The organism is Rothia koreensis (assembly GCF_052232265.1).
Taxonomy (GTDB): domain Bacteria; phylum Actinomycetota; class Actinomycetes; order Actinomycetales; family Micrococcaceae; genus Rothia; species Rothia koreensis.
The window spans coordinates 1,441,497-1,499,167 of the sequence record NZ_CP197643.1; the positions used below are offsets into that span (position 1 = coordinate 1,441,497).

47 protein-coding genes and 1 tRNA gene (2 of these 48 cut by a window edge) are annotated in these 57,671 nt (G+C 65.3%); 28 read left to right on the forward strand and 20 right to left on the reverse strand.

The features are described from left to right. The 3 genes in view from ACTSLZ_RS06370 to ACTSLZ_RS06380 are tightly spaced (each overlapping or abutting the next) and all read right to left on the reverse strand, a layout consistent with a single transcriptional unit that may run on beyond the window. Positions 1-1,058: the 5' portion of an Mrp/NBP35 family ATP-binding protein gene (locus ACTSLZ_RS06370; protein WP_443096060.1), read on the reverse strand. Its footprint begins 94 nt before the window's first position; the window shows 1,058 of its 1,152 coding nt (coding positions 1-1,058); the start codon lies at positions 1,056-1,058; its stop codon lies beyond the left edge, outside the window. Then, a complete protein-coding gene (locus ACTSLZ_RS06375) occupies positions 1,051-1,767 on the reverse strand; it encodes a DUF1003 domain-containing protein (protein ID WP_443096061.1) in 717 nt (238 codons plus the stop codon). The genes ACTSLZ_RS06370 and ACTSLZ_RS06375 overlap by 8 nt, the downstream gene beginning before the upstream one ends. Further along, positions 1,760-3,049, reverse strand: a complete 1,290-nt coding sequence (locus ACTSLZ_RS06380; protein WP_238692244.1) for a magnesium transporter MgtE N-terminal domain-containing protein — start codon at positions 3,047-3,049, stop codon at positions 1,760-1,762. Before ACTSLZ_RS06380 ends, ACTSLZ_RS06375 begins: the two co-directional genes overlap by 8 nt. Positions 3,050-3,159: 110 nt before the next feature. Here ACTSLZ_RS06380 and ACTSLZ_RS06385 point away from each other — a divergent pair, with 110 nt between their 5' ends. Continuing rightward, positions 3,160-4,062, forward strand: coding sequence for a general stress protein (locus tag ACTSLZ_RS06385; protein WP_443096062.1), 903 nt, complete (start codon positions 3,160-3,162; stop codon positions 4,060-4,062). 102 nt (positions 4,063-4,164) lie between these two features. Here the strand turns inward: ACTSLZ_RS06385 and ACTSLZ_RS06390 are convergent, their stop codons facing one another. Next, positions 4,165-5,718, reverse strand: a complete 1,554-nt coding sequence (locus ACTSLZ_RS06390; RefSeq protein WP_443096063.1) for an aminopeptidase P family protein — start codon at positions 5,716-5,718, stop codon at positions 4,165-4,167. 61 nt (positions 5,719-5,779) lie between these two features. Between ACTSLZ_RS06390 and ACTSLZ_RS06395 the strand changes: the two genes are divergently transcribed. After that, positions 5,780-6,631 (forward strand): PHP domain-containing protein, encoded by an 852-nt coding sequence (locus ACTSLZ_RS06395; RefSeq protein ID WP_443096064.1) that lies wholly within the window; start codon positions 5,780-5,782, stop codon positions 6,629-6,631. Positions 6,632-6,947: 316 nt separating this feature from the next. Here ACTSLZ_RS06395 and ACTSLZ_RS06400 read toward each other — a convergent pair whose 3' ends face one another. The 7 genes from ACTSLZ_RS06400 to ACTSLZ_RS06430 form a co-directional block, all read right to left on the reverse strand. Next, a complete protein-coding gene (locus ACTSLZ_RS06400) occupies positions 6,948-7,508 on the reverse strand; it encodes a TIGR03086 family metal-binding protein (protein WP_443096065.1) in 561 nt (186 codons plus the stop codon). 30 nt (positions 7,509-7,538) lie between these two features. Next, a complete protein-coding gene (locus tag ACTSLZ_RS06405; protein WP_178979624.1) occupies positions 7,539-7,889 on the reverse strand; it encodes a nuclear transport factor 2 family protein in 351 nt (116 codons plus the stop codon). A gap of 498 nt (positions 7,890-8,387) precedes the next feature. Next, entirely contained in the window at positions 8,388-9,239 is an 852-nt protein-coding gene (locus tag ACTSLZ_RS06410; protein WP_443096066.1) for a DNA-methyltransferase, read from the reverse strand. Between the two features lie 11 nt (positions 9,240-9,250). After that, positions 9,251-10,852 (reverse strand): DEAD/DEAH box helicase, encoded by a 1,602-nt coding sequence (locus ACTSLZ_RS06415; RefSeq protein ID WP_443096105.1) that lies wholly within the window; start codon positions 10,850-10,852, stop codon positions 9,251-9,253. Positions 10,853-11,219: 367 nt separating this feature from the next. After that, the gene (locus tag ACTSLZ_RS06420; RefSeq protein ID WP_129314089.1) at positions 11,220-11,453 is read right to left on the reverse strand and encodes a DUF3107 domain-containing protein; all 234 of its coding nucleotides are present in this window, start codon (positions 11,451-11,453) and stop codon (positions 11,220-11,222) included. Positions 11,454-11,559: 106 nt separating this feature from the next. Further along, the gene (locus tag ACTSLZ_RS06425) at positions 11,560-12,192 is read right to left on the reverse strand and encodes a TetR/AcrR family transcriptional regulator (protein ID WP_162421326.1); all 633 of its coding nucleotides are present in this window, start codon (positions 12,190-12,192) and stop codon (positions 11,560-11,562) included. A gap of 136 nt (positions 12,193-12,328) precedes the next feature. Further along, a complete protein-coding gene (locus ACTSLZ_RS06430; RefSeq protein ID WP_443096067.1) occupies positions 12,329-13,639 on the reverse strand; it encodes a glutamyl-tRNA reductase in 1,311 nt (436 codons plus the stop codon). Positions 13,640-13,766: 127 nt separating this feature from the next. On the opposite strand from ACTSLZ_RS06430, the gene hemE reads away from it, so the two are divergent. The 8 genes from hemE to hemL all read left to right on the forward strand — a co-directional run bounded on the left by hemE (position 13,767) and on the right by hemL (position 22,848). Beyond that, positions 13,767-14,873, forward strand: coding sequence for a uroporphyrinogen decarboxylase (gene hemE, locus ACTSLZ_RS06435; RefSeq protein ID WP_443094495.1), 1,107 nt, complete (start codon positions 13,767-13,769; stop codon positions 14,871-14,873). A gap of 5 nt (positions 14,874-14,878) precedes the next feature. Then, positions 14,879-16,411, forward strand: a complete 1,533-nt coding sequence (hemG, locus tag ACTSLZ_RS06440; RefSeq protein WP_178979628.1) for a protoporphyrinogen oxidase — start codon at positions 14,879-14,881, stop codon at positions 16,409-16,411. A gap of 118 nt (positions 16,412-16,529) precedes the next feature. Then, positions 16,530-17,252, forward strand: a complete 723-nt coding sequence (gene hemQ, locus ACTSLZ_RS06445; protein ID WP_443094496.1) for a hydrogen peroxide-dependent heme synthase — start codon at positions 16,530-16,532, stop codon at positions 17,250-17,252. Beyond that, a complete protein-coding gene (locus ACTSLZ_RS06450; RefSeq protein WP_443094497.1) occupies positions 17,249-18,568 on the forward strand; it encodes a ferrochelatase in 1,320 nt (439 codons plus the stop codon). The genes hemQ and ACTSLZ_RS06450 overlap by 4 nt, the downstream gene beginning before the upstream one ends. Next, positions 18,565-19,542 (forward strand): hydroxymethylbilane synthase, encoded by a 978-nt coding sequence (gene hemC, locus ACTSLZ_RS06455; protein WP_443094498.1) that lies wholly within the window; start codon positions 18,565-18,567, stop codon positions 19,540-19,542. The genes ACTSLZ_RS06450 and hemC overlap by 4 nt, the downstream gene beginning before the upstream one ends. After that, positions 19,539-20,420 carry a uroporphyrinogen-III synthase gene (locus ACTSLZ_RS06460; protein ID WP_443094499.1) on the forward strand — a complete coding sequence of 294 codons (882 nt, stop codon included), beginning with the start codon at positions 19,539-19,541 and terminating at the stop codon, positions 20,418-20,420. Before hemC ends, ACTSLZ_RS06460 begins: the two co-directional genes overlap by 4 nt. Before the next feature lie 47 nt (positions 20,421-20,467). Beyond that, a complete protein-coding gene (hemB, locus tag ACTSLZ_RS06465) occupies positions 20,468-21,469 on the forward strand; it encodes a porphobilinogen synthase (protein ID WP_443096106.1) in 1,002 nt (333 codons plus the stop codon). A gap of 41 nt (positions 21,470-21,510) precedes the next feature. Next, on the forward strand, positions 21,511-22,848 hold the full coding sequence (gene hemL, locus ACTSLZ_RS06470) for a glutamate-1-semialdehyde 2,1-aminomutase (protein WP_178979632.1): 1,338 nt from the start codon (positions 21,511-21,513) through the stop codon (positions 22,846-22,848). On the opposite strand, the gene ACTSLZ_RS06475 is transcribed toward hemL, so the two are convergent. Beyond that, on the reverse strand, positions 22,845-23,567 hold the full coding sequence (locus ACTSLZ_RS06475) for a 3'-5' exonuclease (RefSeq protein ID WP_443094500.1): 723 nt from the start codon (positions 23,565-23,567) through the stop codon (positions 22,845-22,847). The genes hemL and ACTSLZ_RS06475 overlap by 4 nt on opposite strands. 115 nt (positions 23,568-23,682) lie before the next feature. Between ACTSLZ_RS06475 and ACTSLZ_RS06480 the strand changes: the two genes are divergently transcribed. Together ACTSLZ_RS06480 and ACTSLZ_RS06485 are read left to right on the forward strand one after the other, a co-directional pair. Then, complete coding sequence (locus tag ACTSLZ_RS06480; protein ID WP_443094501.1) at positions 23,683-27,033, forward strand: ATP-dependent helicase; 3,351 nt, start codon at positions 23,683-23,685, stop codon at positions 27,031-27,033. Beyond that, positions 27,030-30,707, forward strand: coding sequence for an ATP-dependent helicase (locus ACTSLZ_RS06485; RefSeq protein WP_443094502.1), 3,678 nt, complete (start codon positions 27,030-27,032; stop codon positions 30,705-30,707). The genes ACTSLZ_RS06480 and ACTSLZ_RS06485 overlap by 4 nt, the downstream gene beginning before the upstream one ends. An 8-nt stretch (positions 30,708-30,715) precedes the next feature. Here the strand turns inward: ACTSLZ_RS06485 and ACTSLZ_RS06490 are convergent, their stop codons facing one another. After that, positions 30,716-31,852: a phosphotransferase gene (locus ACTSLZ_RS06490; protein ID WP_443094503.1), complete on the reverse strand. Its 1,137-nt coding sequence runs from the start codon at positions 31,850-31,852 to the stop codon at positions 30,716-30,718. 119 nt (positions 31,853-31,971) lie between these two features. Here ACTSLZ_RS06490 and nudC point away from each other — a divergent pair, with 119 nt between their 5' ends. Both nudC and ACTSLZ_RS06500 read left to right on the forward strand, forming a co-directional pair. Then, positions 31,972-32,988 carry an NAD(+) diphosphatase gene (gene nudC, locus ACTSLZ_RS06495; RefSeq protein ID WP_443094504.1) on the forward strand — a complete coding sequence of 339 codons (1,017 nt, stop codon included), beginning with the start codon at positions 31,972-31,974 and terminating at the stop codon, positions 32,986-32,988. Positions 32,989-33,005: 17 nt separating this feature from the next. Continuing rightward, entirely contained in the window at positions 33,006-34,781 is a 1,776-nt protein-coding gene (locus ACTSLZ_RS06500) for an ATP-dependent helicase (protein ID WP_397554906.1), read from the forward strand. Here the strand turns inward: ACTSLZ_RS06500 and ACTSLZ_RS06505 are convergent. Further along, positions 34,740-35,591 carry a hypothetical protein gene (locus tag ACTSLZ_RS06505; protein WP_443094505.1) on the reverse strand — a complete coding sequence of 284 codons (852 nt, stop codon included), beginning with the start codon at positions 35,589-35,591 and terminating at the stop codon, positions 34,740-34,742. The genes ACTSLZ_RS06500 and ACTSLZ_RS06505 overlap by 42 nt on opposite strands. Before the next feature lie 236 nt (positions 35,592-35,827). Here ACTSLZ_RS06505 and ACTSLZ_RS06510 point away from each other — a divergent pair, with 236 nt between their 5' ends. Beyond that, positions 35,828-36,292: a M48 metallopeptidase family protein gene (locus ACTSLZ_RS06510; protein ID WP_443094506.1), complete on the forward strand. Its 465-nt coding sequence runs from the start codon at positions 35,828-35,830 to the stop codon at positions 36,290-36,292. 54 nt (positions 36,293-36,346) lie between these two features. On the opposite strand, the gene ACTSLZ_RS06515 is transcribed toward ACTSLZ_RS06510, so the two are convergent. Beyond that, entirely contained in the window at positions 36,347-37,765 is a 1,419-nt protein-coding gene (locus ACTSLZ_RS06515; RefSeq protein WP_443094507.1) for a zinc-dependent metalloprotease, read from the reverse strand. Positions 37,766-37,996: 231 nt separating this feature from the next. On the opposite strand from ACTSLZ_RS06515, the gene ACTSLZ_RS06520 reads away from it, so the two are divergent. From ACTSLZ_RS06520 to ACTSLZ_RS06530, 3 genes are all read left to right on the forward strand, one after another. Then, positions 37,997-39,082 carry a YlbL family protein gene (locus ACTSLZ_RS06520; protein WP_443094508.1) on the forward strand — a complete coding sequence of 362 codons (1,086 nt, stop codon included), beginning with the start codon at positions 37,997-37,999 and terminating at the stop codon, positions 39,080-39,082. Between the two features lie 184 nt (positions 39,083-39,266). Next, positions 39,267-42,275, forward strand: a complete 3,009-nt coding sequence (locus tag ACTSLZ_RS06525; protein ID WP_443094509.1) for a UPF0182 family membrane protein — start codon at positions 39,267-39,269, stop codon at positions 42,273-42,275. Positions 42,276-42,403: 128 nt separating this feature from the next. Then, positions 42,404-42,477 (forward strand) — tRNA-Met (locus ACTSLZ_RS06530). Between the two features lie 216 nt (positions 42,478-42,693). Here the strand turns inward: ACTSLZ_RS06530 and ACTSLZ_RS06535 are convergent. The 4 genes from ACTSLZ_RS06535 to ACTSLZ_RS06550 all read right to left on the reverse strand — a co-directional run bounded on the left by ACTSLZ_RS06535 (position 42,694) and on the right by ACTSLZ_RS06550 (position 45,551). Further along, complete coding sequence (locus tag ACTSLZ_RS06535; protein ID WP_238692247.1) at positions 42,694-43,002, reverse strand: ArsR/SmtB family transcription factor; 309 nt, start codon at positions 43,000-43,002, stop codon at positions 42,694-42,696. Between the two features lie 99 nt (positions 43,003-43,101). Next, the gene (locus tag ACTSLZ_RS06540) at positions 43,102-43,818 is read right to left on the reverse strand and encodes a PspA/IM30 family protein (protein ID WP_443094510.1); all 717 of its coding nucleotides are present in this window, start codon (positions 43,816-43,818) and stop codon (positions 43,102-43,104) included. 115 nt (positions 43,819-43,933) lie between these two features. Then, positions 43,934-44,755: a hypothetical protein gene (locus ACTSLZ_RS06545; RefSeq protein WP_443094511.1), complete on the reverse strand. Its 822-nt coding sequence runs from the start codon at positions 44,753-44,755 to the stop codon at positions 43,934-43,936. After that, positions 44,745-45,551: a hypothetical protein gene (locus tag ACTSLZ_RS06550; RefSeq protein ID WP_443094512.1), complete on the reverse strand. Its 807-nt coding sequence runs from the start codon at positions 45,549-45,551 to the stop codon at positions 44,745-44,747. Before ACTSLZ_RS06550 ends, ACTSLZ_RS06545 begins: the two co-directional genes overlap by 11 nt. A 259-nt stretch (positions 45,552-45,810) precedes the next feature. Here ACTSLZ_RS06550 and ACTSLZ_RS06555 point away from each other — a divergent pair, with 259 nt between their 5' ends. Further along, complete coding sequence (locus ACTSLZ_RS06555; RefSeq protein WP_443094513.1) at positions 45,811-47,418, forward strand: S1C family serine protease; 1,608 nt, start codon at positions 45,811-45,813, stop codon at positions 47,416-47,418. Between the two features lie 41 nt (positions 47,419-47,459). On the opposite strand, the gene ACTSLZ_RS06560 is transcribed toward ACTSLZ_RS06555, so the two are convergent. Further along, positions 47,460-47,924 carry a tRNA (cytidine(34)-2'-O)-methyltransferase gene (locus ACTSLZ_RS06560; protein WP_129314110.1) on the reverse strand — a complete coding sequence of 155 codons (465 nt, stop codon included), beginning with the start codon at positions 47,922-47,924 and terminating at the stop codon, positions 47,460-47,462. A gap of 133 nt (positions 47,925-48,057) precedes the next feature. Here ACTSLZ_RS06560 and ACTSLZ_RS06565 point away from each other — a divergent pair, with 133 nt between their 5' ends. From ACTSLZ_RS06565 to hpf, 9 genes are all read left to right on the forward strand, one after another. Next, a complete protein-coding gene (locus tag ACTSLZ_RS06565) occupies positions 48,058-49,266 on the forward strand; it encodes a cysteine desulfurase family protein (protein ID WP_443094514.1) in 1,209 nt (402 codons plus the stop codon). Between the two features lie 125 nt (positions 49,267-49,391). Continuing rightward, positions 49,392-50,570: a tRNA 2-thiouridine(34) synthase MnmA gene (mnmA, locus tag ACTSLZ_RS06570; RefSeq protein WP_178979643.1), complete on the forward strand. Its 1,179-nt coding sequence runs from the start codon at positions 49,392-49,394 to the stop codon at positions 50,568-50,570. A gap of 79 nt (positions 50,571-50,649) precedes the next feature. Then, positions 50,650-51,036, forward strand: coding sequence for a chorismate mutase (locus ACTSLZ_RS06575; RefSeq protein ID WP_178979644.1), 387 nt, complete (start codon positions 50,650-50,652; stop codon positions 51,034-51,036). A gap of 5 nt (positions 51,037-51,041) precedes the next feature. Then, on the forward strand, positions 51,042-52,073 hold the full coding sequence (locus ACTSLZ_RS06580) for a hypothetical protein (protein ID WP_443094515.1): 1,032 nt from the start codon (positions 51,042-51,044) through the stop codon (positions 52,071-52,073). A 160-nt stretch (positions 52,074-52,233) separates the two neighbouring features. Then, positions 52,234-52,923 carry an MtrAB system response regulator MtrA gene (gene mtrA / locus ACTSLZ_RS06585; protein WP_129314115.1) on the forward strand — a complete coding sequence of 230 codons (690 nt, stop codon included), beginning with the start codon at positions 52,234-52,236 and terminating at the stop codon, positions 52,921-52,923. A 6-nt stretch (positions 52,924-52,929) separates the two neighbouring features. Beyond that, positions 52,930-54,624 (forward strand): MtrAB system histidine kinase MtrB, encoded by a 1,695-nt coding sequence (gene mtrB, locus ACTSLZ_RS06590; RefSeq protein ID WP_443094516.1) that lies wholly within the window; start codon positions 52,930-52,932, stop codon positions 54,622-54,624. Continuing rightward, complete coding sequence (locus ACTSLZ_RS06595) at positions 54,621-56,333, forward strand: LpqB family beta-propeller domain-containing protein (protein WP_443094517.1); 1,713 nt, start codon at positions 54,621-54,623, stop codon at positions 56,331-56,333. The genes mtrB and ACTSLZ_RS06595 overlap by 4 nt, the downstream gene beginning before the upstream one ends. A gap of 90 nt (positions 56,334-56,423) precedes the next feature. After that, positions 56,424-57,314, forward strand: a complete 891-nt coding sequence (locus ACTSLZ_RS06600; protein WP_443094518.1) for a ComF family protein — start codon at positions 56,424-56,426, stop codon at positions 57,312-57,314. Positions 57,315-57,444: 130 nt separating this feature from the next. Further along, positions 57,445-57,671, forward strand: partial view of a ribosome hibernation-promoting factor, HPF/YfiA family gene (hpf, locus tag ACTSLZ_RS06605; protein ID WP_129314119.1) — the 5' portion only. 475 nt of this gene lie beyond the right edge of the window; only the first 227 of its 702 coding nucleotides appear in the window; its start codon is at positions 57,445-57,447; its stop codon lies beyond the right edge, outside the window.

Below are 57,671 nucleotides of genomic sequence, written 5' to 3' on the forward strand. Positions count from 1 at the left end.
GAGTCCGGGGCGGACCACACCACAGGAACGCCCGTGTCTCCGCCTTCCCGCAGGGCCGAGTCCAACGGGACCGAGCCGAGGAGGGGCGTCTCGGTGTCGAGTGCCTGGCCCAGGCGTTCTGAGAGCATTGCTCCGCCGCCGGAGCCGAACATCTCCATGCGTGTCCCGTCCGGCATGACCATGGCGGCCATGTTTTCCACGACCCCGACGACCTTCTGTCCGGTCTGCAACGACATCGTCCCGGCCCTTTCCGCGACGTTGACCGCCGCGGGCTGGGGCGTGGTCACCACCACGAGGCCGGCGTTCGGGACCAATTGGGACATCGAGATCGCGATGTCGCCGGTTCCCGGCGGAAGATCCAGGAGCAGGACATCCAAGTCTCCGAAGTGGACGTCGGTCAGGAACTGCTCGAGCGCACGGTGCAGCATGGGTCCACGCCATGCGATAGGCCGGTTGTCGTCGAGAAACATCCCGATCGAAATGACCCGGATCGATCCGGGAACGTCGTCCCGTCCCGCCGCAACCCGTCGCGAGGCCGGAACTTCCACGACCGGAGGAAGGATCATGTCCTCGAGCTTGGTCGGCGGCTGGGTGATGTTCAGGAGCCCTGGTATCGAGAAGCCGTGCACATCGGCGTCGACGATCCCCACGGACAATCCCTCGGAGGCCATGGATGCGGCGATATTCGCCGTGACGGTCGACTTGCCGACGCCGCCCTTGCCGGAGACGATCGCATAGACCTGGGTCAGATTGGCCGGGTCGGCGAAGGGGTTGGTCTTCGTGTGGCCGAGCTGGTCACGGAGGCGGTTGCGTGCCTCGGCGTCCATGTAGCCGAGGTCGATCTCGACCGACTCGACGCCGTCGACCGATCGGACGGCTTCCCGGACGTCGTCCTGAATAGTGTTCTTGAGCGGGCAGCCTTCAATGGTCAGCCGAATACCGATCCGGGCCGTGGTCCCATCCAACTCGGCGTCGGTCACCATTCCCAACTCCGTGATGGGCCGCCGCAACTCGGGGTCGATCACGGTGGACAGCGCCGCGCGCAATGCGTCATTCATGAGTCTCCCGCGGGGTGCGCGTATTCCGTGCACTGTGATCGGTCGTGGAACTCGCATGACTTCCGCCGGCGCCGTCCGCGGTCACGATGTCCAGGACCGAGGTCCGGGGTTCGGGACTGCGGTGCCTGTCCGAGTCCTTCGATGACGAATGCGCGGCATCGCTGTCGGCCCCGCCACCGTTCGTTTCCTGGGCGCGAGAATCCTGCACGAGTTCCTCGATGAGGTCCCGAATCTCGGAACGAACGAAGTCGCGGGTCGCGACTTCCCGGAGCGCGATCCTCAGCGCCGCGATTTCCCGGGTCAGGTATTCGGTGTCCGCCAGGTTCTGCTGGGTCCGTTGCCGATCCTCCTCGGCGACCACGCGGTCACGGTCGTCCTGGCGGTTCTGGGCGAGCAGGAGGAGAGGAGCCGCGTAGGACGCCTGCAAGGACAGCATGAGGGTTAGCAGCGTGAAGTTCAGTGCGCGGGGGTCGAACTGCCACGACTCGGGCAGCAGCGTATTCCACCCGAGCCACACGGCCACGAACACCGTCATCCACACGAGGAATTGGGGCGTGCCCATCCACCGTGCGAAGGACTCGGTCATGACGCCGAAGGCCTCGGGGTTCGGCTGGTACCTCTGGTACCACTTGGGCTTGCTCGCGAGCGGCGTGTCCAGACCGGCACGGTGGGTATCGCGGGTGCGGCGATTTCTGGTCGTCTCACTCAAATTTGCGTCCCACCTTTCGGACGGGGGTGCCGTCGTCGTTGGTGCGCCAATCCTCGGGGAGGAGCGCGTCGAGAACGTCGTCAATGGTCACGGCGCCGACGAGGCGATCGTGTTCATTGGTCACGGGAATGATGGTCAGGTCGTAGGTCGCCAGGACCCGGGAGACATCCTCCAGGGAGGCGACGTCAGGGATCGGTTCGATGCTCCGATCGATGATGTTTCCCACGGGTTCCGGTGGTGCGAGACGCAGGAGCTCCTGCATGTGCACCATGCCGATGTACCGACCGGTCGGAGCCTCGAGGGGCGGGCGGCAGACGAAGACCGCGGCGGCGACCGCCGGGGGAATTTCCTCCTGCCTGATGTGGGCCAGGGCCTCGGCGACGGTCGCTTCCGGGGGAAGGATGATCGGCACCGGCGTCATCAACGATCCAGCGGTTCCTTCCTCGTACTCGAGAAGCCGCCGGACGTCTTCGGCGTCGTCGGGTTCCATCCGCTCCAGGAGCGCCTCGCGCTGGTTGTCGGTGAACATGTTGAGCAGGTCGGCGGCGTCGTCCGGTTCCATCTCCTCGAGGATGTCCGCCGCACGGCGAATGTCCAGGCTGGAGAGGATACGCACCTGGTCCTCCTCGGGAAGCTCCTGGAGGACGTCCGCGAGCCGCTCGTCCCGGAGTTCCTCCGCAACCTCGAGCATGCGTTTGTCGTTGAGGTCGTGGAGGGCGTCCGCCAGGTCGGCGGGCTGGGTGTCCTCGTGGGTCGCCAGGAAGTGCGAGGCGCCCTGAGGATCCATCGCGGTCCCGTAGACCACGTCCTCCCAGTCCACGACCAAGGCCTCATTCTTGCGTCGCACGAAACGGCCCGTGGTACCGGCCCGACGAACGAACAGCTCGGTGATCTTCCAATCGCCGTTCTTGGTCTGCTCCATGGCGCAGTCCTCGATGGTTGCTTCGCCCGAATTGTCCTTGAAGTGGACCTTGCGGTCGAAGAGTTCACCGATGACCAGGGCTTCTGCCCCGCGCTGCTCGAAACGGCGGAGATTCACCAGCCCGGTCACGATCACCTGGGTCGCGTCCATGCTGTTGACGCGCGTCATCGGCACGAAGACGGGCTTCTTGCCCAGGACCTCGACGACGATGCCCACCACGAGCGGTTGCAGGTGTTTGCGCTTGGCGTCCCTGTTGAGCACGACGACGTCCCGCAGGCGCCCCAACCGGTCGCCCACGGGATCGAAGACATCAAGACCCAGGAGCCTTGCGATGAAGATTCTGCTCGGAACGTTGCTCACTGCAACAGCGTACTCATATATCCCGGCCAGTATCATCCCGCCGGTTCACCTGTGGCGATACCCACGAGAATGGTTGGCGGTCAAGCCCGGAGTCAGGGAAAATGGTCAGTATGGCTAATTCCGGAAAGTCCAGACTCGCCGCCTTGCGGACCGAACAACTTGCGGGGTCCGTGACCGTGGGCAAGTTCTCCAAGTACCAGGACGCCCAGGGCGCGGTCGACCTTCTGGCCGAACGCGGCTTTCCGGTCCAGAACCTCGCGATCGTCGGATCGGACCTCCGCCAGGTCGAACACGTCGTGGGGACTCTCTCCTATGCGAGGGTCGCGGCCTCAGGGGCGCTCCAAGGTCTGTTCTACGGCGTGGTTCTGGGCGCCTTGCTCATGGCCTTCGGACGGGAATCGCCCCTCTCCGCCTTCCTGACGTCCATCCCGCTCGGCGTCGCGTTCTGGATGATCCTTTCGATCGTCGGATATTCGCGGCGCGGCGGGCAACGCAGCTTCACCGCTGTAGGCCAATTGGTCGCCGGAAGCTACGATCTGGTGTGCGCGCCCCAGGAGGCGGGCGAAGCGCGTCGTCTGTTGGGCGGTCATCGATCGGCGCCGACCTTCCGTCCCGCCGCGAACGAGCAGCCGGGATTTCCGGGAGGACCGCAAGGCTCGGGAGATCGTCCGGTCAACCAGCCTGGCTCGCCCGGGCCTGACGGGCCGTGGGGTCAGGCGGCCCCGGGACAGCGGCCGAACCATACTCAGACCCCGCCACCGCAGGCCGCGGAAGGCTCCTCGCAGAACAACCCGACCGGGAACGACGGCGCCGCCGAGACCCCGGACCGGTCACAGGCCCGGGATTTCAAGGATCTTCCCGACGGACGCCCCCGCTTCGGCATCCGCTCCGACGAGGCCGGAACCCAGAGGGACGATGCGGCTGGCGCCGGCGGTACCGAGCGTCGGGACGAGCCACCGGCGGGGGATTCCGCTCCCGACCACGGTCGACGGCCCGACTCCTCGGGCTTCTGAGAACCCGACGCGGCAGCGGCGAACGCAAAGCGCCGCACTCTTGACCACACCTGCGCCCCCGGTCCACGTGGGCCGGGGGCGCAGGTGCATGCCGTACACGGTCTACCGGGACAACTCGGCGATCCAGGACTCGATGTCCTCCGTCGTCCGCGGGAACCCTGCGCTCATGTTCTCGGGGCCGTCCTCGGTGATGAGAACATCGTCCTCCAGCCGGATTCCGATGCCGCGGTACTCCTCGGGCACGGCCAGGTCGTCTTCCTTGAAGTAGAGTCCCGGCTCGATCGTGAAGACCATGCCCGGCTCGATGATCCCGTCCAGGTAAAGATCCCGTTTGGCCTGTGCACAGTCGTGAACGTCCAATCCCAGGTGGTGGCTCGTACCATGCGGCATCCACCGGCGATGTTGGCCCCCGTTGTCCGAGATGGCTTCCTCGACCGAGCACGGGAGCAGCCCCCACTCGTCCAAGGACTCGGCCAGAGACTTCATCGCGGCCGCGTGCACATCGCGGAACCGATTGCCGGGAACGGCGACCTCGAAGGCGGCGTCGGAGGCTTTCAGCACGGCGTCGTAGATCTTCTTCTGAACGGCGGTGAACGTGCCGTCGACCGGCATGGTCCGGGTGATGTCCGCCGTGTAGAGCGTGTCGTCCTCGACGCCGGCATCCACCAGAATCAGTTTGCCGTCCTCCACGGTTCCGTTGTTGCGGATCCAGTGGAGCACGGTGGCATTGTTGCCGCAGGCCGCGATCGTTTCGTAGCCGACGTCGTTGCCTTCGGCCCGGGCGGCGGCGAAGAACGCGCCCTCGACGATCCGTTCACCGCGGTGATGCTCGCGGGCCTGGGGGAAAGCCCGAACGATATTCTCGAAGCCGGTTTTGGTCGAGGCAATCGAGCGACGAAGGTTCGCGATCTCTTCCTCGTCCTTGACGAGACGCAACTCGGACAGGGCCTCGGTCAGTTGGCCGTCGAGCGAATCCGATTCCTCGAGATCCACGCTCGTGTTCAAGCGGGAGGTATCGACGAGGGCGTCGACGTTCAGATCCACCTCGCGCAACAGACGCACACGCACGCCGCCCAGCGCCTGGGGGCCGGCGTTCTTGGTGATGGCCACCTCGACGTCGGACAGGTCCTGGCACCGGATTCCGTACTCGGACTCGATCTCCTGCAGCGTGGGTCGGGGGCCGACCCAGAACTCGCCGTACCGGGGGTCGGCGTAGAACTGCTCCGAGTCGCGCCCGGCCAGCGGACGGAAGTACAGGGTCGCCTCGTGGTTCGAACCGTCCGCGGCCGGTTCGTCCAGCGGCTCCAGGATCAGCACGGCATCCGGCTCGTGGTCGACGCCGAGACCGGTCATGTGGGCGAAGCCCGAGTGGGGGCGGAAACGGTAGTCCGTATCGTTGGACCGCGTCTTCAGCGGTCCGGCCGGAATCACCAGACGCTCACCGGGGAATTTCGCCGACAACGCCGCACGACGCCGGGCCGCGTGATCGGCCACCGAAGCACGCTCGGGGAGCGGCTTGTTCGAGGGCGCCCATTGGGTGCCCATGAAATCCTTGAACGCGCTCGATCGCGGCGGCTGCGAGCGGTTGCCGACCCGTTCCTCAAGAGGCTGCTGGTCGGCGGATTCCTGGGTTTCCGGGGAATTGTTCGAAGTCATGACTCCACAATATCGCCCGAGTTCGGACGCCGCCTCCCGGGCACCGAGTAGATTGGTTCCCGTGTGCATTGATCTCCATACCCACTCGAACGTCTCCGACGGAACGGAGCCTCCGGCCGTCGTCGTTCGCAGAGCTGCCGAGGCGGGCCTGACCTCCGTGGCCCTGACGGACCACGATTCGACCGCGGGGTGGGAAGAAGCCGCACGGGAGGCATCCTCCCTCGGCATCGACTTCGTCCCGGGGACAGAAGTCACCTGCGCCTCGGAAGACGGCATCTCGGTGCACCTCCTGAGTTACTTGCACGACCCCGAGGCCCCGGAACTGCGCGCCGAAATCGACAGGTCGAGAGCGGCGCGCCTGACTCGGGCGCGACGCATGGTCGACCGGCTCGGCGAAGACTTTCCCATCACCTGGCCGGACGTCGAGGCCCAGGTCAACGCCGATGCGACGGTCGGCCGCCCGCATATTGCCGACGCCCTGGTCGCGGCCGGAGCATGCCGGGACCGGACCGAGGCCTTCGCCACGATCCTCACCACGGGAAGCAAGTACTACGTCCCGCACTACGCGCCGAATCCGGCGCTCGCGGTATCGCTCGTGAGGCGGGCCGGGGGAGTACCGGTGTTCGCCCACCCGCTCGCGAGCAAGCGTGGGCGGACCGTGGGGCTGGAGGTCTTCGAGGACATGGTCGACGCCGGTCTGGCCGGAGTGGAGGTATACCACCGGGACAACGGGCCCGAAGACCGGCAGTGGCTCCTGGAGTTCGCTCGAGCGCACGGGCTGATCGTCACCGGGTCCAGCGACTACCACGGCGCGGGAAAGCCGAATCGTTTGGGAGAGAACACGACCGAGCCGCAGGCTCTGGAGGCCATCAGGGCCCAGGCGCGATCTCCTCGCCAGATGTCTGAGGGCTGACTGTCTCTTGGGAAACCCCTGAGGGCACGTTGCGACATCCGGCTTGGTCAAAGATGCGGGCAGGACACGGGCCCCCGGTGTCACAGTCGCGGATTTCTCGCCCGTCGCCCTTCGGAGGTGCATCGGGGGAGATGCCGAAGTCCTCGTTGCTCCGGACACACAGAGAATGGCAGCGAACGTCCGGAAAACGAGCACGCAAGTCGGTATTCTTCGTCAGGATTCCGATCAACAGCCTTGCGGGGCACGGCCGATGACGCTGACCGGAGGCTCAGGCCGTTTCAAGACGTCCGAAGACCGTCCGTCCGCGGGTACCTGGCTACGGAGTGCGTCCAGTCGTCGCCACAATGCGGTCGATCTGCGAAGCATTGGCGGTGACATCCACGGGAGGCCCCCACAGCTCCGGTACCGGAGCATTTGGGATGAACTCGGTGACGTGATCGAGACAGGCTTGCAACGTCTCACTGGGCAAGCTGATGGAACGGCCCAGCGATTGAGCGATGTCCCAGCTATGGACGACCATTTCGGTGAGGGCAATCCTGCCCCAGAGGTCATTGGACAGCTCGAGTTCACCAGCGCTCGTGCTGCCTTGCCATGCCGTCGGATCATCCCACGCTGCCCCCAGGGCCTGCACGTGCTTGATTGCCTCGGCCACGAGTGTGCTCGGGGTGTCGTTCGTCATGTCGGGATCTGCCTCGTCATTCCCGCTTTCAACGCGGTGTTCACCCACTGCCCGAAACCCTTGTGATACCGAGCTGACATGCTCGATCAGGTCGGCCAGTGTGAAGTCCGTGCACGGTGTCTCGCTGGTCAGGTCGTCGTCGGTCACCGCGGTCAGCAAGTCGGACATCAGGCAGCAGGCCGGTTTGAGGTCGAGCAACGGATGCTCCTCTCACTGGAATCTGTTGGGTCAATCCATGGGCTGGTAGGTCTGGATCCTGCAGATCTTTCCGTCCCTGAACCCGAACACCTCGGCGGAAACGAACTCCACGGGTTCACCGTCCCCCGGGACGAAGCGGCCACGGTTGATCGCCACGACGACGTCGTCCTGCTCCACGAATCGCTCGATCGTGAGCTCTGGTGTGCCCGAACCCAGGTCGTTGCGCATGTGCTCCGCAAAGCCTTCTCTACCCTCGACGACCTGGCTCCCGTTGAATTCCCACACGAGGTCGTCGGTGACGCAGGAAAGAATTTGGGACAAGTTTCCGGCCACGAATCCGTTTGTGTAGGACTGGATGACCAGCTGTTGTTGACTTGGCATGTCGAAGCTCCTTTCGCGGACTTCGAAATGTCGTTCTCACCGGTGGAGAACAGACATCGGCGCACCTGCCGATACAGTTGCCAATATCGCTCGGCCAGGAGCCGCTCTCGGGCTCCAACCGTGGGAAGAACGACCGGTGTGACGCCGGGTATATCGACATTTCAATTTTTGTTGCCGAGTAACAATCATTACGATAGACCCGCTGTCAAGCCTCGGGCCTCGCATGGTCTCAGGCACGTTGGAAATTTCTTGATAACCGCTCGTCAGGTTTCTCGAGAATTGTCATTCGGAGACCAGAAGTCGCACATTGTTGCTACGCCGTGAGCGACTCCCGTGCCGATAGCAACGGTGATTGGGAGGATGGGATTCCTACCATGACCGTGGAAGAATTCGCCGAGCCCGATGCTCGATCCATGGATTTCCGGATTCCGGACGCCGCACGGGCCTGCAGGGCCTGAGCGCACGAGTGCTGTACAAAGTCGATCCAGTCAGACTCGGTCAGTCCTCGATCACGCGAGCGTGCGGAAGCCGGTTGCGCATGATCTCGATCGCCTGATCGTTGGAATCAATGCACACGAAACGTCGTTCCAGAGCGTGGGCCACGGCCCCCAGGCTGCCCGATCCGGCGAAGAAATCGAGGCACCAGTCCCCAGGTCGGGAGGAGGCCGCCACCATTCTGCGCAACAGGCCCATGGGCTTCTGCGTGGGGTACCCCGTCTTCTCCTTGCCCGTCGGCGAGACGATCGTGTGCCACCACACGTCGGTCGGCAATTTGCCCCGGGCAGCCTTTTCCGGCGTGACCAGTCCCGGAGCCATATACGGTTCCCGGTCCACCTCGGCCGAATCGAAGTGGTAGTTTTTCGGGTCCTTGACGTAGACCAGGATGTTGTCGTGCTTCGCGGGCCAGCGCCTCCTCGCCCGGGCGCCGTAGTCGTAGGCCCAAATGATTTCGTTCAGAAAGCAGTCGCGGCCGAAAACCATGTCGCACATGACCTTGGCATAGTGGACCTCCCGATAGTCCAAGTGGAGATACAACGTCCCGGACTCCGTCATCAGGTCACGGGCCAGTTCCAGGCGGGGGAGCAGGAAGGACCAGTAGTCCTCGAAGGCGTCGTCGTACCGCGACAAGGATTCGAGGACACTCTTGTATCCGCGGCCCTTGAAGCCACGCCGATCCGCGTCCTCCGGATCCACGCGGTGGCTCCGGAGGTTGCGCCTGACCTGGGCGCGCCCGGTGTTGAAGGGCGGGTCCACATAGATCATCGAGAAGGCCTCGGCCGGCAGATCCGCGAGGACGTCCCGGTTGTCTCCCCGGATCACCAAATCCTGGTCGTTCAGCTCGATTCCCACGGGAGCCGGGGCTACTCGGCCGACGAGGCTTGCGAGCCCGAGGCGCCACCCGTGCGACGCCGACGCCGGCGTCGCCGGGGAGCATCCCCGCCACGGCCACCGGATTCGGCGGATCCGCCGTCGGACCGCTGGGGTCCGGAACCGTTGCCCTCGCGAGGACCCTGTGAAGGCTTCTCCGAGCGACGACGCCCACCGCGGCCACCGTTCCTGGACCGCGAGCCCGAAGGCCGGCCGGAAGGGCGAGCCTTCCCGCGGCTCTCGCCGCCGGAACGGGAACGACGGTCATCGCAGTCGATGTCCTCGACCTCTTCGGCCTCCAAACCGGCGTGGGTGCGCTTGTTGCGGGGCAGCTTTCCCTTGGTCCCCTCGGGAATGTCCAGGTCGGTGAACAGATGCTTCGACGAGGAGTAGGTCTCGACCGGCTCAGGGACGCCCAGGTCCAGGGCTCGGTTGATCAGGGACCACCGGGGAACGTCGTCCCAATCGACCAGGGTGATCGCAGTGCCCTTGTTGCCCGCGCGCCCGGTCCGCCCAATGCGGTGCAGGTAGATCTTCTCGTCCTCCGGGCACTGGAAATTGACCACGTGCGTGACGTCCTCGACGTCGATCCCGCGGGCGGCGACGTCGGTCGCCACGAGAACATCGACCTTTTCGTTCCGGAACGCACGCAGAGCCTGCTCGCGGGCGCCCTGTCCGAGGTCGCCGTGGATTGCTCCCGCGGCGAATCCGCGCTTGACGAGCTCGTCGGAGAGGCGGGCGGCGGCGCGCTTGGTCTTCGTGAAGATGATGGTTCGCCCGCGGCCGTTGGCCTGCAGCGCCCGAGCGATCAGCTCGTCCTTGTCCATGGGGTGCGCGCGGTAAATGACCTGGCGAATGTCCTTCTTGGTCGCGCCTTCGTCATCCGGGGTCGAAGCGCGGATGTGCATCGGGTGGGACATGTAGCGGCGGGCCATGGAGATGACCGGTCCGGGCATGGTCGCGGAGAACAGCATGGTCTGACGGACCTCGGGCACCGAGGCGAGAAGCCGTTCGACGTCCGGCAGGAACCCCAGGTCGAGCATTTCGTCGGCCTCGTCCAGGACCACCGCCCCGACCTGCTGGAGGTTGAGGTACTTCTGCCGGTGGAGGTCGATGAGGCGACCGGGTGTCCCGACCACGACCTCGACGCCTTTCTCGAGCTCCGCGATCTGCGGCTCATAGGCGCGTCCGCCGTAGATCGTGGCGACCCGGGCATTGCGCTTCCGCGCCGCCACGGAGATGTCATTGCCGACCTGAACGGCCAATTCCCTCGTGGGAACCACGATGAGGGCTTGGGGCGCGCCGGGGGACTTGAGGGAGGCCCAGGCGGCGTCGTCGCGACCGACGACGCGCTGGAGCACCGGCAATCCGAAGCCGAGGGTCTTGCCGGTACCCGTCTTGGCCTGGCCGATGATGTCCTGTCCCGACAGGGCAACGGGCAAGGTCATGGACTGGATGGGGAAGGGGTGGGTGATCCCCTTCTCGGCCAGGGCTTCGCAGATGTCCTCGCGGACTCCGAAATCTGCGAAGGTCTTGTCTTCTTCGGGGCGAACCTCCGGGGCTTCGGCGGCATCGGTCTCCAGGCCGCGCTGCACGGTGTCGGGGGTTTCTTCGAGAACTGTGGTTTCCGGATCGTTGTCTTGGTTCACGGGGATGAGCTCCACTCGGTCGATGGTGTGACCGCAGGGCGGACGGTTGGGAACCGTCGCGCGGAGGCTGGTTGCGCACGTCTCGCGGCGCTCAACCTCAGCGGTCGAAGGATCGGTAGGAAGCCGATCGCAACAATCATCGGGTGAGGCGCGCTTCCTCGAAATCCGAGGTGGCGCCCCGTGGCGGACGTCAATTCAACAGGAAACGACCGGGCATCCAGGGTTCAGTCTATCCCGCTGGACGAAACGAAGGGAGGACCTGGCCCGATTCGGGCGGGTCCTCCCTTCCGTCAGCGGATTGCGGGCAGGTTGCTCAGCTGTCGCTGAACGGGCCGAAGCCGATGTGGCGGCGCGTTTCGGCGCCGATTTCGACGTAGCCGATCGAGGCGCCGGGGACGAGGGTGATGTTGCCCTTCGAATCGGCAAGTTCCAGCAGGCTCTGGTTGGCCAGGGCCTCGGAGACCTGCTTCTGGACGGACTCGGGCGTCTGGTCGGATTCGACGACGACCTCCCGGGCGACGTCCTTGATACCGATCTTGATTTCCATGCGTATTCCTCCTGCGATGATGGCGGGAACGGGACTCGAGCCCCAGCCTACTCAACCCTCGAGCGAGCTGGTGCGCACCTCGCCCCGATTTCGCTGAGCGCGGTAGTCACTCCCACGGCTTGTCGACGTTCTCCAGGCCCCGCCAGACGAGTTTGAACAACAGAAATTGCTGACGCAATTGCTTGTCCGGGCACTCCGTGGTGGAGACGATGCGGGCCGCAGATATGGCCAGGCCGACAAGGGCCTGGGCCAGGAAGTCACAGTCCTCGTCGTCGAGGTCGCTGTTTTCGCTCAGTGTGCGACCCAGGCGTTGCGAAACCCGTGCCACGAGACCGTCGAGCTTCCGAGCGACGGACTCGTTGGCCCGCGCGTCCGATTCGAACAGAATCCGGTACACATCGTGATCATTGATGACGACGTCGATGAAGTTCGCGATCATGGCCTTGGTTCGGGTCTTGTTCCCGATGTCGCGGAGCAGGGGAGTGATGACCTGGTTCTCGAAGAGCTCGATCGCCGACTCGAGGACAGCACAGTACAGCTCGTGCTTCCCCGAGAAGTGCTGGTAGAGAACGGGCTTGGACACGCGCGCCGATTCGGCGATGTCTTCCATCGTGGTGGTGTGGAAGCCGTATGCGGCAAAGTGCTCTCGGGCCACGGAGAGCAACTGACGACGTCGTTGGGGCCCCGGCATCCGGGTACCGAACTCATATCGTGGCGACAGTTCTGACGAGCCAGACATGGGAGGGGCAGTCCTTTCATGGCGATTCGGCCGCATTGTCCAGGACCACGGGTGGTGGCGGCACCATCGGACCATGAGCGTCCCGTGACCACGCCGTCCGGGTCCAGGACACTACTATAAGACTTGTTTGCCCTTGTCAGGACGCTTTCTGTTGCTCCGCGACGTCGTGTCCCGCGGGCGTCGTGTCCGCTTCGGGGGAATCCTCTGCGGCCGGCTCCGGGACGGTGATGTCGTACAGAGCCTCGATCGCGTCCATGAACTCCTGCTCACGGCCTTCCGCGGCCAGTTTCCGAGCCTTGACCATGGGTGTGTGCAGCAAAGAATGCATCATGCGGCGCATCGCGAATTCGAGCTGATCCGCCTGGGCGCCGCAACCGTACTGGTGCCTGACCTTGTCCATTTCGGTGTCCAGAACCGCCATGGTGTGACGCCTCAGGGCGACGATGGCATCGTCCACGTTCTGCTGGTTCCTGTGTGCCCTGAACTCCCGCGTGGCCTTCTCGACGATCGCGCGGGCCGCGGAGACCGATTCGTTGGCCTCCTCCGGGGCCGCGAGCCTCACGGATTCGAGGGTGATGAGTTCGACACCGTCCAGGTCAGCGATGGAAGGATCGAAATCTCTGGTCAGAGCCATGTCGACGACGATGTGGTTGCCTTCCGGGAACGTCTCCGAAGAAAAGGGGGTCGATCCGCCGCTGCAACCGATGATGACGTCGGAGGCGGTCATGGCCTGAGTCAATTCCGCATCTGTCACGGGTGTTCCGCCGCGCTTCGCGGTGAACTCCTCGGCGCGACCGGATGCGGAGTACACCCAGACGTTGTGACAACCTCGTGCGCTGAGTGCGGCCATGGTGGCACCCGCGTAGGCGCCCGTGCCGAAGACCAGCGTGTGGGCCTCCTTCCACGGGGTGGTGGCAACCTCTTCGGCGAGGTCGAGGGCGACGGAGACGATGGACCTGCCGCGCTCGCCGAGTGCAGTCTCGGTCCCGACCGTGCGTGCGGTCCTGGCTGCGGCCTCGAACAGACGAATGAGTTCGCCCGACGCCGTGCCTTCTTCGCGAGCGTTCATGAGGGCCCGACGCACCTGCCCGGTGATTTCTCGTTCGCCGACCACGGCAGACTCGAGCCCCGTGACCACGGTGAACAGGTGGGATGCGGCGTCTTCGTCCCGGAGGATCTCGAAGGATCCGCGGACGAAGGATTCGTCGAGATCGGCGGCATCGGAGATGGTGACAACCATGGCGTCCACGGCCCGGTCGACGTCGCCGTCGGTCGCGAGTGCCTCACCGTAGAGTTCGAGCCGGTTGCAGGTCGAGAGGGTCACGAGGCCCTTGAGCGGCCCCTCGTTCACGAGGGCAGGACCGAGCGCCCCGACGCCCGTCGTCAACGTGGCGACGGTATTCAGGTCAACATTCTTGTGCGATGAAACCAGCGAAAACAAAACCACGACTCACTCATAATAACCACGTCCCGAGAGACCGCGAAACACGCTCGGAGTGACTCTCGCGACCCCGATCCCGTGATGACAACCTGTCCACAAAAACGGTCCGACAAGTTGGCACAATGGAATCATTATGACGACTCCGAACCACGCGCCCCGGCCGATGTTGACCGAGGCGCAGCTTTCCCGCCTGCCCTCCGATCACCCCCTGCGCACGGCGGGCACGGACCGCTCGCCCATGATCCGGGCCATGCTCGGGGACAGGCCGGAACACCCGCCGGTCTGGTTCATGCGGCAGGCCGGTCGTTCCCTCCCCGAGTACCGGGCGGCCAGGGAAGGCACCAACATGCTCGAGTCGTGTCTGACACCCGACCTCGCGTCGGAAATCACACTGCAACCCGTTCGCCGGCACCACGTGGACGCCGCGATCTTCTTTTCCGACATCGTCGTCCCACTCAAGGTGGCCGGCCTCGACGTCGACATCCTGCCGGGCAAGGGCCCGGTCATGGGCGCGCCCTTCAACAGCATGGAGCGAATCGCCGAGTTGCCCGAGGTTCCGGACTCGGCTTTCGATCCCATTCGCGAGGCGGTCGCACTGACCGTCGAACAGCTCGGCGGCACGCCCCTGATCGGATTCGCCGGAGCGCCGTTCACCGTGGCCGCCTACATGGCCGAGGGCGGCTCGAGCCGGGACCACCTGGGCCCCCGCACCATGATGTACCGCGACCCCGAAGCCTGGGACGCACTCGCCGGATGGGTTTCCAGAGTCTCGGCCCAGTTCCTTTCCGCACAGATCGAAGCGGGAGCCAGTGCCGTGCAGCTCTTCGACTCGTGGGCCGGCTCCGTTCCCGAGCGTGACTACAGGGAGCACGTGATGAAGTACTCGGCCGGGGTCCTCTCCGCAGTCGAACCTTATGGTGTGCCACGGATCCACTTCGGCACGGGCACGGGTGAGCTCCTCGTGGCGATGAAGGAGGCAGGAGCCGACGTCGTCGGCGTGGACTACCGCATTGACCTGGACCAGGCCTCGGAGAGAGTGGGCCGCGATACACCGCTGCAGGGAAATATTGACCCGGCCCTGCTGGACGCGGGGTGGGGTGTTCTGCAGAAGCACACCATGGACGTACTCTCGAAGGGTAAGGCCGCCGCTGCCCACATCGTGAATCTCGGGCACGGCGTCCCGCCGGGAACGGACCCCGCCGTACTGACCCGGCTCGTCGAATTCATACACGAAAGCTAGCGTCGATGGCATCCCAACCTCAGAAAGTCACCCCGGATCAGGCCAACACCCTCAAGAGCCCTGAGGCGCCGGGCGATTCCTCCCCGGCCCATGCCCCGGACGCGGTTCGTTCGCGCAAGGCCCGGACCGCGCTCGTGGTCGGCGGAGGCGTCTCCGGCCTGCTGGCTGCCCGCGAACTCGCCGATCGCGGCCTGCGCGTGGTGCTCACGGAATCCCGGGACCACTTCGGAGGAGCCGTGGGAGCGCACCAGGTAGGCGGCATGGTTCTCGACTCGGGGGCCGAATCGTACGCGACGCGCAATGCATCGGTTGCAGAACTCATCGATGATCTCGGCCTGGGAGAGGCACGGACTACGCCCTCGCGAGCAGGATCATGGCTGTACTTGCCCAGCGGACCGATCCCCATGCCTTCCTCGGGGATCCTGGGAATTCCCGCGAATCCGGGCGACTCAGAATTGCGCCCCGCGCTCACCGCCGCCGGTCAGCGCAGAGCGGCCATGGACCGGTACTTGCCGTCGTCGGTCGGGGCCCACCAGAAGACCCTCGGCGGTCTGGTCAAGGCGCGGATGGGGCAGCACGTCGTCGACGGACTCGTCGCGCCCGTGACCATGGGCATCCATTCGACCCACCCGAACGAGCTCGACGTCGACGCCGTGGCGCCCGGACTCAGAGAGGGGATCCGTACCTACGGTTCCCTGGGTGCCTCCGCGGCGGTACTCAGAGCGAACTCGCCCGCCGGATCCCAGGTGGCCGGCCTCGTGGGCGGGATGAACCAGCTCTCCGAAGCCCTGGTCAATGACCTGACCCGTCGCGGGGTGCGCCTCCTGGCAGGATGCGACGTGATCGCGGTGGACCGTGACGAGGTCACGCAGAACTGGATCGCGATCCGGCGTCAGGAGGGCTCAGCGGGAAAACGGGCGGCGCTGACCGCCGACGTCCTGGTCCTGGCCACGGACGGACCCACGACCGTTCGCCTGCTGGGGCCCCACCTGGACAGCGACCTGTTGCCCGAAGTGCGCCGCGGGCCGGAGATCGCGCTCGTGACACTCGTTGTGGATGCACCCGCGCTCGACTCCGCGCCGCGAGGCACCGGGGTTCTTGTCAGCGACCGTGTCAGGACCGTCCGGGCCAAGGCCCTGACGCACATGACGGCCAAGTGGCAGTGGATCGCCGACCGCGTGGGGGAGCACCGGCACATTCTGCGGCTCTCGTACGGTCGCGGGCCGACGTCGGAGGGGCAGTCCATCACGGAACTGACCCTCTCGGACGAACAGCTCATGAGCCTTGCGCTCCACGATGCTTCCCGGATCATGGGCACCAGCCTGAGCCGCAAATACCTGCAGGGGGCCGACGTCGTCCGGTGGAAGACGGCGATGCCGCAGGTTTCGATCGGTCACGCCCAGAAGGTCAAGGCATTCCGCCAGAACCTCACGAAACTCAGCCGGGTCGCTTCCGTCGGGGCCTGGCTCTCCGGTACCGGTCTGGCCTCGTTGGTCCCGGACACGCGCACGACGATCGCCGATCTCGATCTCGGGTGAGCAACGGTCGGTCGACCGGCGACCCTCGTGGGGCCGATCCCGGTCGGAATCTTGTAAGCCACAGACGCATGAAGCGCCTTGCGACCAAGGCGCCCGCAGTGAAAGGACAGGTCAGTTGATGACTGAACAGAATTCTGGCAACTCGCAGGCAGGCGCGGACCGCGCGGCCTCTGGGGACGATCGCCTCTACTACGCGCTCTACACCGTCTTCGCGCGTCGGAACGATGCCCAGACGGCCCCGTCGGAGGGGGCTGCCGAGGAACTCAGGAAGACCGTGGAGTCGATCGAGTCGGACGGCGTCGTCGTACGCGGAATGTACGACGTCTCCGGGATGCGCGACCACGCGGACATCATGGTCTGGACCCACGCGGACAACCCCGAGGACCTGCAGGCCGCGGTCAGGGACCTGCGCAGGACGGAGGCCCTGAAGGGAACCGAGATCGTGTGGTCGACGATGGGTGTCCACCGCGACGCCGAGTTCACCAGGAACCACGCACCGGCCTTCGCGCGGGGGAAGGACCCCGAAGCCTGGGTCTGCGTCTACCCGTTCGTTCGTTCATGGGACTGGTACTACATGGACGAGAAGCACCGGGCCGAGATGCTCAAGAACCACGGCATGAAGGGGCGCGACTACCCGCAGGTTCTGGCCAACACGATCGCGACCTTCGCACTCAACGACTACGAGTGGGTCCTGGCCCTGGAAGCCCCGGAACTCGTCGATCTGGTCGACCTCATGCGCCACTTCCGCAACACCGAGGCGCGACTGCACGTGCGCGAAGAGACCCCGTTCTACACCGGCCGAAGGATCGGGGCCGAGGACGTGCTGGAGGTGCTCCGATGAGCCTGACCCGCACCGACCCGATTCCCAACCGGAGGGATCCCGACAACACGGCCAGCAACGGGCCGGCGTCACTCGCGGACACCGACGGCTTCGCCTCCGAGGAGACCATCGACCGGACGCGCTCGCAGGCGCCGGAGAACTACGACGCCGTGATCCTTTCGTCCTTCGGCGGGCCGGAAGGCCAGGATGACGTGATCCCGTTCCTGCGCAATGTCACGGCCGGGCGCGGGATCCCGGACGAGCGCCTCGAAGAAGTCGCTACCCATTACCGCGCCAACGGCGGGGTCAGCCCGATCAACGAACAGAACCGTCAGCTGCTCCAGGCCCTTCGTGATGAGCTGGCCGAGAACGGGCCGAACGTGCCTGTCCTGTGGGCGAACCGCAATTGGGAACCGTACGTCGCCGACGTCGTGCAGGAAGCCTACGACAAGGGGTATCGCAAGCTCCTCGTCCTGGCCACCAGCGCTTATCCCGGCTATTCGAGCTGCCGGCAGTACCGCGAGGACTACGGCATCGCGCTCGAGAAGCTCGGCCTGGGGGACGACCTCCGGATCGACAAGCTCCGACAGCACTATGACGCGCCGGGCTTCATCGAGTCCTTCGCCGAAGGCCTCACGCAGGGCATCCAAGAGGTCAAGGCGAGGATCGGCGCGAGCGACAAGCACGCCGCCGGAAACGGAAGAGTGCGTATCGTGTTCTGCACCCACTCGGTTCCGACGACCGCGGCCAACGAGGCCGGCCCGCGCGGAGTGGAGTACGAAGGAGGCTCGGCCTACGTCGAGAAGCACCTCGAGGCCGCCCGTTCCGTGCTGCGCCTCGTCGAGGAAGCGGACGCGGACCTGCTCTCGGATTGCGACTGGGAACTGGCGTACCAATCCCGGTCCGGCTCGCCCTCGACTCCGTGGCTCGAACCGGACATCAATGATGCCCTGGAGGCGCTGGAAGGTTCCGTGGACGGTGTGGTCATGGTTCCCCTGGGTTTCGTCTCCGACCACATGGAGGTCAAGTGGGACCTGGACACCGAGGCCATGGAGACTTGCGAGAACCTCGGCTTCGAGGCCGTCCGGACGCCGACGCCGGGCACGCACCCAGCGTACGTGCGGTCACTGCGCGACCTCATCGCTGAGCGATTCGTCGAGACGGCCCCCAGCACGGACCCCCGAGAACTCGATGCCCTGCGGGTCAGCGCATGCGGGGGCAAGGGATGGTTCGATCGGTGCGATTCCAACTGTTGCCTTCCGGCTCGGCTCAAGAACCCCAAGCCCGTCATCGCCGACCACCCGGTCGCGGCGACCGCGGATTCCGAGGCCGTATGACGCGGATCCTGGTGGGAACGCGCGGTTCCGCGCTGGCCACGACCCAGTCCCAGTACGTGGCGGACATGTTGGTCGAGGCCGGACAGGACGCGCAGCTCAAGACGGTGACCACGACGGGGGACATCACCTCGGGGCCGCTCGCCCAACTCGGCGGGACGGGGGTCTTCGCGGCGGCGCTCCGGCAGGAACTGCTGGGCGGTGCCGTGGATGTGGCGGTCCACTCGCTCAAGGATCTGCCGACCAAGGACCTGTTCGAGGGCAAATTGTCGCTCGTCTACCCGCCCAGGGGCGATCCTCGTGACGTGCTCGTTGCTCGGGACGGCTTGCGCCTGGACGATCTGCCGGAAGGATCGAGCATCGGAACCGGGTCCCCCCGGAGGGCCGCACAGATCCGTGTGCTGCGCCCGGACTGCTCGGTCACCGACATCCGCGGCAACGTGGGAACCCGGTTGTCCCGAGTGGCCGGTCTCGAGCACTACGCCACGAACGACAAGGGCGTGGGTCGAGGAACCCACGGCGACCTCGACGCCGTGGTTCTCGCGGCATCAGGGCTGCAGAGACTGGGTCTCGAGGACGTCGTCACGGAGTACCTGGATCCCACGAAGGTTCTGCCTGCCCCGGGGCAGGGGTGCCTGGCCATCGAGTACCGAACCTGGGACACGGGAGAGGACCTGATGACGGCTCTTGCCCAGATCGATGATGCGCAGGCGCGGCTCACCGTGGAAGCCGAGCGTGCCCTGCTGCTGCGGCTCGAAGCGGGCTGCGCGGCGCCCATTGGGGCCTATGCCCAGGTGGCCGGAGAGTCGCTGACGCTCGACGTCGTCGTCGCCGACCCCCGAGGTACGGAAACCCTCCGGGAAACGAGGTCCGCGCCGGTTCGGGACGAGGACGCCGCGAAGGCCCTCGGAACCGAGACCGCCGAGGCTCTCCTGGATCGCGGTGCGGCCGAGTTCACGGAGTTGACGCTCGAGTGACCGGACAGGTCGACGCCGCGGACCGGGAGGTTGCGGCCGCGCCGCGTGTCCTGGTGACGCGCACTCCGGCGCGGTCGGCCGAGCTGGTCGAAGGCCTGACGAGCCAAGGATTCGCTCCGGTACTGAGCCCCCTGTCCGAAGCCCAAGCGGTCTCAGGACGTGCCGGGTCGGACGCGGTCGGCCTTCTGTCCGGAGGACCCTACGACGTCGTGACCTTCACCAGCGCCAACGGCGTATGGGCCGCCGACGTTCTGGCGCGCGAGCACTCGGCGCGCTCGCTGGGAGAACTCTTCGGGCACGCCCGCGTCTGGTGCGTGGGCGAGGCCACCAGGGCGGCCGCGACGAACTTGGGGCTGACCGTTCAGAATCCGCCGCGAGAGAACAGTGCGGCGGGAATGCTGGAGGAATGGACGAGAGTTATGGGGGAGGGGCCGGGACAATCCGTGTTGTGCGTGCACGGCGAGCCGGCCCGCACGGAACTGGTGGACGGGTTGCGCGATCGCGGACACCGGGTCCGGGAAGCCACCGTCTACGAACAGGTACCGTTTCCCGCGTCGCGCCCGCTCATCGAGACGGAGACCGAACGAGCATCTCCGGCGCCCGTGCTCGGGCGGGAGGCGACGTCGACCTGCCTCCGGGCGGAGGGCGTGGACGCGATCGACGCCGTGGTGGCGACCTCGCCCCGACTGATCCAAACCCTCGCGGAGCTGGGGCCCGTCCGGGTTCCGGTGATCTGCATCGGTCGCACCACGGAGCGCGCGGCCCGGGAACTGGGCCTGGAAGCCATCCGATCCCCAGGGACATCGGCCGCGCACCTGACGGACACGGTGTCCCGGGTCCTCGGGTACGACGAACACCGAACGACACACACGAGTTGAGCAGGAAAGAAGTGATGACCGTGAGCGATACGACCGCCTCAGGAAAACTGGATCTCGTCCGGAGGCCGCGTCGGCTTCGGACGAACCCGGCCATGAGGGACATCATCGCCGAAACGCGGCTGCACGCAGAAGACCTGATCCAGGTGCTGTTCGTCCGTGACGGCATCGACCAGCCGACGGAGATCGTGTCGATGCCGGGCCAGTACCAGCACACCATCGAATCCCTGGTGGAAGCGGTGCGCAGCGCCGTCGATGCCGGCGTGAAGTGCGTGGATCTGTTCGGAGTTCCTCGGGACGAGGACAAGGACTCCGAAGGGTCGGCCGCGTGGGATCCCGAGGGAATCCTCAACCGCGGCATCGCGGCCGTGCGGCGGGAATTCGGGGTCCAGGTGGTCATCATGGCCGATACGTGCCTCGACGAGTTCACCGACCACGGCCACTGCGGACCGCTGACCATCGATGGCACGGGCGAGACCGTGGTGGACAACGACCGCAGCGTGCACCTCTACGAGCGCATGGCCGTCTCCCAGGCCCGAGCCGGAGCGCACGTGGTCAGCCCGTCCGGAATGATGGACGGACAGATCGCAGGCATCCGACAGGCCCTCGACGAGCAGGGCTTCCAGGACGTCTCGATCATGGCCTACTCCGCCAAGTACGCCTCCGCGTTCTTCGGTCCGTTCCGCGACGCCGTCGGCTCGTCCTTGCAGGGCGACCGGAAGACCTACCAGCAGGACCCGGCCAATCGGCGCGAATCCGTCCTCGAGACCCAGCTGGACCTCGAGGAAGGAGCGGACATGGTCATGGTCAAGCCGGCGATGGCCTACCTCGACGTCGTGCGCGAAGTGGCCGACCTGTCGACCGTGCCCGTGGCGGTCTACCAGGTCTCGGGCGAGTACGCGATGATCGAAGCGGCCGCGGCCAACGGTTGGGTCGAGCGTGAGCGAATCGTGCTCGAGGCCCTGACCGGGATGCGCCGCGCCGGGGCAGACCTCATCTTCACCTATTACGCGACCGAGGTTGCCCACTGGCTGAGCCAGGGCAAGCGATAGGGTCCGCGACAGAACACCATCACACTGAGCAGGAGGACATCTTGACCGTATCCGAGGAACTCTTCGAACGCTCCCAGAGGGTCATCCCGGGCGGGGTGAACTCGCCGGTCCGCGCGTTCAATTCCGTCGGCGGAACGCCGCCGTTCATCGTCGACGCCGAGGGGCCCTACGTCAAGGACGCCGACGGCAACCAGTACGTGGACCTCGTCGGTTCCTGGGGACCCGCCCTTCTGGGGCACCGGCACGAGGCAGTCATCGAAGCGGTGCACACGGCCGTGGACCACGGTCTGTCCTTCGGGGCCTCGACCGTGGGAGAGACGGAACTGGCCGAGACCGTGGTCGACCGCATCAACCGGTCGGCCACGAACGGGCCCGCGATCGATCAGGTCCGGCTGGTGTCCACGGGAACCGAGGCGACCATGACGTCGATCCGGTTGGCCCGCGGGTACACCGGCCGCGACAAGATCATCAAGTTCGCCGGTTGCTACCACGGCCACGTGGACGCCTTGCTCTCCGAGGCGGGTTCCGGCGTCGCGACCCTCTCGCTGCCCGGATCGGCCGGCGTGACCCAGGCGACGACGGCGGAGACCATTGTGGTCCCGTACAACGACCTGGACGCGGTCCGAACCGCCTTCGAGAAGTATCCCGGAGAGATTGCCGCGGTGATCACGGAGGCCGCCCCGTGCAACATGGGGGTCGTGACCCCGGGACCGGGGTTCAACGCCGGTCTGCGCGAGCTGACCCGGGAATTCGGCGCCCTCATGATCTTCGACGAGGTCCTCACCGGTTTCCGCGCCTCTTCGGCCGGATACTGGGGCCTCACCTCGGCCGAAGAGGGAGGCTGGGCCCCTGACATCTACACCTTCGGCAAGGTCATCGGCGGTGGGATGCCCATCGCCGCTCTGGGCGGACGTCGGGAGATCATGGAGTACCTGGCCCCCAATGGCCCCGTCTACCAGGCGGGAACGCTCTCGGGGAATCCCCTGTCCGTTGCAGCGGGCATCGCGACGCTGCGCAACGCAACGGGCCAGGTGTACTCGGCGATCGATCGTGCCTCGTCACACCTCAGGCAGGAGGTCGGGGCAGCTCTGGACGCCGAAGGGGTGCAGCACTCGATCCAGACGGCGGGAAACATTTTCTCCGTGGCCTTCGGCACGGGCGAGAACGGCGTGAGGAACTACGAAGACGTCAAGGCGTCCGAGTCCTACCGCTACACCGCGTTCTTCCATTCGATGCTGGATTCGGGGGTATACATGGCGCCCTCGCCCTTCGAGGCCTGGTTCCTCTCGGCCGCTCACGACGACGCCGCGATGGACCGCATCGTCTCCGCACTTCCGGCGGCGGCCCGCGCCGCGGCGTCGTCGGAGAGGCCGCGCTAGGAACGCTCTGAGTCCGGCTGGACGGGCCAGTCGCCGTTGACCTTCGAGATCTTGCCGATTCTGTCGAAGTAGGCCTGGAGGTCCGCGGCCTGTTCCTTGGCCCAACCGATCTGGAGATCGTGAAGTTCCCCGGCTGGCATGTCCAGCTGGGGATACTTGCGGGTCATCGCCCCGGCCAACCTCTCGGTGGCCAAGCAATCCGCCGCCGAGGTGTGGGCGTTCTCCAGCTCGACCCCATATTCCTGCGTGAGATTGCTCAGGGTCCGTTTGCCCTTGTGGTACTTGTCAACCTTCTTGTTGAACACGAGAGGGTCCAGGACCGGGTACGGGGCGAGGTCGGGCATCTCGCAACGGCGGAGTTCGCGGGCGAGCACGGTGAAGTCGTAGACGGCGTTGAACGCGAAGATCGGAACGCCGTCGGAGAACAGGCCGCCGATGGCCGAGGCCAGTTCGTAGACCACCTGCTTGAGAGGAGCACCGTGTTCCTGAGCGTGTTCGGTCGTGATGCCGTGGACCGCGGCGGCCTCCTCCGGGATGGGGACGCCGGGATCGGCGAGCCATTCGCCGTGCCGGAGGACCTCGCCGTCGGGGGCAATGAGGATCAGCGACGCCGTGACGATGCGCGCCGTCCTCGGATTCGGGCCCGTGGTCTCCAGGTCGAAAGTGGCACGTGGGCACTGCGTCCATGGCCGCGATCCGGCCGGTGCGTCGCTCGTCATGATCACCACCGTACCCGGACTCGCTCCCGACTCGCGCGTCACTTATCTGCGTTCCGATCAGGGCCTCGGCCCCGAACGGCCTTAACTTGTCGGTCCGCCGTGGTGTGATGGTCACATGAGCCTGAACGAACCGGCCATGAGCCACCATCGGTCTCGCCGTCCCGCCGCGAACCTGATTCTGGGCGCCCCGGGAACGGGCAAGACCACCGCCCTGATCGATCGCGCGCTGGAACATGTTTCCGAGGGACAAGGAACCGGATCCCCGGCCGAACAGATCCTTCTCCTGGCACCCACACGAACGCTGGCGGATTCCCTGCGGGAAAAGTTCTCCCAGAAACTTTCGGCCACGGTGTCCTCGCCGCCGGCGCGTGCTTGGCACTCCTATGCGTTCGATCTGTTGCGGCGTGGCCACGCGGAAGGGCTTCTGGAAGGAGTCGACTTCGAACCGAGGCTGCTGGCCGGTCCGGAGCAGGACGTGCTGATCGGCGAGATGCTTCGGGCCCACGCGGAGGGATTGGGCGCCCGTCCCGGATGGCCACAGGACCTGATCGAGGCCATGGGCACGCGAGGGTTCCGCAGGGAGATTCGCGAATTCCTCGATCGCTGTGCGGAATTCGATCTGACCCCGGCGAGGGTGCGTGAATTGGGCGAGGTGCTGAACCACCCCGAGTGGATCGCGGCTTCGGAATTCCGCGTGGAGTACGAGCAGCTCAGGCGCCTGAGAATGCCTCAGGCCTATGATCCTTCGGCCCTGATCCATCGGGCCGCGGAGTTCCTGGAGGAGAACCACGAATTTCTGGCCAAGGAGCACGAGCGCCTCAGCCTGGTTCTCGTGGACGACCTGCAGGAGGCCACACCCGCGGTGATGCGGTTGCTCGAATCTCTCGTGCCGGCCGGTGCCGCGAATCCGCCGGAACTCGTGATGACGGCCTGCACGGACACCGTGGTCCAAGGGTTCAGGGGAGCGCGTCCGGAGGTGCTGTCCGATCTGTCCCGGAGGCTGGGGGCGTACCCCGAGATCCACACGCGGCGGCTCGAACACCAGCACCGGATGCCGGCGCTGCTGGCCGACGCATTCCGCCGAATTGCGGAGCGAATCCCGGTGGTGGCCAGAGCCCGGCACGATCGGTCTCCGGTTCCCACTCCTGAAGTGACGGCTGGTGCGGATACGGGGCAGCTTGCCATCCGGCTGACCGCCTCGGCCCAGCACGAGCTCCGGCTGATTTCCCAGGGAATCCTCGAGGAACACATTCGGGGCGGAAGGCCGCTGGACGACATGGCCGTGGTCGTCCGGGACGGTGCCTCCTTGTCGAGGATCAAACGTCATCTGGAATCCGATGGCATCCCTGTGTCCATTCCGGTGGCCGAGGCCCCATTGCGCGAAGAGCCTGCCGTTCGCCCGTTTCTCGATGCCCTGTGGCTTGCGGCGGGCGAGGACGCCGCGGCGGATCTGCCCAGAGTCCTGTCCCTCCTGTCCTCGCGCCTGGGCGGTGCCAGCCCCTCGACGATTCGGAGGATCCGACAGTCGCTGCGCGCCGCCGAATTGCGGTCCGGAGGGACCCGGTCCAGCGACGAACTTCTTCTGGCTGTGCTGAACACATCCCCGGACGGCACAGACATGCCACCGGTACGACGAAGCTCTCGGGGCCCGACCTTCGAGGAGCGCGCTCACATGCCGCTGGACAGGTTGAGAAGAGTCCTCGCCGCGGGCAGACGAGCCATGGGGGCCGCGGACGCGACGGCGGAAACCGTCCTGTGGGCACTCTGGGAGGCCAGCGACCTGGCTCAGGAATGGCGTCGGCTCTCACGGGGATCGGGCCCGGCCGCGCAGAGGGCCGACCGTGACCTGGACGCCGTTCTTGCACTTTTCGAGGCGGCCGAGCGCTACGTCGACCAGCAACCGGGCGCAGGAGCCAGAGAATTCCTGGAATACATCGACAGCCAGGATCTGCCGATGGACACGTTGGCGCCGCGGTCAGCGGGCGGGGCATCGGTGGCCCTGGTGACCCCGGCCTCCTCGGCAGGTCACGAGTGGGGATGGGTTCACGTCGCCTCCGTCCAGCAGGGCACCTGGCCCAATACCACCCTGCGTGGGGGTCTTCTGAACACACCGGAACTATCCGATATCGCCCTCCTGGGCGTCGAACAAGCGGCGCGCGTGACGCGGCGAAATCGGCTCAGGGAGACTCGGTACGACGAACTGCGGATGTTCGCCACGGCCGTCAGCCGTTCGTCCTCAGACCTCGTGGTCAGTGCGGTGTCCAACGACGAGGACGAACCGAGCGAATTCCTCGACATCCTCGACCCCGACGCCATGTCCCGGGCCGAGGTCGAACCGGTGCGCCGGCCGATGACCCTGAGAGGCCTGATCGCGGAACTCCGGATGTGGGCCCAGTCTGCCGAACACCCAGAGTTGGCCGAGAGGGCGGCCCATCAGTTGGCGAAGATCGCTCGTGAACCCTCGGAGCCACGTCCGGAGCCCCACGGGCACCGGTCCGATGACTCTTCCACGGACGGGGCACAGGGGTCGAGCGAAAGGGGCGGGATCCCAGGAGCGCACCCGAGGGACTGGTGGGGTTTGGCTCCGCTGTCCGATGACCGGGCGCCCTTGAACGCTGAGGACCCGGTTCCGTTGTCACCCTCGAAGCTCGAAACGATCAAGAGGTCCCCCGTGGACTGGTTCGTCAGTTCCGCGGGCGGCGAGCCCGCGAGCGACCTGTCTCGGTCGGTGGGAAACCTCATCCACGAGCTCGCCCAAGACATGCCGGAAGCGGCCGGACACGAACTCGAGCAGGCGCTGGAGGAGAGATTCGGCGACCTCGGTCTGCCCGATACGTGGGAGACCCGCGTCCTCTACGAGCGCGCGGTGACCATGATCCGGAAATTCGCGGAGTATGCCGTGGATTCCCGGTTCTCCCTCCACAGGAAGCTGGTCGGGGTCGAAGGCGGATTCACCGTCCTCGTGCCGGGGCCGGCTCGGGACGCACTGCTCTCCGGGCGGGTCGACCGGCTCGAAATCGACGAACTCGGCAGATACGTCGTCATCGATCTCAAAACCGGCAAGACCGCGCCGACCGCGGCGGAGGTCCTGGAACACCCGCAACTGGCCGCTTACCAGGTCGCTCTGGAGGCCGGCGCGGGACGGGAGATGTTCGACGAGGACGGTCGGGAACGGCCGCGAGAGCAGCCCCTGGTCTTCGACGGCGCAGGACTGACCGAACTGTCCGGAGGGGCCGCACTCGTCCACCTGGGCACCTCGACCAAGGGGTACAAGCTCCAGTCCCAAGATGCCCTGGACAAGGGTGACTCCTGGGCCGTGGAGCTGATTCGAACCTGCGTCGAGCTGGTGGCCCACGAGAGATTCCAGGCTCGGCACAACGAGTCCTCGGGAGGCTTCGGTCTCACATGCCGCTTGCCCGCAATTTGTCCGCTGTGCTCATCAGGGAGGCAGGTCACGCAACCGTGAACGAATCCGTATTCACCCACTCGGCAAGGTACTCCCCGGAGGACATCGCGACGGCGCTCGGACATCCGTTGCCGACTAGGGAACAGTCGTCCATCATCAGCGCGGACGCAGCACCGCGCCTCGTGATCGCCGGTGCCGGGTCGGGCAAGACCGCGACCACGGTCGACCGCGTGGTCTGGCTCGTGGTCAACGGGTACGCCAGACCGGACGAGATCCTCGGGGTCACCTTCACCAAGAAGGCCGCAGCAGAATTGCGGCATCGCATGACGCAAAGGCTCGCCGTGCTCCGGGAGCAGGGCCTGTACCAGCCCGAAACGGAGAGCGACGAACCCATCCTCGATCCGACCGTCAGCACCTACCACGCGTACGCCAAGTCACTGGTCTCGGAATACGGCTTGCGGATGGGGATAGAGAAGGACGCGACACAACTCGGCCAAGCCCAGTGTTACCAATTGGTCGCACAGATTGTGGAGGCCTGGGACGGCGAACTTCCCGACAAGGTCCCGGCGGCCTCGACGCTGGTCGCGAGTGTCTTGCAATTGTCAGGGGAATGCTCAGAACACCTGCGCTCGTCGGCCGAGGTGGTGACCTATTGCCAGGAAGCACTGGTGACCCTGAGAAACCTCCCGAACAACCACCCCAAGCAGCTCAAGAAGGAGGAGAAACTGCGTGGAACCCTCGTCGAGAAAATAGAGCAAAAGCTTCTGGTCGCTCGCCTTGTCGAGAGATACCAGCGGGTGAAACGGGCCATGCAGGTCATGGACTTCGGTGACCTGCTGGCGCACGCGGCGACGATGGCACAGGGTGTCGAGTGCATGAGCGCGGAGCAGCGTCAGCTCTATCGCGTCGTCCTTCTGGACGAGTTCCAAGACACGTCCCACGCCCAAATGGTCCTCTTCTCGAGTCTCTTCGGGAACGGTCACTCCGTCATGGCCGTCGGGGACCCCAAACAGTCGATCTATGGGTTTCGAGGTGCTTCGGAAGGGCAACTCTTCGACTTCTACCGGTACTTCCCGTCGGCGCACGAGGAAGCCGACTATCTGACGACGGCGTGGAGGAACGGGACGCGTATCCTCGAAGCGGCCAACACCATCGCGCAACCGTTGTCGACCAGGGGCGAATGGGTGCGGGCCGAATCCATGGTCGACGTGCCGGATCTTGCGCCGAGACCCGATGCGCCGGATGGACGGGTTCTCTGCGGTGTCTGGGACAGCGACCACCGGGAAGCCGAAGCCATTGTCGGAACCATCGCCGAGCACAGAACAGATGCCCAACGGGAAGGTCGCCCCATACCGAGTGCGGCCGTCCTGTGCCGCGCCCGACGCCACATGGAAACCGTTCGGGCAGAATGCGAACGTCAGGCGGTCCCGTATCAACTCGTCGGGCTCGGGGGTCTTCTCGAGACCCCAGAAGTCACCGACATGGTGGCCGTGCTTCGCGTCCTTTCGGACCCGTCGCGATCGGATTCTCTGATGAGAATCATGGCCGGTGCCCGGTGGCGTATCGGTCCCCGGGACCTCATGGCGTTGAACGACTGGGCCCGATTCCTGGCACGCCGTCGTCGGACTGCGGTGCTCTCGGGGATGGCAGAAGACCTGACGACACCCGAAGGCCAAGGACCGGGTGAGGACCTCCCGAGCGGGGAACCGACGAGCGGGGAACCGACGGGCGAGGACGGATCCGACGCGCGATTCCACGATGCCAAGCAGCGCCTCGATGCCCTCCTCCGAGGCGGCGGGGACCAGAGTGAGGGATCGAGCCTGGTGGAAGCCCTCGAGACTCTTCCCGAACCCGGATGGACGTCGGCCGCCGGCCGCTCACTCAGCGCGGAGGCCCGCAACCGCCTCGAACGGCTCAACCAGGAGCTCGAAGAACTTCGGGGGTACCTGGGGGAGGACCTGATGAGCCTCATGTACCACATCGAGCGAGTGACCATGCTGGACATCGAGCTCGCCTCCAAACCCGGCCGCGACGTCCACCAGGCGAGGGAGAACGTGGACGCCTTCTACCAGGCTGCTGCCGACTATTGTTCGAGCGCACCTCGGCTGGCCGCGAGTCTCGAGGCCGGCGCGAGCGTGGGCTCCGATGCGGAGGACGACGCCGCTTTCTCCGAGCTCAAGGAACACCGTTACACCGTGACATCCTCGGCCACGGGCGTTACCGCCTTCCTCGCGTGGCTCGATGCGGCCGTCGCCGAAGAGTCCGGCCTGCCCATGCCCGTCCAGCCCTCCGACTCGTCGACTGTTCAGATCCTCACCGCGCATGCCGCCAAGGGGCTGGAGTGGGACGAGGTTTACGTCCAAGGGCTCACGGAAGGCGGTTTCCCCTCGAGCACCGTGGACTCGTGGTTTTCCAGCGTGGGCGCTCTGCCCTGGTCGTTGCGGGGCGACGCGAGGTACTTGCCCCAGGTCGAGCTGGATTGTGGCTCGACGCAAGAGCTGGAAGAGTCCGGCGCAGTATTCCGCGAACACAACCTGGCGCGCACGATCGCGGAGGAGCGCCGTCTGGCTTACGTCGCCACGACCAGGGCACGCGATGTTCTCTTCTTGTCCTCGAGCCGTTGGAGCGGAACCAAATCCACGCCGAATACCGTCTCGAGGTTCTTGGACGAGGTGATGGAGATCCCGGGACCCGACCCGCTGACCCCGGAGACGATCCACGAAGCGAAGATGCCGGAAGAAGGCGCATCGAATCCCCAGAGGGAGCTGATTCGCGCCGCCCTGTGGCCGTTCGACCCGTTGGCCCGACCCGTCGTCACAGAGTGGGAGTCGGAGGAAGAACTCAACGCCCTCGCCTCCGTACCTGGCGCCGGACAGGGCGGGATGGATGATGAGCCCGCCGTCTCGAGGAGGCCGGACGTGGAACGGGCGGCCTCCCTGGTCCTGGCTCACCTGGAGACACCGGGCGACGCCGAACCGGCGACGTCGGGACCAAGTTCCGGGCGATCCTCGGGCGCGGACCGGGCGGGTCTCCCCGACACCCAGAACTGGGCCGAGGAAACCGATCTGCTTCTTGCCCTGCACCGGGCCGCCGGAGAGCGGGATTCCGAACCCGAGATCCCCGCTCACGTCAGTGCGTCGCTGGTGGTCGACCTCGCCCAGGACCCGAACAGGGTCATCGAGCAGATGCGACGACCGATGCCTCGCCGGCCCGAGACATCGGCTCGCGCGGGTACCCGCTTTCACGAATGGGTCGAGCACCATTACGGAACGACCGGCATGCTCGACTTCGGGGAGGACCCCACGGCAGGGGAGGAGGATACCGACGCCGACTTGGCGGCGCTTCAGGAACTCTTCCGTCAGAGTCCCTGGTACGACCGGCAGCCATGGGCGGTCGAGTACCCGATCGAGACACCCGTCGCAGGGTTCACCGTGCGCGGACGAATCGACGCCGTCTTCCGCACCTCGGATCCCGAGGGAGGCACACGCTGGGAACTCGTTGATTGGAAGACCGGTCGAGTGCCGCGCGGAGAGGACCTGTCGCACAAGGCCGTCCAGCTGGCGGTGTACACCTTGGGTTTCGCTCGACTGCACGGAGTCGATCCTTCGGAAATCTCCGCCTCGTTCTACTACGTGGCGCACGGCGAAACCGTGACCCCGCCGTCGATAGCGGACGAATCCGAACTGTCAGAACTGCTGGCCCGGGTCAGGGCAGGGACGTCCCCGCAGAAGTAAGGGGGATGCTACTCCCGATGGATCGTGGGCATCGGCCCGGTCGGGTCCTCACTGGGTGTGGCACGTGAGGAACCGTGACCCGAAGCCGTCCCGCCGGCGTCCGGCGTGTCCCGTGGGGCGTCTGTTGAGGAACCGGACGGGGTGGATCCGGTCGATCTCTCCGGTTCCTCGGTCCGGCCGGCGGAGGACGTCGAATCCGAGGACCCGGAGGTCGTGCCAGGGGCCGTGGGGCTCAGCGCACCGGACTCACGAAGATCGGACTCCAAGGCCCGAAGCATCGACACCGCTTCGTCCACGGACTCCCGGTCATCCTGTTCGAGACTGCGCACCAGCCACTGGGCCAGCGCAAATTCTGCGTGGAGATAGGCCCTGCGGAGGAGGAACTGATCGGGAGCGTGGGGCAACTGGACGGAATAGACCTCAATAATGGCGTCCGTGAACTCCTGATCGGGGCAGCTCATGAGCCAGGAGAAGTCGATCGCCGGATCGCCCACGTGGAGGTCGTGCCACCCACGCACGGCGGTCAGGAGCGTTCCGTCCAGGACCAGATTGTCCTCGGTGAGGTCCCCATGGACGGCGGTGGGCCGGAACTGCCACATCGATTCGTCCTCGAGCCACGCTTCCCACCGGCGCAACAGCGCGGACGGGATCTTGCCGGTGCTCGCGGCCCGGTCGAGTTCCGAAAGCATCCTGCGGCGGCACTGTTCATTGGAATAGATCGGGAGGTCCGCTTCCTGGACCATCTCCGCCGGGAGCGTATGAATCGTGGCGATCATCTTCCCCACCTGCGTCGCCAACGGCTCGCGCTCGGGGGAGACGACGTGCGAGCGGCGGGCGAGCTCCTCGATGTCGAGGACCTCCCCAGGTACCTCGGGATACACGAACGTCTTGAGACCACGACTGTCGGCCGAACCCACCACGGTGGGCAGTTGGAACGGCAACCGTGCCCGCAGCCCGGGGGAAAAGGAGTGAAGAATGACATGCTCGGATTCGAGCCGGACACTCGCCTCGTGGTTGTGCGGCGCACGAACAATCCACCGCTGCCGTGCGGAGTCGACCACGAGCGCCGAACCGTAGTCCGGGTTGTCGTCCTCGTACGGGTACGCGGCCACGGGGAAGAGGCCCGGCACTCCTGCCGAGGCCATAGCGGCTAACGTTAACGGTGTTAATTTCACTCGTTCAGGGTACTAGAGACACATGAAAGCAGGCTGATCACGTGAACCCCCGTTTTGTCACACAGCCCACACCCCCGCTGGGGCCGGATTTGCTGGGGACATACCCGATTCGGCGCATCGATGACGCCCAGGACAGGGGCGAGCTCGTAGATTCAGCTCTGAGCGATCCCGCGACACAAGTTCTGGTCCTTGACCAGGGCAAAGTCCGCACCCGGCAGGCCGAGGGCGGTACTCGAATCGCGTGGACCACCACCGACGACGCCGACATCGTGGCGTACCTGGGCACCTCCGCGGACCAGTCTCCGATCCTCCTGGGCCGAGCTCCCCGCACCAGGCCCGAAGACCTCCAAGCAGGAGATCCATGGCCCGAGGACGCCGACCCGAACGCGGCCGTGGAGGACGCTACGGACTGGTTGGGACTCCGGGATGCGGCCCCGGTGCTCCCGCGGGAAGAGAGCACGTGGTTGAGCGTCGGCATCGCGCTCATGAATTGGCATCAGAGCTCCTCGTTCTGCCCGTCCTGCGGATCTCCTACCCACCCCGAGGCCGCCGGGTGGGCGCGCGTCTGCGATGCCGAGGGGCGGGAACTGTTTCCCCGGACCGACCCGGCCGTGATCTCGGCCGTGGTTCACACCGATGACGACGGCGTCGACCGCCTTCTCTTCGGGCACTCGGTGGCCTGGCCGGAAGACAGGTACTCCACGTTCGCGGGCTTCGTCGAGGCCGGAGAGTCCCTCGAAGCCGCCGTTGCGCGGGAGATCCGCGAAGAGGCCGGCGTCGAGATCGGCGAGGCGACGTACATGGGATCCCAACCGTGGCCCTTCCCGAGGTCCCTCATGGTCGGTTTCATCGCCCGTGCGGAGAGTCTGGATTCGGCGGAACCCGACGGGCGGGAAATCTCGAGCGTTCGATGGTTCACCCGGGACGAGTTGGAAGCCGCCGTCGTGAGCGGCGAACTGCGGCTGCCCGACCGGGTCTCGATTGCCCATCACCTCATCGCCGATTGGTACGGTGGACCTTTGCCTCAGCCGCCGGAGAGGTCGGAAGATTCCGGGACGGCGGGGCAGGGACCCACCACTGATTCCGAGGGGGCGACTCAGCGCTGAAAACCGCGACCGAACTGTTGCTGCCGGGAGAGCCTCCGAGCCCCGATCAGATCCTCGAGGGGCTGGATCCGGAGCAGCGTGAAGTAGCCACGAGCCTGCAGGGACCCGTGTGTGTTCTGGCCGGTGCGGGTACCGGCAAGACCCGTGCGATCACACATCGCATCGCGTACGGCATCGCGTCGGGCGCCTACGTCGGTCAGCGGGTTCTCGCCCTGACCTTCACCTCCCGGGCGGCGAACGAAATGCGGAACCGGCTGCGTTCACTGGGCGCCCAAGGGGTTCAGACGCGAACCTTCCACGCGGCGGCCCTGAGGCAGCTCCAGTACTTCTGGCCGCAAGCCGTGGGCGGAACGCCGCCGCAGCTGGTCTCGGGCAAGGCGCAGCTGATCACTGAGGCCGCGTCGCGCCTCAGATTCACGACGGACCGAGCCATCGTTCGCGACCTGGCCGCTGAAATCGAGTGGGCCAAGGTGTCGATGCTGACCCCTGACACGGTCGAGGAGCACCTGGTCGACCGGGAACTGCCGACCGGTTTCACGCCGGTCGGCATGGCACGCATCATGCGTGGGTACGAGGATCTGAAGACCGAGCGGAACGCCATCGACTTCGAGGACGTCCTCCTGGCGACCGTGGCGATCCTCGAAGAAGACCCTGCCGTCGCCGCGGCCGTGCGCCAGCAATACAGGCATTTCGTCGTCGACGAGTACCAGGACGTCTCGCCCCTGCAACAAAGGCTGCTCGACAGTTGGTTGGGAGGCCGTGACGAGCTGTGCGTCGTCGGCGACGCCTCGCAGACCATCTATTCCTTCACCGGGGCCACGTCGAAACATCTCCTCGACTTCCCGCAACGTCACCCCGATGCCACCGTGATCAAACTCGTTCGGGACTACCGGTCCACGCCGCAGGTCGTGAACCTGGCGAATCGCTTGCTCACCTCGAGGAAGCCCGCGCGCGATGCGACGCCGGGAGCCTGGGCGCCGCCCCTCGACCTGCAGGCCCAGCGCCCGAGCGGCCCCGAGGCGGACTGGTTCGAGTATGCGGACGACGAACAAGAGGCGGCGGGGATCGCGGAGGACATCGCGGACCTGATCTCGAAGGACGGCGTGGACCCGGCGGAGATCGCCGTCCTGTTCCGGACCAACGGGCAGTCGCAGGCCATTGAACAGGCGCTGACCGATGCCGGCATCGGGTACCAATTGCGGGGTACGGAAAAATTCTTCAACCGGCCCGAGGTCAAACAGGCCATCCTCCAGATCCGTTCGTCGGCGCGCGCCGCGGGGGACGAGCCGGCGCCCCAGTTGGTCAGGGATTGCCTGGCCTCGCTCGGATACAAGGACAAGCCTCCGGCGAGCACCGGTTCCGTGCGGTCGAAATGGGAATCGCTGGCCGCCCTGGTGTCGCTGGCGGACCGGCTCGCGGCGGCCCACGACGAGAAGAGCGGCTCGGGAGAATCTGCCTTCACCATGTCCATGCTGGTCGAGGACCTCACGCGGCGAATCGCTCATCAGGATGCACCGGTCATGAACGGAGTGACCCTCGCGTCGTTGCACTCTGCCAAAGGCCTGGAGTGGGATGCGGTCTTCCTGTGCGGACTCAGCGAGGGGCTCATGCCGATCAGTTTCGCCGAAACCGGGGACGAGATCGACGAGGAACGTCGCCTGCTCTACGTGGGCATCACCCGTGCCCGTGAACGGCTCTCACTGTCATGGTCACTGTCCCGCACCCCCGGGGGCCGGGCACATCGGAAGCGCTCACGCTTTCTCGACGGTATCGCCCCACGGATGTACGGATAGATCCGGGTCGCCCGCGACCGGCGTCGCCAGGCCCACCGCATCCGACTCCGGACCGCCCGACTCGAGGGCACCGGAACCCGGAGTGCCCGAACCCAGGGCGCATACGCAATCCGGCCACGCGGGGCCCGTCCACGGGTCCGTACCCGGTCGTTGGCCTGTGGCCACCGCGCCGATGAGCGCCACGATGCCAATGGGCGTGAGCCCCGGCCGGGCGGCGTCGTGTTCGGCCCGGGCGCGTTCCAGACAGTCGGGACACCGGCGGCGTTCCCACGTCGTCGCATGTCGGGCACCAATCATCCCTGCGTGGTCACGAAAGAGCTGGAGACAAGGCACATCGGGGACCACCGGTAGGTCCCACGAGGTGTCCTGGTCCGGCCAGCAGGTCTCGACGACGACGTCGGGCCTGACCACCAGCTCGGTCACCGGAGATGATGCACCGGGCCTACCGTCGTCGTCATGGTGAGGCCAGCGGAGGTAGGCGTCCTCAGGGCGAAAGCCTCCACGGGCCAGGACCTCCGGAACCTGCTGGGACAACGCCCACATCAGGCACGTGGAGCGGAGGCGACCTCGATGGAGAGGACGGTAGCTTGCCGAGAGGAGGTCGAGTTCGTCCACGGGAGAACGGTCCACAATCCAAGGAAGAATTCCCGTGAGCCGAGTGTAGACCAGCACGGCGTCGGCCACTCCGCCGGGCAACCCGACGAACAGCGGAACGGGCTGGGCGAGCCGATCCCGGCGCGTGGGGCGCCACGAAACATCGCCGGATGCTCCTGCCGGAGGGTCGTGGGTCGGGCAGTGGTGGACGGTCATACCACTACTTTGCCGGGTTCGGACGGTCCTGCGGGCCGTTCTCCACAGGCTCCCGATCGATCGGTGGGGGAAGCCCGGAACCGGGACTTCGCGTGATGATCCGGACGCGTAAACTGTCGTTGATGTCAGGACTTCCTTCACGCGAGCGGCTTGCCGCGGACCGAGCACAACCAGAGGTGGAGATCAGGCGTTCCGCGAGGCGGCGCAAGACGATCTCGGCACGGTGGGAAGGGGACATGGTCGTTCTGCTCGCCCCGGCAGGGATGACGACGTCCGTGGCCCGTGATTATCTTCGCCGGTTGCTCCCGAAGCTGCTGGCCGAACGCTCCGCACGTCGCGAAGACCCCAGGCGCACGGACACGTACCTGGAGGAGAGGGCCGCGCACGTGGCCCGGTCCTACTTGGACGACAGGATCAAACCCGTCTCCATCGGGTGGGTCACGAATCAGAACACTCGTTGGGGATCGACCACTCCGGCCACCGGAAAGGTCAGGATCTCGCACCACCTCTGGTCGGCACCGGAATACGTGGTCGACTACGTGATCCATCACGAGCTCTGCCACCTGGTCGAGGCATCGCACAATGCACGCTTCAGAAAACTCGAAGCCCTCTTCCCGCACGCGGGTCAGGCCAAGGCCTTCCTCGAGGGGATGGTGTTCGAGAGGAACCGGCTCGAGGACACGAACGCCGACCCCGCCTGAGCGGGGCCGGCGTTGCGGGGAAAGGTCGCGACGCCGCGCGGCCCTTCCTTCTGTCTAGTCGTTTCGCGGCTGATCGTCCGAGCCGTCGCCATCCTGCGGGCCGGAATCGTTGCCGTCCTCGGGCTCGCCCGGCTGGTCGTCGTAGCCGCCCGAGAGCAACTTCTCCAAAGCGGCGTCCATCTCTTCGTCGCTGGCGTGCAAAAGGTCCCTGGCCGAACCGAAGTTCTCCGGGTGATCCAGATCCTCATCGGTGGGCAGGTTCTCCGGCGCTTCCCACAAGGCATCGCGTTTCTCGACGCCGTGTTCTTCCTCGTAGCCCTTCCAGAACTGGGAAGCCTCGCGCAGACGCCGAGGGCGCAGCTCAAGACCGATCAGAGACCCGAAGGCCTTCTCCGCAGGGCCCCCGCCGGCACGACGACGCCGCAGCGTCTCGGTCAAGGCGGCGGAGCTCGGGAGGTTCTTGGTCGCCTCGGTGCTGACGTGATCGACCCATCCCTCGACCAGGGCCAACAGGGTCTCCAAGCGGCGAAGCGTGACCTCCTGGTCATCCGTCAGCGTCGGTTTGAAAATGTCCCCCGACAACGCATCCTGCAGAGACTCCGGGTTCATGGGATCCATGTCCCGGGTTGCCTCCTCGATGCGGTCCATGTCGACGTGGATTCCGCGGGAGTACCGCGTGATGAGGTCCAGAATGTTCTCCCGCAACCACGGATTGGCGTGGAACAGCCGGATGTGGGCGGCTTCGCGCACGACCAGGAAGAGCATGACTTCCTGAGCCGGGAGGTCGAGTCCGTCACCGAAGTCCGCGATGTTGGACGGGAGCAACGCCGATCGCCCGGGAGACAGGGGAAGGCCTATATCGGTCGAGGACACGACTTCTTTCGACAATTCCCCAACGGCCTGCCCGAGTTGCATGGCGAACATCATGCCGCTCATCCCACCAATCACGGACGCGCCTTGGCCAAGCATGGATTTCATCTCGTCAGGCATCTGCTGCGTCAGCGCCTCGCTCATGGCTTCGGTGACCGAATTCGCCACGGGCTCGGAAATTTCGCGGAACGTGTCGAAGCAGTTCTCGATCCATTCGCTGCGCGACCACGCTTCGTCGGCCAGAGCCGCACGGTCGAAATCGATGACGGGATCCAGCCAGAGCTGCGCGAGTTGGGCGGCGTCCTTCACGGCGGACTTCTGGGTGCTGGTCACCGAGGGGTCCTTCTCGGCCGAGGCGAGACGGCGTGCGTGCTCGCGGGCCTGCCCCCAATTTGCCGAGCCGTCGGAGTTCATCCCCGACATCATGGACTGGATCTGCGCGAACATCCCGGACATCATCGCGGGGTCCACCGGCATGGCCATTCCCTGGAGATCCTCCGGGTTGATGCCTTGACCAGAGGAGAGCTTCCGGAACAACTCCTCGAAGGGGTTGTCCTCGTTGTCGTCGTTGTTGCCGTTGTTGTACGGATTGTTCGTACTCATGACACCTCGTGGTCGTCGGTTGCCGTGAGGCCGTAAGCCCACGGCGTGTCTTCTCGGTCCCCATTAAACGGCACCGACCTCGAACGCGTCAGTCCTGGGCCCCGATTTTCAGCTCATGGCACAGCGACTCCGTGATTTGGGGCAACCGTTCTGGCGATACCGGGCCGAGCATACAGGTCGGTGCGTTAACATGGCGAGGCCGTTAGTCCTACCGATGCGAGAGAGCCCCGGATGCCCCACCTGAAGACCAGATCCCTGCGATCCAGGAAGATCCGCCGTCCGCAGCTCGGAACGGTCGCAGGCGTGGCGACTCTGGGGCTGGTTGCGGCAGGCGCCCTGATTCCGCCGGACTTCGTGACCGAGGGCGCAGGACCGACGTTCAACACCATCGGCGAATACAATGGCAAGCAGTTGCTGTCCATCTCGGGGCACCCCACGTACCCGACCGACGGCAATCTCGACATGACGACGGTCTATGTTGCCGGCGGCCCGAACGGCGCCACCAGCGCCCTCAACGTGCTCAGTGCCTGGTTCAACAAGGATGCGACGGCCCTTCCTGCGGCCGCACTCTATGAGCCGACCATGACCCAGCAACAGGTCAGTTCCCAGAACACGGCCGACATGACGAATTCGCAGAACTCGGCGCAGGCCGCCGCGGCCAAATATCTCGATCTGGACTATTCGACGACGCTCACGGTTCAGGGCTCCACCCAGGACGGCGCCGCGAAACTCTCCAAGGGTGACGTGCTGAAATCCGTCAACGGGGAGCCGCTGGAGTCGTACGATCAGCTCAAGCAGGCGCTCGCTGACGGCAAGGGAGCCCCTGTGGACCTCGGCTATTCGCACGGCAAGGACGGTGAGGAGGAGACAGTCACGGTGACCCCGAAGAAGGACGACTCCTCGGGGGAGTACCGACTGGGACTGTATCTGAAGTCCGACTACGACTTCCCCTTCCACGTGGACTACGGCCTGGACTCCGTGGGCGGTCCGAGCGCCGGCATGATGTTCACGTTGGGGATCATCGACGAAATGACGGACGGAAAGATGACCGGTGGGAAACACTTTGCCGGTACGGGCACGATTGATGCCCAGGGGAAAGTGGGACCGATCGGAGGGATTCGGCAGAAGATGATCGGCGCGAAGAACGACGGCGCCAGCATTTTCCTGGCGCCTTCGGAGAATTGCGACGAAGTCAAGGGCCACATTCCTGACGGGCTCTCCGTCGTCAGCGTCTCGTCCATCGACGACGCCGCCCAGGCCGTCGAGAAGGTGGGGCAGGGTGAGGACCCGTCGTCCTTGCCCCAGTGCACCGGCTGAATCACGACGACGTCGGCCCGCACCGTTCCATGACGGAATTCCCCAGGTCACAAGTGGAGTTGCGCACACAAAAAAGGCAAAATGTTAATTCACGGTTTTCCGATCGGTGAGATCGGGTCGACCGTGTTGTGAGATCGGCATTCGCCCTTTCGCTCATCCACCGCACCGCTAGTTGAGGATTCCCGTGACGACAGGATCATCGGCCCCACGTACACCTCGCAACAAGTCCGGCGCCTCGGGCCGGAAGAAGCGCCCGCTTCTGACGACGTTCATCATCGTCGTGGCCCTGGTCATCGCGTTCGTCTACATGTCGCAGGTCTACACGGAAGTCCTGTGGTACAGGCAACTCGGGTACATCGGGGTGTTTGTCCGGGAGAACATCATCAAGATCGCCGTCTTCGCGGTCGGCGCCGTCGTCATGGGCCTTGCCCTGTGGCTGAGCCTGAGATTCGCCTGGACCCGGCGCCCGTCCGAGAGGTTGCAAGCGCAGCCGAAGCAGGGTGACGAGGGATCCGAGGCAGGTTCCGAGAGGGAGGACCTGCAATCCGTGTTCAACCAGAACATGGAAAGGTACCAGCAGGCCCTCGAACCGATGCGACGGATCCTGATGGTCGCGATCCCCGTGGTCCTGGGGCTGTTCGGCGGGCTCACGATGCTGGCCCAGTGGGATACCGTCGCGCTGTTCTTCATGCAGGAGCCCTTCGGGGAGAAGGACCCGCAGTTCGGCTTCGACATGTCCTTCTTCATGTTCACCTTGCCGTTCCTCCGCATGGTTGCCGGTTACCTCATTACGGTGCTGGTGCTGTCGGCCGTGGGCTCGCTGGTGACCCACTACCTGTACGGCGGAATCGTGGTGCACGAGAAAGGCATTGCCACCACCAAGGCCCTCAAGGTCCAGATGGGAATCATCGCGGCGGTTCTTCTTCTCGTGCTGGCCGCCAACTTCTGGTTGGCGAGGTATTCGACGTTGCTGTCCAACAAGGGATCCTGGACCGGTGCCTTGTTCACGGACGTCAACGCCGTGATGCCGACGAATGCCATCTTGGCCATCGCGGCCCTGATCGTGGCACTTCTCTTCGCTTACTCGGCCTTCGCCGGCCGGTGGCGGTTGCCCCTGATCGGAACGGCCATGCTCTTGGTCGTTTCGTTGGTTGCGGGTGGTCTCTATCCGTGGGTCGTCCAGCGTTTCCAGGTGACTCCGACCGAACAGTCGATGGAGAACGAGTACATCCAGCGGAACATCGATATGACGCGCAGCGCGTACGGGCTGAGCGACCTGAAGACGCAGGACTATGATGCGACCGTGGACACGGGCAAGGGCGCCCTGGACGGCGACACCCCGACCGTGTCCAATATTCGTCTGCTGGACCCGAATGTCGTGTCCAACTCGTTCGCTCAGTTGCAGCAGTTCAGGCCCTACTACCAGTTCGGCAAGAGCCTCGCGGTCGACCGCTACAACGTGGACGGCCAGAACGAGGACACGGTGATTTCCGCCCGTGAGCTCAACCCGGACCAGAACCAGGGTTGGTACAACCAGCACGTGGTCTACACGCACGGGTACGGCGTCGTGGCCGCCTACGGCAACCAAGTCGAGGCGGACGGAAAGCCGAAGTTCATGCAGGAGGGCATCGCAGCCAAGGGGGTCATCTCGGACGACTACGAACCGCGTATCTACTTCGGACAGTCCTCGCCCGACTACTCGATCGTGGGCGGCTCTGACGAGGACCCCAAGCTCGAGCTGGACCGGCCTCAGTCGGCCGATGACGAAGGCTCCGGCGATGCCAAGTACACGTACTCGGGCGACGGCGGGCCGAAGCTGGGGAACTGGTTCAACCGCCTGGCGTATGCCATCAAGTACCAGTCCTCGGACCTGCTGCTCTCCGATGCGGTTCGGCCCGACTCGCAGATTCTCTACAACCGCGATCCCGGTGATCGCGTCAAGAAGGTTGCTCCCTATTTGACCGTGGACGGAAACCCCTACCCGGCGATCGTGGACAACAAGGTGGTCTGGATGGTGGACGCCTACACGACGTCGAAGGGGTACCCGTACTCGACGCCGACCTCCCTGGGCGACGCGACACAGGATTCCCAGACCGAGGCGGGCGGCAGCAAGGCTCTGCCCAATGACAAGGTCAACTACATCCGCAACTCGGTCAAGGCGACGGTCAACGCGTACGACGGTTCGGTGGACCTGTACGCCTGGGACGATCAGGATCCCGTGCTGAAGTCCTGGCAGAAGGTCTTCCCGACGACCGTCAGGTCCTACAAGGACATGAGCGCGGATCTGATCGATCACGTCAGGTATCCCGAGGACCTGTTCAAGGTCCAGCGTGAGCTGCTGAACAAGTACCACGTGGACGACGCGAACAGCTTCTACGCGAACGACGACGTGTGGCAGACCCCGAAGGACCCGACCCAGGATGAGGCCCAGGACCTGCCGCCGTACTACATGTCCTTGCAGATGCCGGGAGACCAGAGGACCAGGTTCTCGTTGACGAGCTCCTTCATCCCGCAGCAGTCGGATTCCAACACGCGCAACGTCATGTACGGGTTCGTCTCGGCCAATGGTGACGCCGGTACCGGGAAGGACGGGGAAAAGGACCCCAACTATGGCAAGATCGACCTTCTGGAGCTGCCGAGGAACTCGGTGGTCCCCGGGCCTGGCCAGGCGCAGAACCTCTTCGACTCGGACACGGATGTCTCGACGGAGCTCAACCTGCTCCGCCAGGGCGCCTCGCGTGTGGTCAACGGAAACCTCCTGACGCTGCCCGTCGGTGGAGGAATCCTGTACGTCCAACCGGTGTACGTCCAGTCCAGCGGAGATGCGTCCTACCCGACTCTCCGCCGCGTCCTGGTCGGTTTCGGTGAGAAGGTTGGTTTCGCTCCGACCCTGGATGAAGCGCTCAACAAGTTGTTCGGTGGCGAGTCCGGCGCCCAGACGGCGCAGGACGCCGGTGTGGACAGTACCGAGGCTGACGCCGGAGAAGGCGGTTCCGAGGGAGGCAGCTCGAGCGGCGGAGAGTCCCCGGATCTGAAGAAGTCTCTGGACGAGGCCAACAAGGCCATGCAGGATTCTTCGGAGGCCATGAAGAACGGCGACTGGGCCGCCTACGGGAAGGCCCAGGACCGTCTGAACAAGGCGCTCGACGACGCGCTCAAGGCCGATGGAGCCCAAGGGGAGAACAGCAAATAGCCGTTGGGTGAACCCCGAGCCTCTTGGAGGAGGCCCGGGGTTCACGGCCCCCGAAGGGTGAGCTCACGCACAGTAGGCCCCTGTGGTTTGCGGCGGTGGCTGGGCGTGCGTATAGTAGAACAGGTCGCCGCGGGGTGGAGCAGTTCGGTAGCTCGCCGGGCTCATAACCCGGAGGTCGCAAGTTCAAATCTTGCCCCCGCAACGAAATGAAGGCCACGTCAGCTTCGGCTGACGTGGCCTTCTTGCTTTAACACCGTGGTTGATCCAGCGGGCTTGGGCGAATAGCCGGGACCGCTCGGCCGAGCAGAACACCAGCGCCGACGAATGGACGCCGTCGGCGCTCGGGCCCCGCCTGACAGGCCGTCTGAGCGTGCAATGACCCCAGGCGGGACGCGACGTGCTCCGTCGGGCCGGGGAACTAGTCCTCGACGTGGCGGCTGTGGTTGAGGGCGTCGAGGAAGACGTGTGCCACGTGCTCGTCCGCCAGGCTGTAATAGATCGAGCGTCCGGATCGGCGCCCCTTGACCAGGTGGGCCTCGCGGAGGCTCCGGAGATGCTGGGACATCAGGGGCTGGGAGATGTCCAACAGGTCCACGAGTTCGCCGACGGTCTTCTCACCTTCGCTCAGGAGGTGAATCGTGGCCGCCCTGGCGGGGGAGGACAGTGCGGAGAACAACCCGCAGACAGGTTGGTAGGCGTCCAGCTCTACGGCGGCGTCGGTATTCACGTGTTCCTCCTGCACGGGCATGGGGCGAGTGGCTGGCACGGCGTCGGGAGCGCTCGGCTCCCGACGCACACGGTCCAGAATAAGCGGGCGGTGGCTGGGTCAGTTGCCCTTGTTCTTCAGCGCCGCGAGCCGCGCCTCGACCTCGGACTGTTGCGACAAGTCGTCCAAGGATTCGAACTGGGCATCCAAGGAGGAAGAGGCCAGTTCCTCCTGGCCACGCACTCGAGCTTCCTCGCGGCGAACCTTGTCCTCGAAACGGCTGACTTCACTCGTGGAGTCCATCATGTCGAAGGCGCGCAGGGAATCGTTGACCTGGCTCTGGGCTTGTGCCGACTTCTGACGCGCGTTGAGCTCGTCCCGCTTTCTCGACAGTTCGTCGAGCTTGGATCGCATCTTGTTCAGACCGTCCTTGAGCTTTTCGACCGTCTCCGTTTGAGCGGCGATGTGCGGTTCGGCGCCCTTCGCTTCCTTCTCGGAAGTCATCTGGCGTTGCAACGCAACCTTGGCCAGATTGTCGAATTTGTCCGCACCCGCCGTATCGCCGTCGGCACGGTAGCGGTCGGCGGTCGAGGACGCGGCCGCGGCCTTCTGGCCCCACTCCTTGGCTTCCTTGACGTCTTCGGCGTGGTCCTCTTCCAGCATGCGCAGGTTGCCGATGGTCTGGGCGACCGCCTGTTCGGCCTCGACGATGTTGTTCTTGTAGTCGCGCACCATCTGGTCGAGCATCTTCTGAGGATCCTCGGCAGAGTCGATCAGCGCATTGATGTTGGCCTTCACCAGTTGGGCCACGCGACCGAAGATTGATTGCTTGGTCATTGCTTTCCTCTTTTCTGGGTGTGGAGGCGAAAGGACGCCTCGCGTTCCGTGGGTCGTTGGTCTGGTACTGGGACAGTGGTGAGGCTGCGGACTGGACGGTTTCGAGGAAGGGGTATTACAGGCCCTGGCCGGTGAAACCTCCTCCGAATCCGGGGCCGCCCATCCCTGGGCCGCCCATCCCTGGGCCGCCGATCCCTGGGCCGCCGATTCCGCCGGTTCTGCCGGGCCTTCCGTACCCGGACCCGAACAAGATGCCGCCCAGAGCGGCCGATCCGTTCCAGTGCTCCGGGCCGTGCCCGCGGCGAGCGAAGTCGTCGACGTCGCCGGAAGCCATCCGCTGGGCGTCCTCCGCCAATCGGATGGCTTGGTTCGCCCGGTTCAGAGCGCCCGAAGGATCCGACAGGCGCAAGCTCTCCGCCTCTTCGAGATTTCTCTCGGCCTCGCCCAACCGCGTTCTGGCCTCCGCCTGGATTCCACCACGGCGGGCCCTGACATAGTCCGAGGCCGAGGTCAGGCGTGCTTGTGCGGACACCATGGTGTGGGCCAGTGTCTCCCTGGCCGCTCGGTCGCGTTCGTTCTGGTTCCGCACGCTCTCCAGACCCCGATCGAGCTCTTTCCTCGATTCGGCCAAGCGGCTGGAGAGCGTCAGCGGATCGATCGGTCCCTGGGTGCGCTGTTTCTCGATATCGGCGACAACGGTCTCTACGTTCGCGGCCGGGCCCGTCAGGTCGGCGAAGGTCCCTCGTTCCATGAGAGAACGAGCCTCTGCGAGATCCGAGGTCGCTCGGTCGACTGCCTTGCGCAGGGCCGAATCCGCGTGGTCGAGGTCCCTTCGGGCGTGGTCAATGGATTCCACCAGTGTTCGTGCCTGGCCAACGGCCTCTTCGCCCGATCGTATGCTGACCACCGCTTCCGAGGTATTTCCTTCATTCAGCAAGTCCTGTGCCCGCGTTGCGGCATGCTCGGCAAAGTCCAGACGATCGGTGGCCTGAGGGGGGATTGTCGGCGACGGACGCAGTCGCCTCGGGGGAGTACGCGGTCATCAATTCGGCGTGACGGCTTTCCGCGTCGGGAATTTTGTCCCGCCAGGTCCGAATCTCTCGATGCAGGGATTCGAGCGCATCGGGAGCATTGCGCTCGAGCTGCCTCAAGTCGGCGAAATTCTGTTCATGCTTCTTGAGGGATTCTTGGGCGTCCTCGCAACCGTGGACGATCTCTTCGAGCCAGGCACGCTGGTCCTCTTCGGAATCGGGTATTTCGTCGTCAAGTTGCTTCTGGAGCTGGAAACTCCGGCGCATGTGCCCTTTGGCCTGTTCGACGGCCGTCTGGAAGGGACGGATCTGATCCTCACCGAATTGGGCCTCGGCGAAGGCAATCTCCTGCTCGCTCCGGGCGATGACATCGTCTGTTTCCACGAGCAGACTGCCGGCCCGTGACCTCAAGCGAGCGATCTCTTCCGTCTGACGGGGAGCCGCGGTCCCATACCGGGATTGCACGGAATCGTACCGTTCGCGCTGCGTCTTCTTCCGGTTCCTCGATGAGAGGAACCACCATGCCGCAGCCCCGATGATCACCAGAGCAAAGACGACACCGGCTCCAGCTCCGAACGCGCTGCCGACGCCAGCGGCCGCAGGTTTCCCCGCCACCGTGGTCGCATCGACACCCCAGCCTTCTGGCGGCAGTGCCACGAGGGTGGATGCGGCCGTGAGGAACGGATGGATGGCCGGATTCATGGGGAACCTCGCTGGGTCGGTCCTGTCGGTTCTTGGGAACCAGTCTAGGTGAAGGCCCGCCCGGGCAGACTGAGTATCCACAGTTTCTTCGCCCAGAGCGTGCTGGCAATCGCCCTCCTTCGCGTTTCAGGGAACATCCAGAATTCGCACAAGTTGGCCTCAGTCCGATGGGCCATAGTCGAGGAAGATCTTCACTTCCCGCACCAGAGAGTGCAGCGCGGCCGGTTCGCGCTCCGATCGTTGAGATGAAAGGCATGACATGTCCCAGAACCCCGATGAGTACGGCGAGAACCCTGGCCGGAGGGCCGACGGCGGTGCCGACCACCAGCCTTCCGCGCAGGACGGGAGCCAGGGAGAATTCTCGGACACCGGGCGCGGGATGGGGGAGAACACGTCCACTCGTCCGATCCCGGGCTCCGGGGCCTGGACGACGGGGAACCAGCACGAACCCGGCCACGAGTCGAGGCAACGGAACCAGGGCGGGCCCCAGTTCGATGGCGCAGGCCAACCGGGAGGCGAGGACTCGGGGTACCAGTACGGCTCGAGCCCGTACGGCCAGTTCTACGCGGGTGGTGCCTATCCCGATCAGAACTATTACGCCGAGAACGCGGGAGAAGGGCGCGGGGCTCGTCGTTTCGGGACCGGGACGCTGATCGGCGGCATGGTCCTGGCCGCACTGGTCGGCGGCGGAACCGCAGTCGGGGCCGGTGCCCTGCTCGACCACCAATCTGCATCTGGATCGAATTCCTCCTCGTCGAAGACGACCATCGTCAACAACCAGGACTCCGTCAACGCCGTCTCGGCCTCGGCCCAGAAGGCGTCACCCTCCGTCGCGACCATCTCTGTTTCCGGAAGCTCCCAGAGTGGATCGGGCTCCGGCGTCGTTCTGGACGACCAGGGCCACATCCTGACCAACACCCACGTGGTGACCCTGGACGGGACCACGAGCAACGCATCGATCCAGGTCAAGCTGTCCAACGGAACGGTCAAGAAAGCGACGGTCACGGGTACGGACCCAACGTCCGATCTGGCCGTCATCAAGATCGATCCGCAGGGGACCGACCTGACTCCGGCCTCGATGGCCGACTCGAGCAAACTCAACGTCGGGGACATTGCCGTGGCCATCGGCGCCCCGCTCGGTCTCGACGGCACGGTGACGGACGGAATCGTCTCGAACCTGTCGCGCACGATCTCCGTCGCCTCATCGGCCGCGCCCAACGAATCGGATGCGAATCAGGACGATTCCGGGGGCAGCTCCTCGCCGTTCCGATTCCAGTTCCCCGACAAGGACGGAGGAACCAAGAAGAGCCAGTCCGACAAGACCATTGCCCTGAACGTTATGCAGACCGACGCTGCGATCAACCCCGGCAACTCGGGTGGGCCCCTGGTCAACTCGAAGGGCGAGGTGATCGGCATCAACGTCGCCATTGCCTCCGCGGGACAATCCAGCGGGAGCAGCTCCGAACAAGGCGCATCGGGCAACATCGGCGTGGGATTCTCGGTTCCGATCAACTACGCCAATAGGGTGGGCCAGGAGATCATCGATCACGGCCAGGCCTCCCACGGCTACCTTGGAGCCAGCGTGTCATCCAGCCCCGCGTCGGAAGGAAATACCTCCGAAAGCTCCTTCACCAACGGAGCCGTGATCAAGAACGTGGTCTCGGGGTCGCCGGCAGACAAGGCGGGGCTGAAGGCGGGCGACGTCGTCAACAAATTGGACGGCCACGCTGTCTCGGATGCCGAATCCTTGACGGCGGCGGTGCGCGAGGCCTCCGCGGGCAAGAAGGTGGATATCAGCTACTCGCGCAATGGGCAGTCCACGGACGGCGAGGTGACCCTGGGGGACGCCGCCGAGTCCGGCCAATAGGACCCGGACGAGACCCGGACGAGACCCGGGCGGAGCCGCGGCTACAGAACGCCGCCGTATCCGTTCTGACGCCACGCCTCGTAGACCGCGATCGAAGCGGAGTTTGCCAGGTTCAGGGAACGTCGTCCGGGGAGCATCGGAATGCGAACGAGCTCATCGATACGGGGGCTGTCCTGAACCTCGTCGGGCAGCCCCACCGATTCGGGACCGAACATCAAGGTGTCGCCTTCCGCATAGCGGACATCGGCGAAGTTCTTGGTGCCTCGCGTGCTGAAGGCGATCATGCGTGACCCGTCCAGCGCGCCCCACGCGGCATCCAGGTCAGGGTGAACCGTCATGGCCGCCAAATCGTGGTAGTCGAGGCCGGCCCGCCGCAGGTGTGCGTCCGAGAAGTTGAATCCGAGAGGCTCGACCAGGTGGAGGTGGGCCCCCGTGACCGCCGCGAGGCGAATGGCATTCCCGGTGTTGCCTGGTATTTCGGGGGTGTAGAAGAGGATATTGAACACGTCGACCAAGTCTAGCCGTGCCCCCTGGAGCTCTGCGGCCCGAACCCGAGGCGGGGTCCCTAGAATGGGGGCGGGCGGCGGTTCGGTAACCGCTGTGAACACCTTCCAGGCCACGACCGAAGGAGCAACCGCAGTGCAGGGCATCTATCTCGACAACGCGGCCACGGCACCCGTCAACGAAGATGCGTTGCAGGGCATGGTCGAACAGATGCGAATCGGTGGCAATGCTTCGTCCTTGCACGCCGCCGGGCGGCGCGCTCGCATGGCCGTGGAAACCGGGCGGGAACGAATCGCCCGGTCGGTCGGAGCGGACCCGGCGGAGGTCATTTTCACCTCCGGAGGCACGGAAGCAGACAACCTCGCGGTCAAGGGCATGTACTGGAAGAGGCGCGAGAACCGTCCCGATCGCAACCGCATCTTCTTGAGCACCGTGGAACACCACGCCGTCAAGGACGCGGTGCTCTGGCTCGAGGCTCATCAGGGCGCACGCGTCGAATGGCTCGAGGTGGACTCCGAGGGACGAGTGGACCCACAGGATCTCGAACAACGGCTGAGCTGCGGAGCCGATGACGTGGCGTTCGTGACCGTCATGACGGCGAACAATGAGGTCGGTACCATCCAACCGGTCGCAGAGCTTGCCTCTGCGTGTGCCCGTGCGGAGGTCCCCTTCCACACCGATGCGGTCCAAGCCTTCGGGGCCGTGCCGGTGGACTTCTCGGCCCTCGGGTGCGCCAGCATGGCCATCTCGGGCCACAAGATCGGCGCACCCATGGGCATCGGCGCTCTGGTCGCGCGCCGTGATACCCCGTTGGCTCCGGTCATCCACGGGGGCGGGCAGGAGCGTGATGTGCGTTCCGGAACGATCGACTCGCCCGCGATCGTCGGGTTCGGTATCGCCGCGGAACAGGCCCATGATCGGCTGGACGAAGAATCAGACCGGATCCGGAGACTTCGCGATCGTCTGGTCGAAGGGGTTCAGTCACGAATACCCGAAGCGGTTCTGCGCGGTCCCACCGATTTGTCTCCGGGGAGCCGACTTCCCGGCAATGCGCACTTCACTTTCCCGGGGTGCGAGGGCGATTCCTTGCTCTTCCTGCTGGACATGAACGGCGTTCTCTCCTCCACGGGTTCGGCGTGCAACGCCGGGGTCCCTCGTCCCTCCGAGGTCCTGCTGGCCATGGGGGTCGACGAAGTGACGGCTCGTGGCGCCCAGAGATTCACGGTCGGGGCGGCCACCACGGAGGCCGACGTCGACGCCCTCCTGAATGCCCTGCCGACAGCCTACGAGCAAGCCTCCAAGGCCGGCATGGCCGACCATGCCCCGGTCGGCCCCTGGAGCTGAGACGGAACCAGGCCGCCGCACGGAGAAGCCGCACACCTTCTCACGTGATCGAAGGAATAGCACGCGGAACGAGAACGTTGTACCGTGGCGAAGCTTGTGACCGGACTGAGGCAGGAAGAGAGCGCATGAGGGTATTGGCAGCAATGAGCGGAGGAGTCGACTCCGCAGTTGCGGCGGCGCGGGCCGTCGATGCGGGACACGACGTCGTCGGCGTCCATCTCGCCCTGTCCCGCATGCCAGGAACGCTTCGCACCGGATCCCGCGGATGTTGCACGATCGAAGACTCGATGGACGCCCGCCGCGTGTGCGACAAGCTGGGCATCCCATTCTATGTCTGGGACTTCTCCGATCGGTTCAAGGAAGACGTCGTCGACAATTTCATCGACGAGTACGCGCAGGGCAGGACGCCCAATCCCTGCATGCGCTGCAACGAGAAGATCAAGTTCTCCGCCCTCCTGGAAAAGGCCGTGGCTCTCGGGTTCGACGCCGTGTGCACGGGTCACTACGCGAAATTGGTCGAGGATCCGGACGGAAACGTGGAACTCCATCGCGCCGCGGACTGGGCGAAGGACCAGTCCTACGTGTTGGGTGTGCTGACGCACGAGCAGCTCAAGCACTCGATGTTCCCCCTGGCCGAGACGCCCACCAAGGCCGAAGTCAGGGCCGAAGCGGAGGAACGCGGTTTCTCGATCGCGAAAAAGCCTGATTCGCATGACATCTGCTTCATCCCCGACGGCGACACCCGTGGGTGGCTCGAAGAGCGCATCGACCTGGAAGAAGGCGAGATCAAGGACACCTCCGGCGAGGTCCTTGGAACCCACCGGGGTGCCCGGGCCTTCACCGTGGGTCAGCGCAAGGGGCTGTCGATCGGACGGCCCGCATCTGACGGCAAGCCGCGATTCGTCCTCGAAATCCGACCGAAGACCAATGAGGTCGTCGTCGGGTCCAAGGAAATGCTGGCCGTCGACGAGATCCGCGGAATCCGGGAAACCTGGGCCGGCCTTCCGGTGCCCGAGGCGCAGCGGTTCGACGCCGGGACGGACCAGCCCGGCGCGACGTCGGAATCCTTCGACATCCTCGCCCAGGTCAGGGCGCATGCCGATCCCGTTCCCGCCGTGGCACACCTGGAAATCGGGGACGTCGATGGTGAGCCCTCCAGGGAGCTGGTCGTCAGGCTCGAAGAACCCTTGCGCGGGGTAGCGCCCGGGCAGACGGTCGTGATCTACCAGGGGACTCGCGTTCTGGGGCAGGCGACGATCAACCGTGCCTACTCGCTCTCCCGGCCCGACATCGCGGGACACTAGGCGGGCAGTTCCGGTCCTGGTCCGCCGACCGCACGGCCGGTATGCGGTCGGCCCCTGACCATCCGTAGACTGTCTGACTATGACGCAGAACTCTGAGCCCAGCGAACCCTTCGACGCCCGCGCCAGTTCTTTGAACGACGTCGACCCGGCCGTTTTCGAAGAATTGTTGAGGATGCGCGGCACCATCGACAATATTGACGCGGCGTTGGTCCACATGCTCGCGGAGCGATTCCAGGCGACCCAACGGGTTGGGTTGCTCAAGGCCCAGTACCAATTGCCACCAGGTGATCCCCATCGGGAAGCGGCCCAGATCGATCGGCTGAGACGGCTTGCCGAAAGCGCTCGGCTCGATCCGGAGTTCGCGGAAAAATTCCTCAATTTCATCATCAGTGAGGTCATTCGGCACCACGAGCGCATTGCCGAGGACCACAACCGTGATCGCGAGGCCACGGGTGGCAACGAGTGAACGCGATGCCCGGACGGACTGATCCGACGCCGTCTGCGCGTCGAATCGTCGCTTCCTCGCGAGGCCGCCTCGCGGGAACCGATTTTCATGAGGCCGTGGTCGCGGCACGGGGTGAACTGGGCTCTCCGCACCGGGCGCCGTTTCCGGAGCTGTCAGAGCGGGGATTCGCGGCAACTCGCACGGCTCGTACCGTGTCATGCCTTGCGGAACTGTTCGCGGACGGGCAGCCCTTCGGCTGGCGTCTGACCTCGCGCCCGAGCCACGAGTCCGTGGCCGCGTCCTCCCGATTCCGGAGCGATATCAACGTACTCGCCGACGTGATCGGCGGGGAAGGCAGCGGCCACCAGGGGTCGACCGTAGTATCGCTCACCGGGCCGGTGAGCCTGGCCGCGGATCTCGGTCTGAGCAACGGCGAAGCGGTTCTCAGCGACCACGGGGCCCGGCGGGAACTTGCCGAGTCCTTGACCGAAGGAGTCGCCGCACTGTCCGAGGCGCTGAGGACCGCCGTCGAGGACGAATCGCTGGTGATCAGGTGGCTCGAGCCGCACCTGGAACGCGCGCTGGCCGGACGGATCCCCACGTCGAGCGGATACCGCACCCTGCGCGCCGTACCGCGGGCCGAGGCCGACAGGTTTCTTTCCGACCTCGCCGCGGCATGCGACAGGCTCGGAATCGACGCGGTGCTCGACGTCGACGGTCCCCTCCCGGACCCGGAATTCGGGCAACACTTTCACGGCGTGGCCGCGAGGCCACTCGGCCGGGGCAGCGCCGAATGGGAAGGCATCGCCGGCGTGGTGGACCGGGGACAGGAAGCGTGGCTCGGCATCACCGACGTCGGGGACGAGGACCGCACGGTCGATACCGTCCGATCCTTCTGGCGAACGTGGCGGGATCTCGGGTTGGGGGCGAAGGAGCTGTCTGCCGTCACCATCGAGGAAGCCGACGATCTCGCGGGCCTGTCTCCCCTCAGGGGAACCGAAGTCCACCGCCGGAGCGCGACGGTTACCGAAGGATTGCTCGACCTGTCACGTGAATGAGACCACGTGCCCCGACCGCGGATCGGCCCGGTGCGGCCGCGCGGCTGTCGGAGCGTCGGCCTGTTTCGTCGCGTAATGTTGAAGAGAACAGCATGTCGACCCCAACCTTGTGTGTTGCACCCGACGCGGGCAGCCTCAGGAGATCGTGAGAGGAGCGCGAGTGAAGGCGCGAATTCTGGTAGTGGACGATGACGAAGCCCTGTCCGAGATGGTCGGCATCGTTCTGACCAACGAGGGTTACGAACCCACCTTCTGCGACGCCGGAGACCGCGCCGTCAGCGCTTTCGAGAGCTACGATCCGGACCTCATTCTGCTGGATCTGATGTTGCCGGGGATGAGCGGCATCCAGGTGTGCGAACGCATCCGTGAAACCTCCGATGTTCCGGTCATCATGCTGACCGCCAAATCCGATACGGAAGACGTCGTCCGCGGGCTCGAGGCCGGTGCCGACGACTACATCGCCAAACCGTTCAAGCCGGCAGAGCTTCTGGCCCGCATCCGGACCCGTTTGCGGACGGGGGAAACCCGATCCAGCGAACGCATCGATATCGGTGACCTGAGCATCGACCTCGCGGGCCGCGCCGTCACGCGCGGTGAGGACACGGTGCGTTTGACGCCGCTCGAATACGACCTCCTGGTCAACCTCGCCCAGGAACCGGGACAGGTGCTCTCGCGTGACCTTCTCCTGGACCGGATCTGGGGTTACGATTCCGACGCCGACCGCAGACTCGTGAACGTGCACGTTCAGAGGCTTCGGGCAAAGATTGAAAAGGACCCCGAGAAGCCGGATCTCATTCAGACCGTCCGCGGGGTGGGGTACAAGGCGAACGCCAGCCAGGTGCGTCGATAAGAGGACATGGCAAAGCACACACCACGCAGCGCAGGACGGCGCCTACTGGGCGCTGTTCCGGCGTTCTTCCGAGGAATTCGCAGACGGCGGCGGGAGTCTCTCCAGTTCTCCGCCGTGATCGTCGCGACCTCTCTTGCTCTGGTGGCGTTCATCTTTGCCGGCAACTTCCTTTCGACCCAGATCGCCAACAGCCTGTTCAAAGAACGCCAGGAACAGGCTCTGGAGGAGTCGTCGAGCGGTTTCTCCGACGTCCAGAAAATCTTTGACAACGCGGTGGCCTCGGACCAGAACGAGGTCCAGTCGCTCATGCGCGAGACGCTCACGATCCTGGAGAACCACGGTGCTGACGCGAAACGTCAATGGATACTCATCCCCGTCGACTACCACCAGGGCCAGGGATATGTCGGGCCGCTGAGCCAGAACGACTGGATGACGTCGTCGTCCGTGCCCCAGGACCTGCAGAAACAGGTTGCGGCGCAGAATGGTGTCTTCTGGCAGTCGTCCAAGGTCCAGGCGAACGGAGACGGGGCGGAAATCCCGGTCCTCTTCGTGGGGACCAAGGTGCACCTGAACCAGGGCAATGACTACGCGCTCTACCTCGTCTACGATCTGTCGTCCTCCCAGAAGACTCTGGACTACATCCAGCTGGTGATCGTGGCGGGGTTCGCGATTCTTCTGATCTTCGTTGCGACGATCGTCTGGTGGGTGACGCGCTCCGTGATCCGGCCCATTTCCCAGACCGCGCGCTCGGCGGAGCGTCTGTCCCGTGGGGACCTCAACGAACGCGTCGCGGTGAGAGGCGAGAACGAGGCCGCGGTGCTGGGAAATTCCTTCAACCACATGGCCGACAGCCTCCAGGACCAGATCATTCAGCTCGAGACTCTGTCCAAGATGCAGCAAAGATTCGTCTCGGACGTCTCTCACGAGCTGCGCACCCCTCTGACCACGGTCAAGATGGCTGCGGAACTGCTGTACGGGGGTCGGGAGGAGATGGACCCCTCCTTCCAAAGATCCACGGAATTGCTGTACCACCAGGTCGATCGCTTCGAGTCGTTGCTGTCCGACCTGTTGGAGATTTCCCGTTTCGACGCAGGCTCGGCCACCTTGGACTCGAGCACCGTGGACCTAGCGGATCTGGTCGAGGACACCGTGGAGTCCGTCCGGCCCCACCTGGACAAACAGAGATTGGACGTGCGGCTCCACGGGACCGAGGAACGGTGCTCCGTGGAGATGGACCCGCGGCGCATCGAGCGCGTCGTGAGAAATTTGCTCGTCAACGCAATCGAGCACTCGGAGGGGCGGCAGATCGACGTCTACATCGCCTCCAACGAGCTCGACGCCGCCGTGGCTGTTCGGGACCACGGCGTGGGCATGACTCCCGAGCAGACCCGGGAAGTGTTCAACAGGTTCTGGCGCGCGGATCCCTCCCGCAAGAGGACTTTGGGAGGAACCGGCCTGGGCCTGTCCATCGCCGCGGAGGACACACGACTCCACCAAGGGCGGCTGGAAGCGTGGGGACAGCTCGAGCACGGCGCGTGCTTCCGGCTCACCCTGCCCAAACGAGGAGGGCGTCCGGCCGGTGACTCGCCGCTGGGTCTCCCGCCGGAAGGCGTGCCTGACACGCCCGCTTCACTTCCCGAGGTCGAGGACCGCGGCGCGGAGGTTCAGGACTCCGAAGGCTCGCAGGAGGACACCGAATGAAGAGCGGAAACAGACCTCAGGCTCCCCGGCGGCGTCGGTCGTCGGCCGTACGCGCCGTCGCGTGCGCGACCGCCGTCGGACTGCTGGTCGTCGGGTGCGGACGCATCCCAACGAGCGGCCCGGTCTACCACTACAACGAACCCGACTCCCAGGCCTCGTCCACGGCCCCCGCGTTCAACCCTTCGGGACCGGAGAAGGGTGCCTCACCGAACGAGATTCTCAGCGGCTTCCTCCAAGCCGGAACCGGGGTCGAGAACGACTACTCCGTGGCCCGCGAGTATCTCACCACGGAGCTTGCCGGGACATGGAAGCCCGAGGACCGGACGCTCGTGCGAAGCAATGACGTCTCGATCGACGCCAAGGACGGCAACCAGCCGGCCACGGCGGAGGTCAACGTGTCGACGTCGATCGACGGGAGGGGCATCGCGACGTCGTACAGGAACCCCGACAAACAGAAGATCACCGCGAAGTTCCAGCAGGTCAACGGGCAGTGGCGCATTTCGGAGATTCCGAACGGAACCATTGTCTCGCGGCAGGAATTCGAGCAGCTGTTCCGCTCGTTCACGCTGTACTTCTACGATCCGACGTTCAGCTACGCCGTGCCGGACATCCGCTGGTTCGCCAATCGTTCGACAGCGGCGACGTCGGTTGTGCGCGTTCTGCTCCAGGGCCCGGCGCCGTACCTGGAAGGCTCAGTCGTCTCGGCGATACCGGCGGGGACGAACCTGATGAGGCAATCGGTTCCGGTCAGCAACTCCTCGGCCGAGGTGGGCCTGTCCGGTGAAGGGGTCACCGACGCGAACCAGCTGACGCTCGAAAGGATGAACACCCAACTCGAGCAGACGCTGAAGAGCACGAGCTCGGTCGACAGCGTGCGATTGTCGGTCGACGACAAAGCCGTGGAAACGGGGAAGGTGGCCGACTACCGGCCCGCCTCCGTCAACCCCCAGGTTCCCAGCCCCCAAGTCGGGGTCCTGGACGGGCAACTCGTGACGTACGCCGATGGGCAGTCCCGCAAGGTCTCGGGACTGGGGTCCAACGACGTCGAGCCCAGCATGCCGACCATGGACACGGACCGCCGGCTGTACGCGTACACGAATTCGGACCGCAACCACCTTGGCGTCCGGTCGACCAACGGCAAGTCCATGGACGCCGATATGGACGAAAACATCACTGCCCCGAGCATCGATGCCAACAAGTGGGTGTGGGCCGGTGGCTCCGAAGGCTCCGTGTACGCATGGAACACGCGCGGCGACAGCCAGGACCCGCAGACCGTCGGTGCCGACTGGCTCAAGGGCCAGCACATCCAGTCCTTCAAGGTCTCCCGCGATGCTTCCAGAGCCCTGATCGTCACGGGCGAGGGCAACGATTCACGCGTGTGGATCAGCGGCATCAAACGGGACGACCAGGGTGCTCCCGAAAGTCTGGGGGAGCCGTTGCGCGTGGGGACGACTCATAACGCCACTCAGGCCGCATGGATCTCCGACACCGAGGTCGTGACGGCAAATACGCAGGACGGCAGCGTGCAGACCGTGTCTCTCTCGGGGGACACCCACGACGTCAACGGCCTGTCGGACATCGAGCACATCACCGGTGGCAACGGGCGAGAATCCGTCTACGCGCAGACCGGCGGGGACACATACATTCTGACGGGAACATCCTGGACGCGCGTGGACACCAAGGTCCGCGACCTGTCCTACGCGGAGTGAACGGGTCGTCCACAATGGGCCGATCTCTGACCACAGCACCACGTAGTAGGCCATAATGGCGGCAATCCATCGATGGATCGGGGGTGCGGGATGGGAACGTGGCGCGACAGACGGACCTACGACGCCGCCGCCTCGGCGGTCGCCGGCACGCTGGCGGACGCCGTCGAGGTGGTCATTCCGCAGCCCTGCGCCGTGTGCGCGAGCGGCCGGGGCCCCGTCTGCCGCGTGTGCAGGGCGCTCGTGCACCGATGGTCGGCTTACCCCGTCAACGTGGCTCCGGTGCTTCCGCACTGGCCGTCCGACCGGGTCTGTATCGCCTCTGGTCCCTACCGCCACGAATTTGCCCAACTGATTCTGGCCTTCAAGAACGGAGGCCGGCTGGACACCACGCCGGTTCTGGGGCGTGCGCTGGGCCGGGGTCTGGCTGCCTTGCTTCGGGACGTCGAGGGACAAGAAATGCAGCCCTCACGGTCTCGGGGCGGGCACGCGCCCGTGATCATTCCGGTGCCCTCCTCGGCACGAGCCTTCCGACGGCGCGGATTTGTGCCCAGTGAGGTCCTGGCCCGCCGAGCGACGGCCCCGAGGTCGGGCCTCGGGGCGGTACCGCGCAACGCACGCCTGCAGGTGGCTCCGGTCCTGATGGCTCGGCGTCGTCCGATGCGCTCTGTCCTCGACTCACGAGTTCGCCGGGCAGTGGGCCAGAAGGGACTGAACGCACGTCAGCGCTCGGCCAGAGCGGCGTCGTCCATGACGATCGGCATGCCCGGCCTGGCGGGGGTGATGGGCTTGCGCCCGAACTTGGACAATCTGCCGTGCGTCCTTGTCGACGACGTGGCGACGACCGGGTCGACATTGCGGGAATCGGTGCGAGCGGTCGAAGACGCCGGTGGCCGAGTGGTCGGAGCCGTCGTGCTCGCGAGTGTTCGCCTCCCTGGGAAGAATTGCTCGGTGTTCAGCGAGTCACTTCCTACGGATGGGTGACGAAAGATCGTCGGTCGATTAACGTTGAGTCAAGGAGACGGTCAGATCCTCTCCCCGTGAGGCTCGAGGACCCCCGAGCACGGCTCGCAGGCCGGCGAGACCTCACCTCGCCCAACCACGGGAGGCCATCGTGGAACTCAACGTATACGGACGCAACGTCAAGGTTCCGGATCGTTTTCGGGAGTATGCAGAGGAAAAGGTCGAGAAGTTCGAGAAGCTCAACGAGCGTGTGGACGTCATTGACATCAAGGTCAGCAAAGTGGGGAACGGTCCCCAAGCCATGACGGTTGAGATCACGGTCCAGGGAAAGGGGCCGGTCCTTCGCGCCGAAGCCCAGGGCTCGGACAAGTTCGCTGT

Coding starts and splice junctions, on each gene's coding strand:
- hemE (WP_443094495.1), top strand. CDS start 13,767: ATGACGACTCCGAACCACGCGCCCCGGCCGATGTTGACCGAGGCGCAG.
- ACTSLZ_RS06425 (WP_162421326.1), bottom strand. CDS start 12,192: ATGTCTGGCTCGTCAGAACTGTCGCCACGATATGAGTTCGGTACCCGG.
- ACTSLZ_RS06555 (WP_443094513.1), top strand. CDS start 45,811: ATGTCCCAGAACCCCGATGAGTACGGCGAGAACCCTGGCCGGAGGGCC.
- ACTSLZ_RS06450 (WP_443094497.1), top strand. CDS start 17,249: ATGAGCCTGACCCGCACCGACCCGATTCCCAACCGGAGGGATCCCGAC.
- ACTSLZ_RS06540 (WP_443094510.1), bottom strand. CDS start 43,818: ATGACCAAGCAATCAATCTTCGGTCGCGTGGCCCAACTGGTGAAGGCC.
- mtrB (WP_443094516.1), top strand. CDS start 52,930: ATGGCAAAGCACACACCACGCAGCGCAGGACGGCGCCTACTGGGCGCT.
- ACTSLZ_RS06595 (WP_443094517.1), top strand. CDS start 54,621: ATGAAGAGCGGAAACAGACCTCAGGCTCCCCGGCGGCGTCGGTCGTCG.
- ACTSLZ_RS06405 (WP_178979624.1), bottom strand. CDS start 7,889: ATGCCAAGTCAACAACAGCTGGTCATCCAGTCCTACACAAACGGATTC.
- ACTSLZ_RS06475 (WP_443094500.1), bottom strand. CDS start 23,567: ATGACGAGCGACGCACCGGCCGGATCGCGGCCATGGACGCAGTGCCCA.
- ACTSLZ_RS06510 (WP_443094506.1), top strand. CDS start 35,828: ATGGTCGTTCTGCTCGCCCCGGCAGGGATGACGACGTCCGTGGCCCGT.
- ACTSLZ_RS06520 (WP_443094508.1), top strand. CDS start 37,997: ATGCCCCACCTGAAGACCAGATCCCTGCGATCCAGGAAGATCCGCCGT.
- ACTSLZ_RS06490 (WP_443094503.1), bottom strand. CDS start 31,852: ATGGCCTCGGCAGGAGTGCCGGGCCTCTTCCCCGTGGCCGCGTACCCG.
- ACTSLZ_RS06480 (WP_443094501.1), top strand. CDS start 23,683: ATGAGCCTGAACGAACCGGCCATGAGCCACCATCGGTCTCGCCGTCCC.
- ACTSLZ_RS06515 (WP_443094507.1), bottom strand. CDS start 37,765: ATGAGTACGAACAATCCGTACAACAACGGCAACAACGACGACAACGAG.
- hemC (WP_443094498.1), top strand. CDS start 18,565: ATGACGCGGATCCTGGTGGGAACGCGCGGTTCCGCGCTGGCCACGACC.
- ACTSLZ_RS06580 (WP_443094515.1), top strand. CDS start 51,042: ATGCCCGGACGGACTGATCCGACGCCGTCTGCGCGTCGAATCGTCGCT.
- ACTSLZ_RS06390 (WP_443096063.1), bottom strand. CDS start 5,718: ATGACTTCGAACAATTCCCCGGAAACCCAGGAATCCGCCGACCAGCAG.
- ACTSLZ_RS06600 (WP_443094518.1), top strand. CDS start 56,424: ATGGGAACGTGGCGCGACAGACGGACCTACGACGCCGCCGCCTCGGCG.
- ACTSLZ_RS06575 (WP_178979644.1), top strand. CDS start 50,650: ATGACGCAGAACTCTGAGCCCAGCGAACCCTTCGACGCCCGCGCCAGT.
- hemG (WP_178979628.1), top strand. CDS start 14,879: ATGGCATCCCAACCTCAGAAAGTCACCCCGGATCAGGCCAACACCCTC.
- ACTSLZ_RS06420 (WP_129314089.1), bottom strand. CDS start 11,453: ATGGAAATCAAGATCGGTATCAAGGACGTCGCCCGGGAGGTCGTCGTC.
- hemQ (WP_443094496.1), top strand. CDS start 16,530: ATGACTGAACAGAATTCTGGCAACTCGCAGGCAGGCGCGGACCGCGCG.
- ACTSLZ_RS06505 (WP_443094505.1), bottom strand. CDS start 35,591: ATGACCGTCCACCACTGCCCGACCCACGACCCTCCGGCAGGAGCATCC.
- mnmA (WP_178979643.1), top strand. CDS start 49,392: ATGAGGGTATTGGCAGCAATGAGCGGAGGAGTCGACTCCGCAGTTGCG.
- ACTSLZ_RS06550 (WP_443094512.1), bottom strand. CDS start 45,551: ATGAATCCGGCCATCCATCCGTTCCTCACGGCCGCATCCACCCTCGTG.
- ACTSLZ_RS06385 (WP_443096062.1), top strand. CDS start 3,160: ATGGCTAATTCCGGAAAGTCCAGACTCGCCGCCTTGCGGACCGAACAA.